Origin of the sequence: Micromonospora saelicesensis, assembly GCF_900091575.1 — a bacterium.
GTDB lineage: Bacteria > Actinomycetota > Actinomycetes > Mycobacteriales > Micromonosporaceae > Micromonospora > Micromonospora saelicesensis.
Genome location: NZ_FMCR01000003.1, coordinates 841544 through 895810 on the forward strand (window position 1 = coordinate 841544; position 54267 = coordinate 895810).

Below are 54267 nucleotides of genomic sequence, written 5' to 3' on the forward strand. Positions count from 1 at the left end.
CTCCAGGTAGATCAGTCGGCGGGCCCGGCGTACCGCCTTGGTGTAACCCCGGGCCACGGTCCGCTCCCCGTCCGGTGCGAACGAGTAGCGCGGGCGGACGGCGGGGTAGGTGCGCAGCACCTGGATCTGGTGCGGACCGCAGGGCGGCGGATCGGGCGACTGTTCGGGCAGCGGGTCGGGGCGCAGGTCCGAGCCGCGCAGCCGGTCCTGCAGGTAGGCCATCGGGTTTTCCGAGTCCAGCGGCATCGGGTCGGTCCAGCGTTCCCGGAACAGGGTGTCCAACGCGCCGACCACCGGACCGCGCACCGCGAGCTGCACGTCGTGCCAGGGCGGATTGGGTCCGTACCGGGGGGACATCTGCACCGGTTGCGGGTCGCCGTGGTGCGCGGCGTCGTCGCGGCGGCTGTGGCACAGGTCGATCCCGCCGGCGAAGGCGACGTCCCGCTCGGGCGCGCCCTGGTGCCGCAGCACCACGAGCTTCTGATGGTGCGAGCCGCCGCGCCGGACCCGCTGGTCCAGCAGCACCTCGCCACCGGCGGCCGAGATCGTCTCGCTGAGGTCGCGGTTCTCAGCCTCGCTGTACGCCAGGACGTCGAGGTGCGAGCGCCAGATCAACCCCTTGACCACCACACCGCGCTGCGCGGCCTGCGCGAAGAGTTGGGCCACTGTCGGACCGTCCGGGCGCAGTCGCTGGTCCGGGTCACCCCGCCAGTCGGTGAAGAACAGGTGGTCGCCGGGGCCCAGGGCCTCGACCTCGTCGACCAGCCGGTCGAAGTACGCGGAACCGTGAATCAACGGCTCGGCGAGGTTTCCCGTGGTCCATACGGGTATGCCAGAGACCGGGTTGGCGCGTTCCTCAGCGGTGAGGAACCAGTCCTGCAACGGCACTGTCCAGCCCCCTGGAGGTCGGCAACGTCCTCACGGTAGGACCCCCGACGCGGGTCCGCACGCCAGGCCCCCAGACCGGTGACCTGGCCAACGCCATCAAGAGCGACGCGACAACAGCCGAGGAGGCCACACCATGCCCCGCGACACGACGAATCCCGTGACCGAGAACCGCGAGCCGGCGGTGGAGAGCGAACGGGGTGCGCTGGTAGCGGTGTTGGTGATGGTGATTCTGGGCGTCGCCGGGATTTTTGCGGTCTCCTGAGGCGGCGCCGACGCCCCCGGGGTGAACCGGAGCCGTCGGCGCCGAACTCAGCGGTCGACAGTGGTCAGGGCCGGGCGCCCTGGCCGCCGGTGTGCGGGAGCCGCTCGGTGGGGATCACGCCGAGGCGGCCGGCCTGGAAGTCCTCGAACGCCTTGAGCAGCTCGTCCCGGGTGTTCATCACGAACGGGCCGTACTGTGCCACCGGCTCCCGGATCGGCTGACCACCCATGATGTAGAGGTCCAGTGCCGGGGTGTTGCTGTCCTGGGAAGTGTCGGCGCTGAACCGCAGCGCGTCACCCGGGCCGTGCACCGCGAGCTGGCCGGTACGCACCGGCCGCCGGTCGGTGCCGACAGTGCCGCGACCGCCCAGCACGTACACCAGGGCGTTGAAGTCGGGCCGCCAGGGCAGGTCGACCTGCGCGCCGGGCTGCACGGTGACGTGCGTGATGGTGATCGGGGTGAAGGTCGAACCCGGGCCGCGGTGCCCGGCGACCTCGCCGGCGATGACCCGGATCAGCGCGCCGCCGTCGGGCGTGGTGAGCAGCGCCGACTCCCGACCCCGGATGTCCTGGTAGCGAGGCGGGTTCATCTTGGCCGAGCGGGGCAGGTTGACCCACAGCTGGGTGCCGTGGAAGAGCCCGCCGCTCATCACCAGGTGCTCCGGCGGCGCCTCGATGTGCAGCAGGCCGCTGCCCGCCGTCATCCACTGGGTGTCGCCGTCGGTGATGGTGCCGCCACCACCGTTGGAGTCCTGGTGGTCGAAGACGCCGTCGATGATGTACGTGACGGTCTCGAAGCCGCGGTGCGGGTGCCACGGGGTGCCCTTGGGCTCGCCCGGCGCGTAGTCGACCTCGCCCATCTGGTCCAGGTGGATGAACGGGTCCAGGTCGGTGGTCGACACCCCGGCGAAGGCGCGACGGACCGGGAAGCCCTCACCCTCGAAGCCGCTGGGCGCCGTGGTCACCGTGCGGACCGGGCGGATCGTGGCGGCCTCGTCGAGGCGGGGCAGGCGGGGCAGGACGAGAACGTTGTCGACGGTGATCGCGGGCATGTCGAGGCTCCTAGCGTGAGGCGGGGGTGGTCGAGCTGACCCGCGATGCCCGCAGGCGCTCGCCGAGCCGGTCGAAGACCCGGGTGAGGCAGGCGACCTCGGCATCGTCGAGGTCGTCCATGAGATGGGTACGCACCGACGCCAGATGGTGGGGTGCGGCTTCCCGCAGGGCGAGCAGCCCGGCGGCGGTGAGCACCGCCTCGCTGCCGCGCCGGTCGTCCGGGCAGGGCTCCTTGCTGACCAGGCCACGACGCTGCATGGAGGAGACCTGGTAGGTGAGGCGGCTGGGCGAGAAGATCAACCGGCTGGCCAGCTCGCCCATCCGTAGCCGCTGCCCGGGTGCCTCGGAGAGCAGGACCAGCACGTGGTAGTCGGGGAAGCTGAGGTCGCTGTCGACCCGCAGATCCTCTTCCAACTGGGTGTAGAGACGCTGGCTGGCCTCGATGTAGGCGCGCCAGGCGGCCTCTCGCGTGCTGTCCAGGCTCTCGGTCATGTCCACGACGATAGCACTCTTTCAAAATTTAAGTAACGCCGTTGAGCGTCGCCTGGGTCACTTCCTCACTCGCTGGCCGCCGCATCGTGCAGCTTTGAAGGAAGTACGCGCTAATCCGGCGGCGCGCAGGCCGCAGGTTGTGCCAGACTCCGGCCTCGTGGAACACGTGGAACTCTCCGCCGCCGACCTGTTGCTGCGCCCCTGGCGGGACGCGGACGCTCCAGCGGTGCGCGACGCCCTCCGGGACCCGGCGATCGCCCAGTGGAACCCGCAGGGCGGCGACCCCATCGACGACGAGGTCGCGCTGCTCTGGGTGCGTCGCCGGGCCGACTGGTCCACCGGCGGTCACGCCTCGATGGCGGTCACCGCGGCGGCCGACGGTGAACTGCTCGGCTCGGTGTCGCTGCACCGCATCCACGACGGCGACGCGTCCATCGGCTACTGGACGGTGCCAGCGGCACGGGGGCGTCACGTGGCGGTCCGCGCCGTCGTCCGGCTCACCGACTGGGCGTTCGCGGATCTCGGGCTGCACCGGGTGGAGTTGTGTCACGCGGTGGCCAACCCGGCGTCCTGCCGGGTCGCCGACCGCGCCGGCTACCCGGCCGAGGGGACCCTGCGGGAGTCGTACCGGTACGGCGACGGCCGCCGCTACGACGAGCACCTGCACGCCCGGCTGGCCACCGACCGCTAGCCGAAGGTCGGCCGGGGCCCGAACACGCTCCGGCCCCGGCCGCGCAGGTCGTCTCGAACCGTCACTCGGTGACCTTGCCGAGGAATGTCGCGAGGGCGGTCCTGACGCGCTCGATCCGCTCCGGCAGGGGCAGCGGCTCGGGCGCGGGAGGCCCAGCGTGCTTCTTTCCGCGCAGGTACAGCGAGCAGGCCAGGTCCGAGCACAGGTACGTGCCCACGGAGTCGCCCTGCCGTCCGCTCGGGCCGGCCTTGGGGGCGGTCATCAACGAGACGCCACCGCCGAGGTGGGTGGTCAGGCAGAACGAGCACATGCTGTGCCGCACGCGCCCCATCTGGTGCGTCGCGGCCCGCAGCACCACGCCGGTCAGCTTGCCGTCGGTCTCGGCGACCAGATAGGCCCGCTGCGGCGCGGAGGGATCCCGCCAGCCGAGAAAGTCGAGGTCGTCCCACTGACGCATTTCAAGATCGTTCGGTACGGCCAGCCGCTTCGCCTCGCCCTTGCTGCAATTGACGAAGGACGCGCGGATGACGGATTCGGTCAGGACTAACATAGGTAGTAGCCTAGCTCTCCTAGGCAAGCGATTATTACGGCTAGTTTGGGAGTGTGCTGCATGGCACGTGCCGGGGTGACCGTCGAGCGCCTGACGCTGGCCGCGGCCGAACTGGCCGACCAGGTGGGGGTCGAGAACGTCACAGTCGCCGCGCTCGCACGCCAGTTCGGGGTCAAGGACGCCAGCCTGTACTTCCACCTCAAGAACGCGCACGAACTGCGGGTCCGGATCGCCCTGCTGGCACTGGCGGAGCTGGCCGACCGGGTCGCCGCCGCGCTCGCCGGCCGGGCCGGCAAGGACGCGCTGGTGGCGTTCGCCAACGCGTACCGCGACTACGCGCGAGAGCACCCCGGCCGTTACGCCGCCATGCAGATCGACCTCGACCCGGAGACCGCCGCCGCGAGCGCGGGCGTCCGGCACGCCGAGATGACCCGGGCGATCCTGCGCGGCTACCGGCTCTCCGAGCCCGACCAGACCGACGCGGTGCGGATGATGCACAGCACGTTCCACGGGTTTGTGAGCCTGGAGAAGACCGGCGGCTTCCGGCACACCCCGCGCCCCACCGACGACTCCTGGTCGCGCACCCTGGACGCCCTCGACGCCGTCCTCACCAACTGGCCGTCGCGCTGACGGCCGAGCAGGCCTGCGTCTGCCCTCCCGGCCGGCGCTCAGGGTGTGCCCGGATCAGGGCGTCCCCGGCGCGGTGAGCGGGCGGCGCTGTGCGGTCCGCTGCCGGAGCAGGACGAATCCGAGGCCCGCCAGGAACCAGACGGCGAGGATCACGAGGGGCGCCACGGTGTGTGCGCCGTCGAAGTAGCCGAAGTTGTTGACCGCCCGTACGGCCGCGCCCGGTGGGAGCTTCCCCGAGACCGCCTGTGCCCATTCCGGCAACAGGTCGACCCCGATCGTCGCCCCGCTCGTCGCGTTGCCGATGGTCGTGAGGGTGAGGACGGCGAGGGCGATGCCCGCCGGGCCGAGCCAGGCCCCCAGAGCCTTGGTCGTGAAGGCGCTGGCGGCGGAGAGCAGGGTGAGCGAGAGTGCGAGCAGCGGGAACGGGGCCGTGAGTGATCCGTAGACCGGACCCGCGACGGTCGCCGCGATCACGCCGATCAGGACGGCGAATCCGCCCATCGCGTAGAGGCGGTGGCGCAGCCGCACCTTCGCGGTGGCCGCGGTGAGCCCCTGCGCGAGGACGAACGACGAGAGGGTGACGCCGAACACCACGTAGAAGGCGGACAGCCCTCGGCTGTCATAGGTCGCCAGCGGCACGATGTCGTTCTCCTGGACGGTTGCCCCAGCCTTCTGGGCGAGACCGGCCGCGAGCTGACGCGCGGCGCCGCTCTCGCTGAACCCGCTCGCGCCGGCGTAGTCGAGTGTCAGCGTGGTGGGAGAGGTCGCGCCGAGCACGGCGACGGCGTCGCCGTGTCGCACCATGGCCTCGCCGTCCGCGACGCTCGCGACCTCGGTGACGGCCACGGCGTTACCGAACCCGGCCTGTGCGGTGTTCGCCAGCTGCGTGCTGGCCACGGCGATGGGCAGCTGGCTCGGCTGGGGGCTGCGTTGCAGTCCGACATAGAGCGCGATGAACGCCGTGCCGATGATCAGCCCGGTGATCACGAGCGTTGTCCAGGCTCGGCGTTGGGTGACCACGGGCGACGCTCCGCCGGTAGGTGGATCGGATGGCGACGTCATGGGTGCCTCCTCGGGTAGTGTGGTTTGAATGTCCAACCAGACGAACCGTAGCACCGACGGTTTGAAAACCAAACCAGAGCGGGACACTCTCGCTGTGGCGCTCGACGCAGTCAACGACAGGTGGTCGCTGCACATCGTGCGAGCGCTCGCATTCGGCGCCTCGCGGTACACCGAGATCCTTCGTGCCGTCGGCGCGCCCAGGGACGTCCTCGCCGCTCGACTGCGCAAACTGGCCGAATCCGGCATCATTCAGGCCCGTACCACCGAGAACAGCAAGGCCGCGGGGTACGAACTCACCCAGAAGGGCAAGGACCTCGGGCAGGTCATCCTCGTGCTCAAGCGCTGGGGTGACACCTACAGTGAGGACGACGTGCCCACTGTCGACTTCATCCACGAGGTCTGCGGCCAGGTCTTCGTCGCCGAGGTGCGCTGCCAGGCGTGTGGCAAGCCCATCCGGTCCGGAGAGCTGTCATTCGATCAGGAGTCCCCGGCATGCTGAGCGAACTGGAGTTGGCCGACTGGCGGGAGCGGGTGGCCCGGCTGTACCTGTCCGACGTCGACCTGGCCGGCTTCCGCGCCGGCCGCGACGAACTCTTCGCCACCCACCCGCAGAGCCCGATCCCCGTGGCGGAGCGGTCCGACTTCGCTGGCGTGCGCTACTTCCCGCCCAACCCCGAGGCCGTGGTGGAGGCACCCCTGCGGTCGGCCAGCGGTGAGCTGCGCATCGACACCGGTGGCCCGGACGGGGTGATCGCGTACCGACGGGTGGCGATTGCCGAGACGTCCTGGGGGCCGCTGACCTTGTGGTGGATCGAGGCGTACGGGGGTGGGCTGTTCGTTCCGCTGCGCGACGGCACCTGCGGGCGGGAGAGCTACGGCGGAGGCCGGTACCTCACCGACACGGTGAAGGGCACCTTCGGCCGGGGCGTCGAGCTACTGCCCGGCGACCGGGTCCGGCTGGACGCCAACTACCTCTACAACCCGAGCTGCGCCTATGACGACCGCTGGGCCTGCCCACTGGCACCCCCCGAGAACCGGGTCGAGGTCGAGATCCGTGCCGGCGAGCTGACGTACCACGACTGAACGACGAAACGGCCGCCCCAGCGTGCTGCCGGGACGGCCGGTCGATCGTCGCTCAGCGGGTGTTCGCCGCCGGGTTGGGCATCTGCATCCGACCGAGCAGCTGTCGCGCCTGGTCGGCGAGCTGCGCGTCGACTGTCACCGCGTACTGGCCGGCGCGCAGTGAGCTGGCCGAGGTGAAGTCGCGCTGGCCGCCCGTCATCGCGTGCGCGACCGCGCCGAACACGGCACCCCAGATCGCACCGATGACCAGCCCGACCAGGATCACCGCCAGCCAGTTGCCGACGGTGAAGATGCCGAACAACAGACCGATGAAGAGCCCGAACCAGGCGCCGGTGCCGGCGCCGAGCAGACCGGCTCGACCGGTCGTCATCCGCCCGAGCACCGTCTCCACCAGGGTGAGGTTGGTGCCGACTATGGCGCTGTGCTCCACCGGGAAGCGGTTGTCGGCCAGGTAGTCGACGACCCGCTGCGCGGTGGGATAGTCCGGGTACGAGCCGATCGTCACGGTCGGCGGGCCGGCCTCCGGCCCGTGGCCGTCGCCGGCCGGTGTCGACAGGCGGCCGGCCGGGCCGGATGGAAGCAGGTCGCCACCCTGTATGCCGGACCGCCAGGCGGCGGTCGGCCCCGAAGCTGACGTCATGAGCATCCTCCCTCGTCAGCTCGCCGCGTTCCCGTCCAGGCCGACCGGTAACGCGGTCTCCACCGTCGGACAGGAGGGGAATGGGCGCTGACTGCCCGGGTAGGCAGTCAGGTGGAGAGCGGACAGATCAGCGACTACGGGTTCCTCGCCGACGGCCGCACCGCGGCGCTGGTGGACGCCTCGGGCTCGGTGAACTGGTGGTGCCCTGGCCGGTTCGACGCCCCGTCGGTGTTCGGGCGGCTGCTCGACGACGGCGCGGGGCACTGGTCGATCCGACCGGAGGTCGATTTCACTGTCGAACGGAGCTACCTGAAGGACACCCTGGTCCTGCGGACCGTCTTCCGCACCGCGCAGGGGGAGGTCGCGCTCACCGACGCGCTCGCCTTCGAGCCCGGCTCGCGAGGTCACGACATCGGGATGCACCCACCGCAGGTGCTGGTCCGTAGCGTGCAGGGACTGTCCGGTGCGGTGCCGATGCGGGTGCACTACCGTCCGCGCTTCGAGTACGGGCGCACGATCGCGTACCTGGTCGAGCGTGAGGACATGCTCGAGGCCATCGCCGGGGCCGCGCGGCTCACCTTCCGCAGCAGCGTGCGGTTGGCATGCGGCGACGATGGCGATGCCGCGGCGACGTTCACCGTCCGCGCCGGCAGGACCCACAACTTCAGTCTCGGGTACGCCCCGACCTACGACGCGCCACTGCCGGAGGTACCGGACGCCGACCAGACGATCGCCGACACCGTCGCCGGCTGGCGGTCCTGGACCGGCGAGCACGAGTACCAGGGCCTCTACGCCGAGGAGGTGCGGCGCAGCGGGCTGGTGGTGCAGGGCATGACGTACCGACCCAGCGGCGCGGTGGTGGCCTCGGTGACCACCTCGCTGCCGGAGAAGCTCGGTGGGGACCGCAACTACGACTACCGCTACGTCTGGGTGCGCGACTTCAGCCACACCCTTCGGGCGCTGTGGCGGTCAGCGTGCTTCGACGAGGTGCGGCGGCAGTTCGCCTGGTTGGGCCGGGCGATGGGCCGAATCGGCAACCAGCCGGTGCCCATCATGTACGGGGTGCTGGGGGAGCGGGACCTCACCGAGCATCGGCTGGACCAGCTCGGCGGTTACCGCGACAGCCCGCCCGTGGTGACCGGCAACGACGCGTGGCGGCAGCGGCAGAACGACATCTACGGCGCGGCCATGGACGCCGCCTGGCTGATGCGCGACCAGCTGGAACCGTTCGACCCGGACGTCTACCACCTGCTCCGGGTGCTCGCCGATCAGGCCGAGCAGGACTGGAAACAGCCGGACGCGGGGATGTGGGAGGAGCGTGGAATCCAACACCACCACGTGTCCTCGAAGGTGGAGTGCTGGGTAGCGCTGGACCGGGCGGTCCGCTTCGGCGACCAGCTCGGCGGGCCGCAGGACCTGGCTCGCTGGACGGCGGCCCGGGACGAGGTGCGCGCGGCGATCCTCGAGCGGGGATGGAGCGACAGGCTCCAGTCGTACACCGGGATCTTTGATTCCGACGAGCTGGACGCGTCGGTGCTGGTGATGCCGCTGGTGGGTTTTCTGCGGGCCGATGACCCGCGGATGCGCTCGACGGTCCGCGCGGTGGAGCGGGGACTGTCGCACGACGGCCTGCTGCGGCGCTGGGACGGCGATCCGGCGGGCTTCGTCATCTGTTCGTTCTGGCTGGTGAGTTGCCTGGCGTTGGGCGGCGAGCGGGACCGGGCGCACGAGTTGTTTCGCGATCTGGCTGGTCGGGTCAACGACCTGGGCCTGTTCGCCGAGCAGATCGACCAGCAGACCGGGGAGCAGTTGGGCAACTTCCCGCAGGCGTTCTCGCACATCGGCCTCATCAATGCCGCCGGTGTGCTCACCGACGTCGAGCAGGACCCGACGTTGCGCAATTGCGGGATGCCCCCGGCGCACTTCACCCCGACGCGTCGCTGAGCCGTACTTTCGTGTAAATCTTGACAACTTTCGATCTGATGACGCGAAGTTCTATCGCCTTCCAGTGAAAGACGTTAATGTCCGGGAAACACCGCGGTGCTCCTCCAGTCGGCGGGAGCGGCACCGAGATCCCGGACAGCTGGAGGTCTCGTGTCCCGCACTCTGCGTCGACGGCTCGTCAGCGCCGCCACCCTGCTCACCGTCCTGGTCGCCCTCTGCCTCGTTCCGCAGGCAAGCGTTCTACCGGCCGCCGCGTCCCCGGCCCAGGCCGCCGCCCTCGCCCCGCCCGCCACCATCGGTTTCGAGAAGGTCGCCCTCGACGGCGGCCTCTCCATGGGCGAACCGATCGAACTGGCCGTCGCCCCCGACGGCAAGGTCTTCTACATCAACCGGGGCACCGGCAGCGCCGGTGGTCAGGTCCGCCTCTACAACCCGGCGACCAGGTCCACCACTGTCGCGCTGACCCTGCCACTGGACGCCCGCTTCGAGGACGGCCTGATCGGCATCACCCTGCACCCGAGCTTCGCGAGCAACCGCTGGGTCTACCTCTTCTACTCGCCGAAGGTCACCCCTCTGGTCAACCGGATCAGTCGGTTCACCTTCAACCCGTCCACCCTGCTGCTCGACCCGGGCAGCGAGGACGTGCTGATCGAGTGGCCCACCGAACGCGATCTCTGCTGCCACTCGGCCGGCTCGATGAGCTGGGACACCGCCGGCAACCTGTACTTCGCCGTCGGCGACAACACCAACTCCGGCGGTGACTCCGCCGGGATGGCCCCGATCGACGAGCGGACGAACCGCAACGCCCAGTACGACGCCCAGCGCACCTCGGGCAACACCAACGACCTGCGCGGCAAGATCAATCGGATCCACCCGGAGAACGACGGCAGCTACACCGTCCCCGCCGGCAACCTCTTCGCCGCCGGCACCGCGCGAACGCGCCCGGAAATCTACGTGATGGGCGTGCGCAACCCGTACCGGATCTGGGTGGACCGCAAGGCCAACAACACCCTCTACTGGGGCGAGGTCGGTCCGGATGCCGGCACCGACCTCGCCAACCGTGGCCCGGCGGCCTACGACGAGTTCAACCGGGCCAACGGGCCCGGCAACTACGGCTGGCCGTACTGTGGCGGCCCCAACGTCGCCTACAACGACTGGGACTTCGCCACCGCCACACCACGTGGCTGGTTCCCCTGTGGCGGCTCGACCGGCCCGGTCAACAACTCACCCCGCAACACGGGCGTCCAGCAGCTTCCGCCGACGAAACCGGCGCTGGTCTGGGAGCAGCACGGCGGCAGTGAGGACTGGCCGGCGCTGGACAACCCGGGAGGGTGCGGGTCGCCCAACCACGTCGAGGTCTACCACTACGACCCGAACCTCGTCTCGGACGTGAAGTGGCCGGCCTACTACGACAACAAGTGGCTGATCTCCGAGTACTGCCGCAACTGGATCAAGGAGGTCCAGTTCGACAACGGCAACCCGTCCACCGGGGCGCCGACCGTCATCGAGCCAGTGCTCGCCGGCATGAAACTCGTCCACCCGATCGACTGGCAGTTCGGCCCGGACGGCTCGCTCTACCTGCTGGAGTACGGCAGCGGCTACTTCTCCGGCGCGGTCGACGCCGGACTCTACAAAATCAACTACGTCCAGGGTGGCCGGTCGCCGGTAGCCAAGGCCACCGTCAACCGGGACAACGGCCTGGCCCCCCTCTCGGTGACCTTCTCCAGCGCCGGCAGCTCGGACCCGGACGGCGACCCGCTGACGTACGCGTGGGACTTCACCAACAACGGCAGCACCGACTCGACCGCCGCGAACCCGTCCTTCACGTACTCCGCCAACGGCAGCTACAGCGCCCGGCTCACCGTCAACGACGGCACCGGCCGCAGCGCCACCACAGTGGTGTCGGTGGTGGTCGGCAACAACCGGCCGACGGTCACGTTGACCGGCCTGCCCGCCGGCGGGCTCTTCGACTGGGGACAGGACCTGGCGGTGGGCGCCACGGCCAGTGATCCGCAGGACGGCACGCCGGCCTGCTCGGCGGTGGTCGTCCGGGCCGCGCTGGGTCATCAGGAGCACGCCCACGAGGAGGGGGAGGGGACCGGCTGCGGCGCGACCTTCAACACCGGCCCGGTGCACGCCGGCCCCGACTCGGTGCTGTTCTTCGTCCTGCGGGGCAGCTACACCGATCGCGGCGCGACCGGCTCGGCCGCACTCACCGGTGAGCAGGAGATCAGCCTCTACCCGAAACAGTGGCAGGCCGAGCACTTCGTCCAGCTCAACGGCCCCAAGGTGATCGACCAGGCGGCGGCCGAGGGTGGCAAGCGGCTGGGTGACGTCCAGAACGGCGAGAGCGTCCGGCACCACGCGGTGAGCCTCAAGGGGATCACCGGCGTCCGGGCCCGGGTCTCCTCCGGCGGCCCCGGCGGCACCATCTCCTTCCGGTACGACTCACCGACCGGCACCGAGGTCGCCCGGATCGCGGTGCCGAACACCGGCGGCTGGGACAACTACACCGAACTGAGCGCCACGGTGACCAAGCCAGACGACGGCACCCACGACCTGTACCTGGTCGTCACCGGCGGCAGCGGGGCGTTGCTGGACGTGGACAGCTACACCTTCACCGGCCCGGGCGTCGGCACCGGCGGCGCGCGCACCGGTGAGGTCAAGGCCCTCGGCAAGTGCGCGGACATCGCCTCCAGCCAGACCGCGAACGGCACCAAGGTGCAGACCTGGACCTGCAACGGCACCGCCGCCCAGCGCTGGACCCTGCCCGGCGACGGTACGGTGCGAGGGCTCGCCAAGTGCCTGGACGTGAAGGCGAGCGGCACCACCGACGGCACCCTCGTGCAGCTCTACGACTGCAACGGCAGCGGGGCCCAGCAGTGGGCCGCCCAGCCGGACGGCAGCCTGCGCAACCCCCAGTCCGGGCGTTGCCTGGACATCCCCAACTCGGACCTCACCGACGGTCGGCAACTGCGGATCTGGACCTGCAACGGCACCGGGGCGCAACGCTGGACCCTGCCGTGACCGCCCCCTGACCGGCTCGGCGCCCGTACCCGAGCGTCGATGACGCACGGGGCCGGGCGGCGGAGGCGGAGCCCGGCCGTCCACCCACGTCCCCCGGGTGGGCGGCCGAAACTCGGGGGACAATGCGGGGTATGCGGCTGGTGCTCACGGCGGACACCCACGTACCCAAACGGGCCCGGGACCTACCCGGGCCCCTCTGGGCGGCCATCGAGGCGGCCGACGTGGTGGTGCACGCCGGCGACTGGGTGGACGAGGCCCTGCTCGACGCCATGACCGCGCGATCGCGCCGACTGATCGGGGTGTACGGCAACAACGACGGCCCGGCGCTGCGCGCCCGGCTGCCGGAGGTCGCCCGGGTCGAGCTCGACGGCCTGCGGGTCGCGGTGGTGCACGAGACCGGGCCCCGGACCGGCCGGGAGAAGCGGTGCGCGGCCCGCTTCCCCGACGTCGACCTGCTGGTGTTCGGGCATTCGCACATCCCCTGGGACACCGAGGCACCTGGTGGGCTGCGCCTGCTCAACCCCGGCTCACCCACCGACCGCCGCTCCCAACCCCACGCGACCTACCTGACTGCCGAGGTGCACGCCGGAGCCCTCACCAAGGTCCACCTGCACCGCCTACCCCGCCCGACCCGCCCCTGACTCACCCCGCCCTTCGCGGGCGAGAGGGGTCGGGGCGGGGTTACTGGCCTCGGCCCGTTTCGGCCTGGAGTTCGTCGATGCGCTTGGACGCCTCGGCCTTGGTCAGGTCGTCCGGGAGGTCGGCGTGGGCTTCCCGGGCCAGCGTGCTCAGGTAGGACTCCTGGGCGGCGGTCGGCGGCTCGTCCCCGGTGACCCACTCGTCCGGGTCCTTGATCGCGGCGTTCTGGTCGGCCTGCTCGGTGCGGCGGTCCGTCATCATCATCACCCTTTCTTTCGAACAGGTGTGCCAGTACCCCGATCATTGGTGGTTCATGCCCGACGCCGCCACCTACGATCATCGGATGACGGAGGACCGGTCGAGTGTGGTGGTGGTCGGGGCGGGCATCGCCGGGGTGGCCTGTGCGGTCGAGCTGACCCGGGCCGGGGTGCCGGTGCAGATCCGGGAGCGGGGGCACGTCTGCGGTGGCCGGATGGCCAGCAAACGCTTCCAGGGCCGGCCCGCGGACACCGGCGCCGCCTACTTCACCGCCACCGACCCGGACTTCGCCGCGCTGGTCGAGCAGTGGCGCGCCGCCGGGCTGGTCCGCGAATGGACCGACACCTTCCAGGCGTACGACCGGAGTGGCAACCACGAGGTGCCCGGGCCGATGCGCTTCGCCGCCCCCCGTGGGCTGCGCTCGTTGGTCGAGCACCTGGCCGGCCCGGTGCCGGTGACCGTCGACCGGCTGGTGCTCACCGTGGAACCCGGCCCGGTCGTCGACGGGCAGTCGTGTGCGGCGGTCGCCCTGGCCATGCCGGGTCCGCAGGCCGCCCTGCTGCTCGACCCGGCGCTGACCGAAGCCACCCGGGTCGTACAGGCGCAACGCTGGTCGCCGTCGCTGGCCGCGGTGCTGCGCTTCCCGACCCGGCGCTGGCCGGACTTCCGGGGCGCGTTCGTCAACGAGCATCCGGTCCTCAACCTCGTCTGCGACGACGGTGACCGGCGCGGTGACGGCGCGCCGGTACTGGTCGCGCACACCGTGCCGGAGTTCGCGGCCGGGCACCTGGCCCAACCCACCGGGGCCGGCCCGGCGATCGAACAGGCCGTCCGGGACCTGCTCGGGCTGCCCGAGCAGGCCGTCGACGTGCACGTGCACCGCTGGACGTACGCGAAGCCGACCAGCGACGCCGGCGGTGCCACCCACCACCTCGACGCCGACGGAATCGGCCTGGCCGGCGACGCGTTCGGCAAGCCCCGGGTGCAGAGCGCCTGGCGCTCCGGCCGGGACCTGGGCAGGGCGCTGGCCGCCCGACTGGCCTGAGCCGGTGGCTCAGGCGTGTCCGCCTGGGCTGAGCCGCCCGCTCAGGCGTGTCCGGCTGCCGCGACGGGGCGAGCGTCGGCGTCCCGCTCGGCCGGGTCGGCGGTCCGCTCTCCCTCCCGGTCCAACAGCTGCATGACCGGGGTCGCCGCGACGCCGTGCACCACGACGGAGACGAGCACCACCAACCCGACGGTCGCCCACAGCAGCTCGGCCTGCGGGAAGTCGGCCTTGGTCGTGGCGTACGCGAGGTAGTAGAACGAGCCGACGCCGCGGATGCCGAACAACGAGATGACCCAGTGCTCGGCCGGGCGTCCGGGAGCGCCGCGCAATGACAACCAGCCGATCAGCGGCCGCACCAGGAACACCAGCGCCAGCCCGACGGCGGCCGCCGGCCAGGTCAGGGGGCCCAGCAGACCACCCACGATCGCGCCGCCGAGCAGCAGCAACAGCACCAGGGTGAGCAGCCGTTCGACCTGCTCGGCGAAGTCGTGCAGCACCGAGTGGAACTCGTGGGTCCGTTCGGCGGCCCGAATGGCCCGGGCGGCCACGAACACCGCCAGGAAGCCGTACCCGCCGACCACCTCCACCAGCCCGTACGCCAGGAACGTGGCGGCCAGCGCCAGGAAGCCCTCTGCGTGCCGGGCCAACCGCAGCTCACTGGGAGCGCGGAAGAACAGCTTGCCGAGTAGCCAGCCGATGAGCAGGCCACCGCCGACGCCGATGCTGATCTTCCAGAGCACGTCCACCGTGAACCACTCGGCCAACCAGTCACTCGGGGCGAGGCTGGTCGAGGCGATGGCGATGGCCGCGTAGACGAATGGGAACGCCAGCCCGTCGTTCAGGCCGGCCTCGGAGGTCAGCGCGAAGCGGACCTCGTCCTCGGAATCCTCCACGTCGGTCGGCTCGCCGACCTGCACGTCGGCGGCGAGCACCGGGTCGGTGGGTGCCAGCGCGGCGCCCAACAACAGCGCGGCGGCCGGCACCAGCCCCGCCCACCACCAGCCGAGCAGGGCCACCGCCGCGATGCACAGGGGCATCGCGATCGCCAGCAGTCGCCAGGTGGACGACCACCGCCGCCAACTCAACGGCCGGTCGATCTTCAGCCCGGCGCCCATCAGCGCGACGATCACCCCGATCTCCGTGAGGTGGGTGGTCAGCTCCGGGTGGGCCAGGGGGTCCGGCGACGGCAGCCCGACCGGCAACAGGAACACCAGCATGCCGAGGGCGAGGAAGGCGATCGGCATGGACAGCGGGCGCCGCTCCAGCACCCGCGGCAGGATGCCCGCGAGCAGGGCGCCCAGGCCCACCAGTGCGAACGCCACATCTACCGGCTCCACGGCACCACCCTTCTGCCCGCACCCGCGAGGCGCGGGCAGGTGGTGACAGTCCTTGCCCCGCAAGGGGTCCGGCTATGCGCGTCCGCGCCGGTGGACCCGAGTGATCCTCACCGGGGCCGGGTGAGCGGCGAGTCCGCCAACTCGTGCAACAGCGCGGCCGGGTCGTCGTACACCGACACGGCACCCGCGCCGGCGAGCTCGCCGCGGCTGGTGCCACCGCAGGTCAGGCCCACACACGGAATGCTCAGCTTCCCGGCTGCGGCGACGTCCCACACCGAGTCGCCGACGAAGACCACCCGCTCGGCGGCCAACCCGGACTGCTCCAACGCGGCGAGGAGGATGTCCGGTGCCGGCTTGCTCTGCTGGGCGTCCGCGGAGGAGGTGATCGTGTCGATCACGTCATCGGCGGCCAGTGCCCGACGAAGCGCGCCCACCTCGGGTTCCGAGGCGGAGGTGGCCAGCACGACCCGCAACCCCCGCTCGGCGCAGGCACGCAACAGGTCGGCGGCCCGGGGTAGTGGCGTGAGCCGTTCCCAGTACTCGGCGTAGAGGGTGTCGTGTGCGTCGCGCAGCTTCGAGTCGGCGTCGCGGTCCCGCTCCGGGCCGAGGAGATGATCCAGGAGTTTGTCCGATCCCATCCCGATCGAACGGTGCACCACCGCCATCGGCACCGGCTGATCGGTCTGGCGCAACGCCTCCCACCAGCTCACGGTGTGCAGGTAGGTGGTGTCGACAAGAGTGCCGTCGACATCGAAGAGGACCCCGGCGGGCCGGTCGGTAGCCATGGGCGTCCTCCTACCCTCGGGCGGCTCAGGGATGCGCAGCCGGTGGCGTGAGGATCTCGAACCAGACCGTGGAGCCCCGGACCGACGGGTCGGTGCCCCAGGCGTCGCTGAGTTCCTCGATCAGGCCGAGGCCACGCCCGCGACTGCTCAACGTGTCGGTACGGGCCCGGGTCACGGTGCCCCGGGTGCCGGAATCCGCGACCGAGACGAGCAGCCGCTCGGCGCTGAGGTCGATCTCCACCCGGGCGGCCGTGCCGGCGTGCAGCAACGCGTTGGTGGTCAGCTCGCTGGTGCAGAGCACCGCCGCCCCGATCACCGACTCGGGCACCTGCCACTCGGTGAGCTGACCGGTCAGCCAGTGCCGGACCCGGCTGGGCGCGGTCGGCTCGGCGGGCACCTCCATGCTCGCCGAACGACTCGGTTTGAGCGCGTGCTCGACCGCCAGCACGGCCACGTCGTCCTCCGTGCCGCCGGGGACCGCCGCGGTGGCCACCGCGCAGAGCGCACGGGGGTCGCCGCTGCCGGCCTTGGCGATGGCGTCGCTCAGGGTGGCCAGCCCGGCGCTCAGGCTCTGCCGGCGACGCTCCACCACCCCGTCGCTGAACAGCAGCAGGGTGTCGCCGGGGCGGAACGGGACAGTCGTGGTGCCCGGCCGGCCGCCCAACCCCAGCGGCGGCCCGGGCGGGACGTCGACGTACTCGGCGTGGAACCGACCATCCGGGTCACCGCGGCGGATCAGCGGCGCCGGGTGACCGGCGCTGGACAGGGTCAGCTCCCGCCGCTCCGCGTCGATCACCCCGAACGCCACGGTGACGAACAGCTCGTGGGTGCCGGCCTCCGCGCCGAGGCTCGTCACCAGCCGGTCCAGGCCACCCAGGACCGCAGCGGGCGTCGGGTCGGCCAGGGCCAGGGCACGCAGCGCGGCCCGGACCTGCCCCATCCGCGCGGCGGCCTGCACGTCGTGCCCGGCGACGTCGCCCAGCACCACGCCGAGCGAGCCGTTGGGCAGCAGGAACGCGTCGTAGAAGTCACCGCCGGCCGCGTTGCCGTCCACGCCCGGGTCGTAGCGGGCCGCGATCCGCAACCGGGGCAGATCCGGCAGGTGCTCCGGCAACATGCTGCGCTGCAACAGTTGGGCCGTGCCGTGCTGGGTCTCGAACCGGCGGGCCCGCTCCGCGGCCTGGCCGATCAGCTCGGCCGAGGCGGCCAGCAGCGCCCGCTCGGCGGGAGACCAGGTGTGCGGGACCTGATAGCCGACCGCCAGCCCGCCGCGGACCACCGAGGTGCCCAGCGGCAGGGCCGCCATCGCCCGGATCTTCTGGTCGTGGCGGTCCACGGCGGTGTCCCGCAGCGGCTGCCCGTCGCGGATGAACGACGGGGCGCCGGAGCGGGCCGCCTGCACCGCCGGGGCCGACCAGTCCGCCGGTGCGCGCCGCCAGAGCGGGGGCAGCCGCTCGTCGGCCTCGTCCAACAACTCGCCACGGACCCGACGCACCATGCGCCAGCCGCCGCCGCCCTCGTCGACAGCGAACGAGGCCTGGTCGGGGTCGAACGTGGTGATCGCGTACCGCAGCGCCACCCGGGCCACGTCGTCGAGGGTGAGGGTGCCGGCGAGTGCCGCGGCCACCTCGCTGAGGCTCTGCAACTGCTCGGTGACGTGGGTGGTCTCGGCCGCGACCGTCAGCACGCCGACGATCTGACCGGCGCTGTCGCGCACCGGTGAGTAGCCCCGGGTGAAGACCGCCTGCTCCACCGTCGCGGAGTGCCCACGGACCAGCGGCAGGGTGGACTCCTTCTCCAGGAAGGCCTCGCCCTGCCGGTAGCAGCGCTCGATCACCGCACCGACGCCGGGCAGCGCCCAGATCTCCGCGAACACCTCGGAGGCCGGACGGCCGAGGGCGCTCGGGTGCTTGGTGCCCAGCAGCTCGGCGTAGCCGGCGTTGTAGAGCAGGACGAGGTCGTCGCCGTACGCCAGGGCCATCGGCATCGGCGAGGCGAGGACCAGCTCCACCACGGCCTGGAGGGCGACGTCCCAGTCGTCGGCCGGTCCCAGCGGCGTGTTGGCCCAGTCGTGGGCGAGCACGCCGACGGCCGGGCCGGACCCGGTGGGTGCGCCCGGGCCCGGAGTTGCTGGCGTGGGGACCCGCCCGACCGTTCCTGGCATGTTCGCAGCCTAGTCGGCCGACCGGAAAAGGCATCCGACCATGGCGGCGGGCCGTGGCCGCGTCCGTCGCGGTGGTCGTTCGGGCAGTTCAGGGCCCTTGTCCGGAGGTCTGTCGGGAAAAACGCCGCACGCTGCGCGGAGTGCCGGACCGGTTGCCGGGTATGCGCCCGGCGCAGTCCATGCGACAGGAGGGACATCATGCTGAAAACCCTCGCGGTCCGGCAGGCCGACATCGGCGATGCCATCGCCGACACCTGGAGGTCGGTGCTGCTCTTCATCCCGAAGGCAGTGGCCTTCATCGTCATCCTCGTGGTCGGCTGGCTCATCGCCAGAGCCGTCCTCAAGATCGTGGATACGGTGCTGGAACGGGTGCGTTTCGACCAGGCGGTCGAACGCGGTGGCATCAAACGGGCCCTGGAGAGAACGAAGTACGACGCCAGCGACATTCTGGCCAGACTGGCGTACTACGCCGTACTGCTGTTCACGCTGCAGTTCGCCTTCGGAGTCTGGGGGCCCAACGCGATCAGTGACCTGATCAGCGGCGTGGTGTCCTGGCTGCCGCGCGCGTTCATCGCGATCGTCATCGTGGTGGTGGCGGCCGCGATCGCCAACGCTGTCCGGGATCTGGTCACCGGGGCGTTGGGAGGGCTCTCGTACGGCAAGGTCCTGGCCGACCTGACGGCGATCTTCATCATCGCGCTCGGTGTGATCGCCGCACTGAACCAGGTGGGTATCGCCACCACGGTGACGACCCCGGTGCTGATCGCGGTGCTCGCCACGGTGGCCGGCATCCTGATCGTCGGCGTCGGCGGTGGTCTCGTGAAGCCGATGCAGAAACGCTGGGACGGCTGGCTGGACCGGGCGGCCCAGGAGGCTCGGGCGGTGCAGCAGCAACGTCAGGCCACGTCGGCCGGGCGTAGCGACGTGGAGCGGCAGATGGCCGACCGCGGGGGTGACCGCACCCAGGCCATGCCTCGGGTGGACGAAGCCCAGCAGTACCGCTCGTAGCGGGGCGGAACGGCACGACGGGTGGGAGGGTGTTCCGCGGACGACGCGGGGTGCCCTCCCTCGCGTGTCAGTGCCGGTCGAGTGCGCGAGCCAGCGCGCAGACCGCGACCAGCCGGGTGAGCAGCCACTCCGGTTGGCTCCAGTCCACCGGCCCGCTGGGCGGCGTCCACCCGTGCTCCAGGGCGGCGGCGCGCACCCCCTCCGCGTAGCCGGCGAGCGCCGCGGAGGTCAGCGGCGTGCGGTCCCCGTCGAGGCTGTCCCGGACGGCCGCCGCATGCTGATCGACGAGGGCCAGCAGCCCCGGTCGCGCGGCGGCGGCGGCGAGCCCGGCAGTGCCCACGGAGACGGTGAGGGCGGCCAGGGTGGACCGCGCCGAGTCGACGGCGGTACGGGAGGCGACCCGGTTGAACGGCACACGCATGGTGACCGAGGCTAACCGACCAGTGACAGTGCCGACCTCGTCCGCTCGGCGGATGTCGGCTGCGCCACTGGGGCGGTCGCCGCTGACCTGGGGGATTGATCCGGCACAGACGGGGCAGCAGGAGAACACCCACGGATGACGGCACCCGGCACGGAGGCACGGATGGGACAGCAGGCGGACGGACCCGACGAGCGGCACCGGCGGCCGGACGGCGTCAGCGACGCTACGGTCGCCGCGCTCGGCAAGCTCAGCGAGGCGCTGGAGTGTGTGGAGCGGGCCCGGGGGCATCTCTACTCGATGCACCAGTTGATCGGCCATGCCGACCTGATGCTCGACGACGCGGTGGAGCAGTTTCGCTCCGCCGGGCATCCGCACCTCGCCGACCGGATCGCCACGGAGCTGCGCGGCCGCAACGTCATCGCCGGACGGTGGACGTTTCAGATCGTCGAGGACTTCGACGACGGTTACTACGCGCTGTTCCGGGAGTTGGACCAGCAGGTCCGCGACGAGTTGGTGGGTGGGCGGCGCCACCTCTACGAGGCGGAGATGAAGGAACGCCGCCGTAGCCGGGGCCGGCCGGGCCACGAGGCCCGGCCGGGCGGCGGAGGCTAGTCGCTTGTCGCGTTGGCCGGGCGACGCCGTGCCGCGTCGTCAGCGATGATCACGGTGGCCACCATCAGCGCGACGCAGAGGCTGAACAGCCACGACTCGTCGGCGACGAGCCAGGCCGACACGGGCGCTTGGAGCGCGGCGAGCAGGAAGCCGAGCCAGGCGAGCCGGCGCTGACGCGTGGAGAGGATTCCGGAGCCTTGATGCATCCCGAAATTCTTACGCGAACCGGCCGCCTTGCCGTCCTCCGATCGGCCGATTCTGGATGAGCTGTCCGTTTTCTCGACCGTACGGACACGACTTCTTTGCGCCGAGGGCGATCGGGTGCCGACGGCGCTAGGGTGCGCCTGCGGCAGGATGGTGTCTCGTGTCCACCCCGCCCGCGCGTCCTCGCGCCGCACTGCTCCTGCTGTCCTACCTCGCGTTCGTCAGTCTCGGCCTGCCCGACGGCCTGCTCGGCGTCAGCTGGCCCTCGATCCGGGGCGACTTCGACGTGCCGACCGAGGCGGTCGGGTGGGTGCTCACCGCCGGCACCGTCGGCTATCTCACCTCCAGTGTGCTGGCCGGCTTCACGCTGGCCCGGATCGGCGTGGGCGCCCTGCTCGCCGGCAGCACCCTGCTGGCCAGCCTGGCGCTGACCGGCTACTCGGTGAGCCCCGTGCTGGCGGTGCTGGTGGGCTGTGCGCTGCTGCTCGGGCTCGGCTCCGGCGCGGTTGACTCCGGGCTCAACGCGTACGCCGCCGGGGCCTTCGGGCCCCGCCACATGAACTGGTTGCACGCCTTCTTCGGCCTCGGCGTGGCCATCGGTCCGCTGATCATGACCGGGGTGCTGAGCGCCGGGCTCGCCTGGCGGTGGGGGTACGGCATCGTGGCCGCCGCCCAGCTCGTCCTCGCCGCCGCGTTCGCGCTCACCGTGCGGGCCTGGCAGCGTGGCGTTCCAGCCGGCACCGAGGCGGGTGACGCCCTCCAGGCCGGGTCCGCCGTCACGGATGCCGGGCCGGCGTCGACCCTCCGGGTCCCGGTTCGGGACACGCTGCGGCTGCCGGCGGTCTGGTCGGGGACGCTCGCCTTCGTGCTGTACGTGGCGATCGAGGTGTCCGCTGGGCTGTGGGCGTTCCTGCTGCTGACCGAGGGGCGGGGGCTCAGCGCGGCGTTGGCCGGCGGCTGCGTCTCCGCGTACTGGGGCAGCCTCTTCGTCGGCCGGGTCGTGCAGGGTCTGGTGGCCGAGCGCCTGGGGGCGGGGCTGGTACTGCGCGTCAGCCTGGCCGGAATGGCCGTCGGCGCGGCGCTCATCGCCGTTCCCGGGCCGGCCCTGCTGGCGGTGCTCGGCCTGGTCGTTGTCGGTTTCGCCGCCGCGCCGGTGTTTCCGCTGCTCACCCTCACCACCGCCGAACGGGTCGGCGCGGCGCATGCGGACCGGGCCATCGGGCTGCAGATCGGCGCCGCGGGCGTCGGTGCGGCGCTCGTCCCGGCCGGGCTGGGCGTGTTGATCGGCAACACCACGGTGCAGGTGCTGGGCTCGGCCCTGCTGGTGCTCGCGCTGGCGCTGATCGCGCTCTACGAGTGGGGCGCCCGTCGCCCGACCGGCCGGCCCACCGGGCAGCCGGCGCCCACTCAGCCCGGCGGGGAGGGTCAGCCCGCGTCCGGGCCGGTCCGCCCGGTGGTGGAGGGGCGGTAGCGGCGCTCCGGATCGGTGTCCTCCCGGCTGTTTCCCTGGGCCTGCCCCTTCCGGTCGTCAGCTGCCAGCCCGTGGCCGAACGTCGCCTCTTCCCCCGCGTCGTTGCCGGTCACGTCGTCGGCCTGGCCGTCGAGGCTGGAGCCGGCCACGGCCTGCTCCAGCTCTTCCAACGGAAGCCGCTTCTCGTCCCGCCACACCCTGATGTTGTCGTCGGTCATGTCTTGAGCGGTACCCGGGCGCGATGATCGCAAACGGTGGCGTGCGACAAGGCTCGGACACGGCGATGGCCGCCAGGATGCTGGCGGCCATCGGTGTCACTGCTCAGGGTCACGGCTGCGGACGGTCCACCTGTCCGCGCCAGGCGCCCGTCTCCTGGCCACGCCGCTCGATGTAGGTCTTGAACCGTTCCAGGTCGCCCTTGGCCCGTCGGTCGACGATGCCGAGCTTGTCGCCGGCCTGCTCGACCACGCCGTGCGGCTCGAACTCGAGCTGCAGGGTGACCCGGGTCTTGTCCTGGTCCAACCGGTGGAAGGTCACCACGCCGGCCTGCTGGGTGCCGTCGGTCGAGCGCCAGGCGACCCGCTCGTCGGGGAGCTGCTCGGTGATCTCGGCGTCGAACTCGCGCTTCACCCCGGCGATGTCCACAGTCCAGTGGGTCATCGTGTCGGAGAGCTGCCGGACCTCCTGCACACCCTCCATGAACTGGGGGAACTCCTCGAACTGCGTCCACTGGTCGTATGCGGTGCGTACGGGTACGGAAACGTCCACATGTTCGGTAACGCCACTCATCGGGGAACCTCCTTCAGTCGCCGGTGGATTGCCGGATCGGGGGCGATCCTGGTCACCAGCGAGTTGTCTCGTTCTTGTTGCCCAGCGCGGCCCACACCTCGGAGACCGTCTGGTAGACGGTGCCCTCGGGCAGCCGTTCCAGCGCCGCCACGATGTCGTCCGGCGCCTCGTTCTCACGGGCGCTGGCAATGAGCACCAGACGGTCGCCCGGCAGCGCGCTCATCGAGATGAACCGGCCGAGCCGGCTGCGCTGCTCGACGTCCGTGGAGCTCATGCCCTTCGGGGCGCCGGTACGCGTCTCACCCGCCGGGACGGTGCTCACCTCCGGCTGGTCCTCACCGGCCGGTTCGGGCACCCGGAACTCGTCGACCCGAGAGCCACCGGTCCCCGGCCCCTGTACGAGGCCGCTGACCTCCTGGCTCATCTGTTCGTCGATCCTCGGTCCGTGCTTGCTGTTGCCACGCTCCATGCCTTCTGCGCTACCCGGCACCCCGCTCGGTAAACCGGCACCGGGCCACGAACCGGCCCCCGGCCCGGGGTTGAACCGGACACCACGGCCGAACGGGAGCTCAGTCGTCGGCGGGCCTGCGGGGCGGCAGCACCGGCTCGTCCGGGTCCGGGTCGCCGGCCTGCAACTGCCGCCCGCGCTGCACCTCGGAGTTGATCTGCACACCCAGCATCAGCGCCGAGTTGGACAGGTAGAGCCAGACCAGGAACGCGATGGCCGCTCCGAGGCTGCCGTAGGTGGTGTTGTACGAGCCGAAGTTGGCCACGTAGAGGCCGAAGCCGAAGGAGGCCGCCGCCCAGGAGATCAGGGCCACCGCGCCGCCCGGGGTGAGCCAGCGGAACCGGGGTTGACGCACGTTCGGCGCGATCCAGAACAGCAGGGACAGCAGCACCATCATGATCATGGCGAGGACCGGCCACTTCGCCACGCTCCACGTCGTGCGGGCCAGGCCGCCGGCGTTGATCAGGTCGCCGACCGCATCGGTGACCGGCCCACTGACGATCAGGCCGAGGGCGACCACCGCGAGCAGCACCAGCGTGATCGCCGCCAGGCCGATCTGTAGCGGCCGGAGCTTCCACACCGGGCGGCCTTCGGTCACCCCGTAGACCGCGTTCGAGGCCCGGGTGAACGCGCCGATGAAGCCCGACGCGGACCAGAGCGCGCCGAGCAGGCCGAAGCTCAACAGCAGCTTGGGGTTGCTCTGGTCGAGCACCACGGTCCGGATCACCCCGACCACGCCGCCCTCGTCGTTGGTCAGCACCGACCCGGCGCCCACCTGGTTGGCCAGGTCGACCACCGTGTCCAGGGTCCGCTCCCCGTCGGAGACCAGACCGACCAGCGCCACCACCACGATGGCGGACGGAAAGAGCGCCAGCACCCCGTAGTAGGTCAGCGCGGCGGCCCAGTCGGAGCAGTTGTCGTTGACGAAGTTCTGCACACTGCGGACCAGCACCCCGCGCCAGGTCCGCCAGCTCAACTGCCGCATCCGTCGGGGCACCCTGGTGCCCGGTGTGCCGTCGAGCGTCGTACCGGGCTCCGTGGTCGTCATGCCCGCTCCCTGCGCCCCGGCCGCCGGATGACCGGTCGTCCGGTCTGGCCTGGCCCGGTGGTACCCGGATGCTGAAATCGACAAACCCACCCGGTACCCGGGCGGCGTCGCTATGGTTTGCCGCCCGGTCACCGGGGAACGGTCACGGTGACCCTGTCGACACGGAGGAGGACGAGATGCCCGGGCGCGAAGACCTGCCCAGCACGCTGCGACGCTCCCCGGAGAAGGCGCAGCGCACGTGGGAGAAGACGCACGATTCGGCGGTCGAGACCTACGGCGAGGGGGAGCGGTCGCACCGCACCGCCTTCGCCGCCGTGAAGCATGAGTTCGAGAAGGTGGGCGACCACTGGGAGCCGAAGGGCCGCAAGGGCCCCAGCGACCAGCAGGCCGCCGGTGGCGGGCCGGAACGACGGGCTCCCACAGCCGGTGGCGTGGACGCCAACGCCACCAAGGACCACCTGATGTCGGTGGCCCGCAAACTCGACGTGCCCGGGCGGTCCAGCATGACCAAACCGGAGCTGGTCAAGGCCATCGAGAAGGCCAACGACCGCGCCACCCGCAAGGCCCGCGGCGACTGACCGGGCCGCACCGGAGCACAACCGACGCGGTACGGGCGGACGCGCCACCCCTGCGTCCGCCCGCACCGTTCACCAGTGCCCGCCGCCCGGCGCCTCGATGTGCACCGCCTTCGTGGCGGTGAACTCGTCCAGCAGCTCCGGGCCGTACCCGAAGCCCTGCCCGCTGGCGCGGCGCGGATGCGCGGCACCTCCCGGCGCACCCCCGAACACCGCGTTGACCTTGACCGTGCCCACGGGCAGCTCCCGCCACGCCCGCTGCGCGTGACTCATCGACGGGGTCAACACCGTGGCGGCCAGCCCGTACGGTGAGTCCGCCGCGCAGCGCAGCGCCTCGTCGAACGAGTCGACGACCACCACCGGGGCGACCGGCCCGAAGGTCTCCTCCCGAACCAGCGGCATGTCGTGGCGGCAGTCGGTGACGACGGTGGCCGGGTAGAACGCCCCCGGCCCGTCCGGCACCTCGCCGCCCACCTGCACCCGTGCGCCGTCCGCCACCGCGGCCGCCACCTGCCCGTGCACGTGGTCCCGGTGCCGCCGGTCGACCAGCGGGCCCAGCTCGGTGCCCGGATCCCGGCCCGGCCCGACCCGCAGCGCTGCGGCGCGTCGTACCAGCGCGGCCACGAAGTCGTCGGCCACCTCCCGGTGCACGTAGAGCCGCTCGACCGCCACGCAGATCTGCCCGGCGTTGGCGAACGCGCCGAGTGCGGCCTGCTCCGCTGCCCACTCCGGGTCGACGCCCGCGTCCACGATCAACGGGTCACTGCCGCCGTTCTCCAGGAGCACCTTGGCGCCGGTGCGGGCCGCGGCGGCGGCGATCGCCCGACCGGTCGCGGTGGAACCCACGTGGGCCACCACGTCGACGTCCTGCGCCGCCAGTGCCGCACCCACCTCCGGGCCGCCGGTGAGCAGTGACAACACCCCTGCCGGCAAGGCCTGGTCCAGTGCTCGGGCCAGCAGCCAACCCGTCGCCGGTGTCCGTTCGCTCGGCTTGTAGAGCACCACGTTCCCGGTCACCAGGGCCGCGCCGAGCAGTCCACAGGAGACCGCCACCGGGTCGTTCCAGGGGGTGATCGCCGCGACCACCCCGCGCGGCTGCGGGGTCAGGAAGTCCAGCGCCTCGGTTTCGCCGTTCAGCGTGCGCCCGCCGCGCAGCGGTGCCAGTTCCGCATACTGTCGCAGGGTGCCGATCCCCGCCTCGACGCCGCCGCGGGCGTCCGCCAACGGCTTGCCCATCTCCGCGGTGACCGCCGCCGCCAACTCCTCGATGACCGCCTCCACCGCGTCCGCGGCCCGGTGCAGCGCGGCCGCCCGTTCCGCCGGGGCGGTCGCCGCCCACTGGGACGCCGCGTTGCGGGCCGCCTGGGTCGCCTTGCCCACCTCGTCGGCCGTGGCCACCGGCACCGTGCTCACCGGCGCGTCGTCCGCCGGATCACGCACGACCAGTTCGCCGCCGTCGCCGCCCGCACCCCACACCCCGCCCACCAGCTGCGCAACCGTGTACATGTGGCGTTGGATGCCCCGGCCCCGACGAGGCAAACGCGTTTCGCCCGGTTGCGCGCCGGGTAGGCGGATCCGATGACAACCACCACCGCGCAGAGCGCGGACGCCGTCATCGTCGGCGCCGGGCACAACGGCCTGGTGGCGGCCAACCTGCTGGCCGACGCCGGCTGGGACGTGGTGGTGCTGGAGGCGACCGCGGTGCCCGGCGGCGCGGTCCGCTCCGCCGAGGTCACCGCGCCCGGCTACCTCAGCGACCTCTACAGCTCGTTCTACCCCCTCGGGTACGCCTCACCGGTGCTGGGCGGCCTGGACCTGGGTCGACACGGGCTGTCCTGGCGGCACTCGCCGGACGTGCTGGCGCACCTGCTGCCGGACGGTCGAGCCGCGGTGATCAACCGGGACCCGGACGTCACGGCGGCGTCGCTGGAGCAGTTCGCGCCCGGGGACGGTAAGCGCTGGCTCAACGCGTACACCGACTGGCTCGACGTGGCCGAGCCGATGCTGGAGGCGATCACCTCGCCGTTCCCGCCGGTACGCGGCGGGCTGGGCCTCCTGCGTCGGTTGCGCGTCGCCGGCGCGCTGCGACTCGCGCGCCGGCTCGTCGTACCGGTCCGCAAACTTGGCGACGAACTCTTCGACGGTCCCGGCGGGCCGGCCCTGCTGGCCGGCTGTGCCCTGCACACCGACCTCTCCCCGGAGGAGGCCGGCTCCGGGGTGTACGGCTGGCTGCTGGCCATGCTCGGCCAGCAGGTCGGTTGGCCGGTGCCCGACGGCGGCGCGCAGCAGATCACCAACGCGCTGGTGGATCGGCTACAGGGGCTCGGCGGGACGATCATCTACGGTGCCCGGGCCGATCGGGTGCTCACCGCCCGGGGTCGGGCGATGGGGGTCCGGACCGTCGGTGGCGCGCTGTGGCGGGCCCGGCGGGCCGTGCTCGCCGACGTGCCGGCGCCGGCGCTCTACCTCGACCTGGTCGGCGCGGCGGCACTGCCGTCCCGGCTGGTGGAGGACCTGGCGCACTTCCGGTGGGACGGCTCCACGCTGAAGGTGGACTGGGCGCTCTCCGCGCCGGTGCCCTGGACGAACCGGCAGCTGGCCGGCGCCGGCACCGTGCACCTCGGCGCGGACCTGAACGGGCTCACCCACTACGCCAGCGAGTTGGCCCGTGGCGAGCTGCCCCGCGACCCGTTCCTGCTGGCCGGGCAGATGTCGGTGGCGGACCCGAGCCACTCCCCGCCCGGCACCGAGTCGCTCTGGTCGTACACCCATCTGCCGTTCCGGCGGAACTGGCGGGCCGAGGAGGTCGCCGGGCACGTGCAGCGGATGGAGGACGTGCTGGAGGCGGCGGCCCCGGGTTTCCGGCGCCTGATCGTGGGCCGCCACGTGGCCGGGCCGGCCGACCTGGAGAAGGGCAATCCGAGCCTGGTCGGTGGCGCGCTCGGCGGCGGAACCGCCGCCGCGTACCAGCAGCTGTTCCTGCGACCGATCCCCGGCCTGGGCCGCGCGGACACCCCGGTGGACCGGCTCTTCCTGGCCAGCGCGTCGGCGCACCCCGGCGGCGGTGTGCACGGCGCACCGGGCGCGAACGCGGCCCGCGCCGCGCTGGCCCGCGACCGCGCGCTGACGGGCCGCGCCTACGCCGCAGCCATCTCCACCGCCCACCGCGCCATCTACCCCGACTAACCCCCGCCCCACCCCACCCCACCCACCCTCCACCCCACCTCGGCTTCCGGTGATCAAGAGGTTTGCGTCGCCAGCGTCGGCGGATCTGACGCAAACCTCTTGATCACCCAGGCGAGGCCGGGGGAGGGGGAGGGCGTTGTCAGCGGGTGATGTTGCGGTGTTTGCTGCGGAGGCGGAAGGGCATGAGCGCGCTTTCCACCTTGGTCGCGGTGGTCATCTTGGAGACGCCGTCGCGCCGCTCCTCGAAGCGGATCGGCACCTCCAGGATGGTGTGCCCCAGCTTGGTGGCGAGGTAGTGCATCTCCACCTGGAAGCTGTAGCCGTTGGACTGCACCCGCTCCAGGTCGATGTCGCGCAGGGCTTCGGCCTGCCAGATCTTGAAGCCGGCGGTGAGGTCCCGGATGCGTACCCGCAGCAGGGTGTGCACGTAGAGGTTGGCCCAGCCACTGAGCGCCCGGCGGTAGAGCGGCCAGTTCTCGTCCAGCTCGCCGCCGGGCACGTACCGGGAACCGATCACCACGCTGGCCTGGGTGGAGAGCAGCGCGCCGAGCATCCCCGGCAGCGCCTCGGGCGGGTGCGAGAGGTCGGCGTCCATCTGCGCCACGTACTCGGCGCCGCCCTCGATCGCCCGGGTCATCCCGTCCACGTACGCCCGACCGAGGCCCTCCTTGCCGGCGCGGTGCACGACCTCGATCCGGTCGGGGTGCTCGATGGCCAGCTTATCGGCCACCTCGCCGGTGCCGTCGGGGGAGTTGTCGTCGGCGACGAGGATGCGCAGCCCCGGCAGCGGCAGCGCGAGCAGCCGCTCGACCAGCGCCGGGAGGTTGCCCGCCTCGTTGTACGTGGGCACCACGACGGTCAGGCGTGCGTCCCGCCACGGCGTCGGCAACTGCACCGGCTTGATCATGTCGGTCATCCTCGGTTTGCGGACAAGGGTCATGGAAAGGGTATCTAGTTCCCGCATTCGGTCCGAGGGAGGCACCCCTTCCGGGCGTTGCGGACCCTCGCCACCCACCGCGCGCGGGCGTGGAAGCCCTGGTCAGAGGCTTGCGCCTGGTCAGCGACGACGGCGAGCGACAGCGCTGAGGGCGAGCGCCGCGACGGCGAGCGCGACACCGGAGAGCGCCGGTTTGTGCGTGCCGACCCAGAGCGCCGCCGAACGGTCACGCGCCTGTTCGCGGAACACACCCGCCGTGCCCCGGTCCGTGTCCGCATCGCCGGGGTGATCCAGATTGTCCCGCCAGGTCGCCGGATCGATCTTCTCACCGGTCTGCTGGCTGTCGTAGCCGTCGCGGGCGAGCTTGCGGTCCAGCAGGCCGGGGAACAGTGCGTCGCCCACCCGTGCCTGCCAGGTCGGGCCACCCACGTTCAGCTCCCTGGTGCCGCGGTCGGCGGCCCAGACGATGGCCCGGGCGGCCAGCTCCGGAGTGAAGATCGGCGGCACCGGCTGCGGATGCCGGGGCAGCCGGGTGCGGACCCAGGAGAACTGCGGCGTGTTGACCGCGGGCAGCTGCACCATTGACAACTTCACCCCCGGGCAGTCGTGCAGCAGTTCGGCGCGCAGCGAGTCGTTGAACCCCTGGACGGCGTGCTTGCTCGCGCAGTACGCCGACTGCAGCGGGATCCCCCGGTAGGCCAAGGCCGAGCCCACCTGCACGATCGTGCCCTGCCCGTGCGCCCGCATGTGCCGCAGCGCGGCGAGGGTGCCGTGCACAGTGCCCAGGTAGGTGACCTCGGTGACCCGACGGAACTCGCGCGCCGGAATCTCCCAGGCCGGCGCGAACACCGACGCCATCGCGTTGTTGACCCACACGTCGATGCCGCCCCAGCGGTGCACCACGTCGTCGGCGGCCTGCTGCACCGCGCCCGCGTCGGCCACGTCGACCCGGTACACCCGCACGTCGGTCGCGCCGCGCAGTCGGCACTCCCGCTCGGCGGCGACCAGACCCGCCTCGCCCCGAGCCAGCAGCGCCAGCCGGGCGCCGCGCGCCGCGTACGCGTGGGCCACGGCCCGGCCCACGCCGGCACTCGCGCCGGTCACCACCACGGTCCGGGTCACGAGGGCCCCTTCTGTCGGGTGGCGATGTCGGAGAGGCGGGCCAGCGTCTCCCGGTTACGCCGGTGCAGCACCAGATCGTTGACCTTGTTGTGGACCCAGCGCAGCGGGCCGGCGGCGAAGTCCTCCCCGATACGCACCCGGGTGGCGCCGTCGCCCACCGGTTGCAGGGTGAAGGCCACGATCGCCTCGCCCGCCGGCCAGAGCCCGGCCTTGAGCACGAGCCGGTGCGGCGGTTCGCAGACCAGCACCGTCGACGCGTCCTGCAACGAGAACGGCCACGGACCGGCCCGGTGGTGCAGTTGGCTGCCCACCCGGGGCCAGGCGTCGTCCACGTCCCGCACGTGTGCGGTGCCCACCACCCAGTCGCTGTACGTCCATCCGTCCGCGAGCACGTCGAACACCTGCTGCGGGGAAGCGTCGATTACTTTCTCCACAATCGCCACCGGGATCCCATACCCGGAGCACGGCACGGGCTAACAGCTGACCGGGTTAGCTTCTCTCCGACGGCGGGTAAGGCCGACCCGGGGCATCGCTGGCGGCGCCGGCCCACCCCCTCGACGACGACGTTTACTCCTCGGGGCGCAGGGAACCCGCCGGCTGTGCGACAGGACCAGGAGGATCCGTATCAGCGCAGGTCAGCCCAGGTGTACGCCGCTGCTGACCGCGCCGCCGGGTCTGTCGCAAGCCCCCGAGCGGTGCTCTACGACGCGGTGCTGCTGGACCGCGACGGCACCCTGATCGAGGACGTGCCGTACAACGGCGACCCGGAGAAGGTGCGGCCGGTGCCGGGCGCGCGGGCGGCGCTGGACCGGCTGCGCGCGGCCGGGCTGCGGCTGGCGGTCGTCACGAACCAGTCGGGCCTGGCCCGGGGTTACTTCACCGGTGAGCAGATGTGGGCCGTGCACGCCCGCGTCGAGGAGCTGCTGGGCCGGTTCGACGCGTGGCTGGTCTGCCCGCACGACGACGCCGACGGCTGTGACTGCCGCAAACCGGCGCCGGGCCTGGTGTACGCCGCCGCCCGAGAGCTGGGCACGACACCGTCCCGCTGCGTACTCGTCGGCGACATCGGCCGGGACGTCGGCGCCGCCATGGCCGCCGGGGCCGCGGGGGTGCTGGTGCCCACCCCGGTGACCCGGCCGGAGGAGGTCGCCGCCGCCGGGTGGGTGGCCACCGATCTGCCGGCGGCGGTGGCGGAGATCCTGCGCCGCCAACAGGCCGTGCAGCCCTCGACCCCGCCCACCGAACCGGTACGGACGGCGCTCGTGGTCCGCTCGGATTCGGCCGGTGACGTGCTGGTCACCGGCCCGGCGATCCGCGCCGTCGCGGCCGGAGCGGAGCGGGTGGTGCTGCTGTGCGGGCCGCGCGGTCGGGCCGCCGCCAACCTGTTGCCCGGCGTCGACGAGATCATCGAGCATCCGCTGCCATGGATCGACCCCGCGCCGGGGCCGGTCGACCCGGAGGCCATGCGGAGCCTGTCCACGCGGCTGGGCGCGGTCGGCGCGGACCAGGCGGTGGTGTTCACCTCGTTCCACCAGTCCGCCCTGCCGCTGGCACTGCTGTTGCGGATGGCGGGAATCAACCGGATCGCGGCGATCAGCGACGACTATCCGGGCTCCCTGCTGGACATCCGGCACCGGGTGCCGGTGGGCGTCCCCGAACCCGAACGTGCCCTCTCCCTGGCCGCCGCGGCCGGCCACCGGCTGCCCGACGGCGACGAACCGGTCCTGCGGCTGCGCCGGGACGCCGTGCCGCCGCGCCCGGCCGACGTCGGCGATCCGGGGTACGTGGTGCTGCACCCCGGGTCGGCCGCGTCGAGCCGGGCCTGCCCGCCCGAGGTGGCCACCCGGATCGTCGGGGCGCTGGCCGACGCCGGGCACCGGGTGCTGGTCACCGGCGGCCCGGACGAGCGCGCGGTCACCGCCCGGGTCGCCGCGGCCGGCGGCACCGACCTGGGCGGTCGCACCGACCTGGCCGGGCTGGCTGCGATCGTCGCGGACGCCAGCGCGGTAGTGGTCGGCAACACCGGGCCCGCGCACCTGGCGGCCGCCGCCGGTGTGCCGGTGGTGAGTCTCTTCGCGCCGACCGTTCCGTTCGGCCAGTGGGGGCCCTACCGGGTGCCGACCGTCCGGCTCGGCGACGCCGCCGCTCCCTGCCGGGACACCCGGGCGGCCAGGTGCCCGGTCCCCGGGCACCCCTGCCTCAGCGGAGTCGACCCGGGAGACGTGGTCAACGCGCTCCGGACCCTCGCCGTCAGCGGTGGTGGCGGCCGATGAACATCCTGCTCTGGCACGTGCACGGCTCCTGGACCACGTCGTTCGTGCACGGCAGCCATCGCTACCTGATTCCCACCACACCCGACCGCGGCCCGTACGGCCTCGGCCGGGCCCGCACCTACCCGTGGCCGGACAGCGCGGTCGAGGTCAGCCCGGAGGAGCTGCCGAGCGCGGACGTCGACCTGGTCATCCTGCAACGCCCCGAGGAGATCGACCGGGCCGAGCAGTGGCTTCGTCGCCGCCCCGGCCGCGACCTTCCCGCGATCTACGTCGAGCACAACACCCCCAAGGGCGACGTGCCGAACACCCGCCACCCGATGGCCGACCGCGACGACCTGCTCATCGCCCACGTCACCGGGTTCAACCAGATCTTCTGGGACACCGGCGCCACCCGCACCACAGTGGTCGACCACGGCATCGTCGCCCCCTCCGCGTCCTACACCGGCGAGCTGGACCGGCTCGCCGTGGTGATCAACGAGCCGGTACGGCGAGGTCGGGTCACCGGCACCGACCTGCTACCCCAGTTCGCCGAGATCGCGCCGCTGGACGTGTTCGGCATGGGCGTCGCCGGCCTGGCCGACCACCTCGGGCTGCCCGCCGACCGGCTGACCAGCCACGACGACGTGCCCCAGGAGCGGATGCACACCGAACTGGCCCGGCGGCGGGCGTACCTGCATCTGTGCCGGTGGACCTCCCTCGGGCTCAGCCTCATCGAGGCGATGGCGATCGGCATGCCGGTCGTCGCGCTCGCCACCACCGAGGCGGTGATGGCGGTGCCCCCGGAGGCGGGGGCGCTCGCCACCCGGACCGACACCCTGCTCGACGCCGCCCGCCGGTTCATCGCCGAACCGGCTACCGCGCGGCAGGCCGGAGCGGCGGCGCGAACCGCCGCGCGCGACAGGTACGGCCTCGACCGTTTCCTCGCTGACTGGGACCGGCTGCTGGAGGAGGAAGTATGCGGATCGCGATGATCTCGGAGCACGCCAGCCCGCTCGCCGTCCTCGGAGGGGAGGATGCCGGCGGCCAGAACACGCACGTCGCGGAGCTGTCCGCCGCGCTCGCCGCCGCAGGGCACGAGGTGCGGGTCTACACCCGCCGCGACGCGCCCGACCTGCCGGTGACCGTCCGCAGCCCGGACGGGTACGACGTGGTGCACGTGCCGGCCGGCCCGGCCGAGCCGGTGGCCAAGGACGCGCTGCTGCCGCACATGCGGGACTTCAGCAACTGGCTGATCGAGCGGTGGCGCGGCGGCGACTGGGTGCCCGAGGTGATCCACGCGCACTTCTGGATGAGCGGCCTGGCCGGGCTGACCGCCGGCCGGCAGACCGGGGTGCCGGTGGTGCAGACGTACCACGCGCTGGGCACTGTGAAGCGCCGCTACCAGGGTGTGCAGGACACCAGCCCGGCCCGTCGGGTCTCCTACGAGCGGGAGCTGGGTCGCTCGGTGGACCGGATCGTCGCGCAGTGCCGCGACGAGGTGGGCGAACTGGTCCGGATGGGTGTGCCCCGGTCCCGGATGACAGTGGTGCCCTCCGGGGTCAACCTCGCCACCTTCGCCCCGCTCGGACCGGCCGCCGACCGGGAACCGGGACGGGCCCGCATCCTCACCGTGGGTCGGCTGGTCGAGCGCAAGGGCTTCCAGACCGTGATCCGCGCGATGGCGCTGGTCCCGGACGCCGAGTGCGTGGTCGTCGGCGGTCCGCCCGAGGGGCTGTTGGAGACCGACCCGTACGCCCGCCGGCTGCGGGCCCTCGCGGAGTCGTGCGGGGTGGCCGATCGGGTGCACCTGGTCGGCGCGGTGCCCCGGGAGGAGATGGGCCGTTGGTACCGCTCGGCGGACCTGCTGGTCGCGGCGCCCTGGTACGAGCCGTTCGGGTTGACCCCGCTGGAGGCGATGGCCTGCGGGGTGCCGGTCGTCGGCACGGCCGTCGGCGGCATCCGGGACACCGTGGTCGACGGGACGACCGGTGACCTCGTGCCGGCCCGGGACCCGCACGCGCTGGCCGCCGCGATCCAGGGGTTGCTCGACGACCGGATCAGGCGTTTCGCGTACGCGACGGCGGCGCGTGAGCGGGCCCGGGAGCGGTACTCGTGGGCGGCCACCGCCGAGCGGCTGGTCGAGGTCTACAGCGAGGTGGCCGCCGTGCGCCGGCCGACCCGGGTGGTGGCCTGATGCCGACGGGTAGCCTGCTCGACACCCACCTGACGAATCTCGCGGCGGCGCTGGTGCCGTACCGACGGTGTGAGCGACAGCTGGCGCGCTGGGGCGCGGACCTGGCCCACCGGCTAGCCGCCGGGGGTCGGCTGCTGGTGGCCGGCAACGGCGGCAGCGCCGCCGAAGCCCAGCACCTCACCGCCGAGCTGGTCGGCAAGCTGCACGACGACCGGCAGCCGCTGTCCGCGATCGCGCTGCACGCGGAGACGAGCGCGCTCACCGCCATCGCCAACGACTACGGCTACACCGACGTGTACGCCCGCCAGGTGCGCGCCCACGGCCGCCCGGGCGACGTCCTGCTGTTGCTGAGCACCAGCGGAACCAGCCCCAACCTGGTCGCCGCCGCGCAGGCGGCCCGCGACGTCGGGGTGACCACCTGGGCGCTCACCGGCGCCGCGCCCAATCCGCTCGCCGACGCCTGCGACGACGTGCTGGCCGTCGCGTCCCCGGACACCCAGGTCGTCCAGGAGCTGCACCTGGTGACCAGTCATCTGCTCTGCGAGTACCTCGAACAGGAGTTGCCCGCCGCGCTGGCGGCAGCCGCCGATCCGGCGGTCGTCCACCCGGTGCCCGGGGAGCCCGCCCCGGCCGGTCGGCTGCCTGCCGCGCCGGTACGCACCGGGGTCGAGGTGGTGCTCGACGGCGGGCCCGGACAGCAGGTCGACGCGTGAGCCGGACAGCAGGTCGACGCGTGAGGATGAGGAGGCAAGCGTGAGGGGACCGGTGGTGGTGCTCGGGGACACCCTGCTCGACCGGGATGTGGAAGGTGTGGTGAACCGGCTCTGCCCGGATTCCCCGGTGCCGGTGCTCGACGAGACCGCGGCCACCGACCGACCGGGGGGCGCCGGTCTGGCGGCGGTGTTCGCCGCCGCGCAGGGCGCCGAGGTGGTGCTGGTGACCGCGCTCGCCGACGACGCCGGCGGGGCCCGGCTGAGCGCTCTGCTGGCCGCCGCCGGCGTGCAGGTGTACCCACTGGCCCTCTCCGGCGCGACGCCCGAGAAGATCCGGCTGCGGGCCCGGGGGCGGGTGCTGCTGCGCCACGACCGGGGCGGCGCGTCCGGGGAGCCGGGTCAACCCTCCGACGAGGTGCTCCGGGTGATCGCCGCGGCGTCGGCGGTGCTGGTCAGCGACTACGGCCGGGGGGTGGCCCGGCAGCCCGCGCTGCGCGAGGCGTTGGCCGCCACCCGCGCGCCGGTGGTGTGGGACCCGCATCCGCGCGGACCGGCGGCCGTGCCCGGCGTGCACCTGGCCACCCCGAACGAGTCCGAGGTGCGCGAGCTGGTCCCCGCGCTGCCCGGTGCCTCCCGACTGGCCACCGCGTCCCGCGGCGCCCAGGGGCTACGGCGACGCTGGCGGGCCGGCGCGGTCGCGGTGACGCTGGGCGGTGACGGCGCACTGCTCTGCCACGCCGGGTCGACGCCGCTGGTGGTGCCGACGCCAGGTAGCGCCGAGGGGGACACCTGCGGTGCCGGCGACCGGTTCGCGGCGGCGGCCAGCCTCGCACTGGCGCAGGGCGCGCTGGTCTCCGAGGCGGTGCAGGTGGCGGTCGCCGAGGCGTCCGCGTACGTGGCCGGTGGGGGAGTGGCCACGGTGCTGCCTCCGTCGGCGCCTACGGTGCGGGCCAGGAGTGCGCCGGGGCCGCGAGCCCTCCAGCCGGCACCACGAGGTGGTGCGGTGGCCGACCGGGTGGGAGTCGCCGCTGTCGCCACGCTCCTGGGTGAGGTACGCGCCGCGGGTGGCACGGTGGTGGCGACCGGCGGTTGCTTCGACCTGCTGCACGCCGGGCACGTGGCCACCCTGGAGGCGGCCCGGCAACTCGGCGACTGCCTGATCGTCTGCCTGAACTCCGACGCCAGCGTGGCCGGGTTGAAGGGGCCGGATCGACCGGTGCAGTCCGAGGCTGACCGCAGCCGACTGCTGGCCGCCCTGAGCTGCGTCGACGCGGTCCTCATCTTCGACGAGCCGACCCCGGAGACGGCGCTGTCCTGGGTACGCCCCGACGTGTGGGTCAAGGGCGGCGACTACGCCACCGGCGGTGGGGACGCGAGCGTCACCCTGCCGGAGGCGGAGGTCCTGCGCCGCTGGGGTGGGAACACCGTGGTGGTGCCCTATCTGGACGGTCGTTCCACCACCGACCTGATCGTCCGCACGCTCGCGGAGCGGACCCGATGACCGCCACGCGACCCGGTGCCGGGCCCACCGTCCTGGTAACCGGCGGCGCCAGTGGCCTCGGCGCCGCGGTGGTCGCCGCGGTGACCGCCTCCGGTGGCCGACCGCTCGTGCTGGACCGGCAACCGCCGGTCGACGGGGTGTCCTGGACCGAATGCGACCTGGCCGACACGCGAGCCGCCGAGGTGGCCACCCAGCACCTCGCCGAGCAGGCCGGTGGCCTGGACGCGGTGGTGACCGCCGCCGGCACGGACGTGCCGGGCCGACTCGCCGACCTGCCGGGGGAGACCTGGGACCGGATCATCGCCGTCGACCTGCTGGCCACCGCGGCGGTGATCCGGGCCGCGCTGCCGTTCCTGCTGACCTCCCGGGGCCGCATCGTCACCGTCGCCTCCACCCTGGGCGTCAAGGCGGTCAGCGACGCCACCGCGTACTGCGCGGCGAAGTTCGGCGTGGTGGGGTTCACCCGAGCCCTCGCCGCCGAGCTGGCCGGTCAGGTCGGCGTCACCCTGCTCATTCCGGGTGGGATGCGCACCGCGTTCTTCGACGAACGTGACCCGCAGTACAAGCCGGGGCCGGACGCGAACCTCAACGAGCCCGCCGACACCGCCGCCGCGATCATGTTCGCGCTCAACCAGCCGCCCGGTTGCGCGGTGCGCGAGATGGTGGTCTGCGCCGAGCAGGAGAGCTCGTACCCGTGATCCTCGTGCTGCGCGCCCTCGGCGTCGGCGATCTGGTGACCGCGGTGCCCGCGCTGCGGGCGCTGCGGGCCGCGTACCCGTCGCGGGAGCTGGCGCTCGCCGCGCCCGGCTGGCTGGCCCCGCTGGTCGACCTGGTCGGTGGCGTCGACCGGCTGGTGGACACTGCCGGGCTGGACCGCCCTCTCCGGGTGGGGTCGGCCCCGCGGGTCGCGGTCAACCTGCACGGGCGCGGCCCGCAGTCGCACCGGCTGCTCGCGGCCACCCGGCCCGGTCGGCTGCTCGCCTTCGCCAGCCCGGACGCCGGCTGCACCGACGGCCCGCGCTGGGCCGTCGACGAGCACGAGGTGGACCGGTGGTGCCGGCTGCTGTCCTGGTACGACATCCCGGCCGACCGCGCCGACCTCAGCCTGCGTCGGCCCGGGGCGGCGGGGCTGCCCAGCGGTGTCACAGTGCTGCATCCGGGTAGCAAGATCCCGGCCAAGCGGTGGCCAGCCGAGCGGTTCGCCGCGCTGGCCCGGGCACTGACCGACCAGGGGCACCGGGTGCTGCTCACCGGCTCGGCCGACGAACGGGCGTTGGTGGCCCGGGTGGCCGAGGCTGCGGGCCTGGGCTCGGACGCCGTGCTGGCCGGCCGGACCGACCTCGGCGCGCTCGCCGCGCTGGTGGCCGACGCCCGGCTGGTGGTCAGCGGGGACACCGGGGTCGCCCACCTGGCCACCGGGTACGGCACCCCGTCGGTCGTCCTCTTCGGGCCGGTGCCACCGGCGCACTGGGGGCCTCCACCGGACCGGCCACGGCACCGGGTGCTCTGGGCCGGCGAGGCGGATTGGCCCAGGTGGGATGGGGTAGGAAGCCACCCGACGATGGCGGCTCTGCGCCTTGACGAGGTGCTGGCCGCCGTGGCCGAGGTGGAGAGGGTGGTGCGGGTCTCCGGTGCGGTTGCGGCGTAGCGACCCGGGTCGACCGGGGTACGGACGGCGTCGGCGCGGACGGGGTTGGCTCTTCGTCGACCCGTCCGGGGCTCCGGTGCGGGATCCGGATGTCCTGGCGCGACTGCGGGAGTTGGTCATCCCGCCGGCCTGGCAGGACGTGTGGATCGCTCCGCACCCGAACGGGCACATCCAGGCGATCGGGATCGACGCGGCCGGACGCAAGCAGTACATCTACCACCAGCAGTGGCGGGAGAAGCAGGACGAGGCGAAGTTCGACCACATGCTGGAGGTGGCCCGGCGGCTGCCGGCGCTGCGCGAGCGGGTGGGGCGCGACCTGGACGGCCGTGGACTCGGCCGGGACCGGGTGCTGGCGACTGTGACCCGGCTGCTGGACATGGGGATGTTCCGGGTCGGCAGCGACCAGTACGCGAACGGCGACGACCCGACGTACGGGGTGGCCACCCTGCGCCCCGAGCATGCCCGGTCCCGGCGCGGCTGCGTGGTGTTCGTGTTTCCCGCGAAGGGAGGCATCGAGCAGGTACGCCGGATCGAGGACCCGGAGCTGTGCCAGGTGCTGGTGAATCTGCGCCGTCGTCGGCGACGGGCGGAGCGGCTGTTCGGCTACTGGGACGGCCGGGAGTGGCGCGACGTGCGCAGCGACGAGGTCAACGGCTACCTGCGCGACGCCAGCGGTGGCGAGATGACAGCGAAGGACTTCCGCACCTGGCACGCCACGGTGCTCGCGGCCACCGAGTTGGCCACCGTCGGCCCGGCCCGCTCGGTGACCGCCCGGCGGAAGGCGGTGGTCGCCGTGATGCGTGAGGTGGCGGAGCTGCTGGGCAACACGCCGACGGTGGCTCGCGCGTCCTACGTGGACCCTCGGGTGGTCGACCTCTACCACGACGGGGTGGTGGCGTCGGTGGATCCGCAGGCGCCTCGCGAGGAGGCGGAGCAGGTCGTCCTGAAGCTGCTGGAGGGGGCCTGACCGGCCCCGTCGGCGGTTCTGGGGGGAAGCGCGACGGAGCCGGAGCCTCGGGCGTCAGCGGGATACCACCGGGCGGCCGCCCGCCGCTCGCGCGGCGGGCGCCTCGCCACGGCCCCCGTTGGCGGCCCACCAGGTGATGGCCGGCCGCGTTGGTGTCAGTCTGCCGGCAGCGAGTTGACCGTGGACGCCTGGCGGTTGACGATCCGCGCCAGATCCGAACCACTGTCGCGGTGTTCCTGCGGTGTGGTGCCGTACGCGGCCCGGAACGCTCGGCTGAAGTGGGCCTTGTCGGAGAAACCCCACCGCGCCGCCACGGTCTGCACGGGCTGCTTGCGCAGCGCCGGGTCGGTCAGGTCGCGCCGGCACCGGGCCAGTCGCAGATCCCGGATGTACGACGCCACAGTGGCGTCCTCGGCCTCGAACAACCGGTGCAGGGACCGCACCGAGATGTGGTGGGCGTCGGCGACGACCTGCGGGCCGAGTGTCGCCTCGCCGAGGTGACGGTGGATGTACGACTGCACCTGGGTGAGCAGCGCCCGGCGGCGGATCTCGGTGGGCACGGCGTCCTCGGCGACGAGGTGCCGGCCGAGCATGGTGGTGGCCAGGTCGAGCCCCACCGCGCCGAGCCGGCTGGCATCGGCGGCATGGTACTGCTCGGGGTGCCCGGTCACCTGGAGCAGGAACTGCGCCAGCAGCGCCCCGATCCCCTCGCTGCCGGACATCCGGCCGCCGTAGAGCGTGGCCATCCGCTGCGGCGGTAGGGGCAGGGCGGCGTGCGGGATCATCGTGACGATCGAGGTGGCCTGGTCCCGGTCCGGCTCGGTGGCGTGGTGGCAGACGTCGTGCGGCCGGGACCCGTCGTAGAAGGTGAACTCGCCGGCCAGGATCTCGCTGCGGCGACCGTCCTGGCTGGACGTGCCGATGCCGCCGGTGGTGAGGGCGAGGATGTACAGCTCCGGGTCGGACTGACGGACCAGCTTCGGGGTCCGGGTGGCGTCCAGGGACGGGTATTCGTACTGCACCAGCTGGATCGGGCCGAGCGCGATGAAATTGGCGCGGGCGGCGAAGTCGTCGGTGTGCGCGGACTGGATGCGCAGCGGCACCGAGGTGCGTGCGACCAGGTCCAGCCACATGCCGAACCGTTCGCCCGGTGGCAGGACGGTGGTGTCGATGATGTCTCTCGGCAGCATGGGGCTCCCTCAGCCCGCCCGGCGTTGGATCAGCGCCTCGACGCCGTCGAGGATCCGGTCCAGGCCGAAGACGAACTCGTCGTCGGGGTCGTCGTCCTGGTAGAGCACACCGGCGCTCAGCACCCGGTGCAGCGCGGGGAAGCGGGCCGGGTCGATGAGCCGGGCCACCAGCCGACCGTACGCCGGCATCATCTCGCTGGGGTCGACGCCGGCGGCCCGGCTGCCCTCGGCGATCTGCGAGGTGAGGGTGGCCTCGTTGCGGACGTACCCCGTGATCAGCAGGAGCACCGACATCTTCTCGCCCTCGCCGAGCGTGGTGCCGTCGAGGCAGCGCAGCCCGTCCTCCATCCAGCCGAGCTGCTGAGGGGTGATCGGTGGGCCGCTGATCGGCACGTGCAGCAGCCAGGACCGCTGCCGCAGCACCTCGTGCTCGGCCCAGGCCCACCGGGTGAGGCCGGCGCGCCAGTCGTCCTCCGGGGCGGGTGGGCCGGGGGATGGGCCGTACCCGGTGTCCACCATGAGCATCAGCAGCTCGTCCTTCGAGCCGACGTACCGGTAGAGGGCCATGGTCGCGGCGCCCAACTCCTTGGCCACCCGGCTCATCGAGACGGCCGCGAGGCCGTCGGCGTCGGCCACGCGTACGGCGGCGTCCACGATGGCGGGCACGCTCATTCCCGGCCGGGGGCCCTTGGGTGGCCGCTCCCGCAGCCCCCACGCGCTCTCGATGGACGCCGGGAGCACGGGCCCGCTGTCGTCTGTCTTCGCCGCCACATTTCCTCCTTGCCCCGTCATCCTAGTTCTGCGTATGGTCTACGCATAACAGCGTACGCCCTACGCAGAAGGGGAACTGATCATGACGATCACCACCACACCGGCACCGCGAGCGGGCCGGCGGGAGTGGATCGGGCTCACGGTGCTGATGCTGCCGCTGCTCCTGGTCTCGATGGACGTGTCGGTGCTCTACTTCGCCGTCCCGTTCATCAGCGCGGAGTTGCGTCCCACCGCCACTGAACAGCTCTGGATCTTCGACATCTACGGCTTCGTGCTGGCCGGGCTGCTCATCACCATGGGCGCTCTGGGTGACCGGATCGGCCGACGCCGACTCCTGTTGATCGGCGCCACCGCGTTCGGTGCGGCGTCGCTGCTGGCCGCGTACGCCGACAGCACCGCGACGCTGATCGCCGCGCGTGCCGTGCTCGGCGTCGGTGGGGCCACCCTGATGCCCTCGACGCTCGCCCTGGTGCGCAACATGTTCCACGACGCCAAGCAGCGCGGGACCGCCATCGGCATCTGGACCGCCACCCTCACCGGTGGCATCGCGATTGGCCCGGTGCTCAGTGGCATCCTGCTGGAGCACTTCTGGTGGGGCTCGATCTTCCTGATCAACATCCCGGCGATGCTGATGCTGCTCCTGCTCGTGCCGCTCCTGGTGCCCGAGTTCCGCAACCCGGCGACCGGGCGGTTCGACCTGATCAGCGCGGCACTGTCGCTCGGCGCGCTGCTGCCGGTGATCTACGGCATCAAGGAGATGGCCCGCGACGGCCTCAGCCCGGTGCGGGTCCTCGCCATCGTCGGCGGTCTGCTGGTGGGGGCGCTCTTCCTGCACCGGCAGCGGACCCGGGCGTACCCGATGGTCGACCTCGCGCTGTTCCGCCGTCGCGGCTTCGCCGGGTCGCTCGCTGTCAACCTGCTGGCGATGTTCGCCATCGTCGGCTTCGCCATCTTCACCACCCAGCACCTTCAACTGGTGCTCGGCCTGAGCCCGCTGCGGGCGGCGCTGTGGAGCCTCGTGCCGTCCCTCGCCGTGGGCGGAGTCGCGCCGGCCGCCGCCGCCCTGGCCCAGCGCGTCGAACGGGCGTACCTGATCGGTGCGGGGTTCGGCATCGCCGTGGTCGGCTTCGTGGTGTTGACCCGGGTCACCCCGGAGACGCCGCTGTGGCTGCTGCTCGTCGGCGCCAGTGTCTACGCGGGCGGCCTGGTGATGGTGATGTCCCTCGTCACTGAGCTGGTCCTCGGCGCGGCGCCGCCCGAGCAGGCCGGTGTCGCGTCGGCGCTGACCGAGTCCAGCAGCGAGCTGGGCGGCGCGCTGGGAATGGCGATCCTGGGCAGCGTGGGCGCGGCGGTCTACCGCCGCGAGATCGTCGACGGCCTGCCGGCCGGGCTGCCCGACGACACCACCGCCGCGGCCCAGGAGACCCTTGGCGGTGCGCTCGCGGTCGCCGAGGGGCTGCCGGCGGAGCTGGCCGACGTGGTGCGGCACGCCGCCGGGGTCGCGTTCACCGACGGACTGCACCTGGCCGCGTACGCCGCCATGGCGGTGATGCTGCTGGGCGCGGTCACCGCGCTGGTCGCGCTGCGCGGCGTCCGACCGGCCGACTCCACGGCGCTGGCCGTCGAGCCGACCGGTCCGGCCGACACGTCGCTGTCGTCGGTCAGTCGATGAGCACGTGCGCGAGCCGGTCGCGGAAACGCCGCTCGGAGTCGCTGACCGACTCGCCGCCGATGCCCAGCAGCCCACCGCTGGACGCGGCACCCACCACCTGCTCGGCGATCTTCACGAGCCAGTGCTTGTACGCGCCGGCCTCACCCTCGTCGACCCGCGCCGCCAGCAACGCGCCGGCCTCGCCGGCCCGCAGCAGCACGTCGTCGATGTACGCCCCGGGGTCGGAGGGCGCGATGACCGGCAACTCCTCGCCGGTGTCCGGGTCACCGACCCGGGTGACGATCTCGCCGGCCACGGCGGCGACCAGCGGGCTGGCCGACTCCCGGCCGGCGGCGATGGTCTCCAGCCCGGCCGCGTTCTCCGCCATGGTCCGGCGGGTGCCGTCGGACTCGGCGGCGCTCGCCGCGGTCAGCACCGACTGCGGCAGGCCGACCAGCAACCCCCACTCCCCGTCGGAGAAACCGAAACCGGTGTACGCCGGCTGCTCGATCACGGCAATGCCCCTTCCGCCCTGCTCTGCTTGGTCAATCGGTGCTCTGCTTGTTCGATCCACCGGGCCCGAAAGCGGCACCCGGGTCAGGCTAGTCCAGGGTCAGCAGGCCCTGTTCGGACACCACGCGCACCGACAACGTCTTGTACCCGACCTCCTCGAAGAGGACCGTCATCTTGTCCTCCTCGTAGGAGAGCACCATGCCGGAGCCCCACTCCGGGTGCCGCACCTGGCTGTGCACCGGGAACGGCCCGACCGCACCCTGGTCGGCCACGCTGGTGCCGTTGTGGCAGTTGTCGCAGTGGCCGCAGACCTGCGTCATCTGCTCGCCGAAGTAGGCCAGCAGGGTCTGCCCCCGGCAGGCGGTGGTCTCGGCGAAGGCCCGCATCATGTCGGTGCGGGACCGGGTCACGGTCTGCTGGCGCTCCGCCTCGGCCAGCGCCGCCGCGGCGGCGTCGGTCGGGGTGGGCGAGTAACGGGGTGCGCCGATGCGCTGCCGGGCGCGTGGCTCGGCCGCCCCCACCTGCTCCAACAGGGAGATGTACTGGCCCAGCTTGCGCGGCCCGAGGCCGGTGGTCTCGCGCAGTTCGGTCTTGGTGGCCGGCTTCTTGCGCAGCAGCGCGGCCAGGTCGCGCAGCTCGTCGACGTCGGGCAGGCCACCGCTGAAGAACCGTTGCAGGCCCACGTCCTCGGCCTGCCAGAGCAGCAGCACCCGGGCCGGTTGCCCGTCGCGGCCGGCCCGACCGATCTCCTGGAAGTAGCTGTCCGGCGAGTCGGGCAGCGCCATGTGCACCACCCAGGCGATGTTGGGCTTGTCGATGCCCATGCCGAACGCCGAGGTCGCCACCATGATCGGCACCTGGTCGGCGAGGAACGCCTCGTGCAGTTCGTGGCGTGCGCCGGCCGCCATCCCACCGTGGTAGAACTGCGCCGGGTAGCCGGCGTCGGTCAACCGGGTGGCCAGCTCCTCGGCGGCACGGCGGGTGGGCACGTAGATGATCCCGGGCCGCTCGTCGTCGCTCAGCAGCGCGATGAGTCGCCGCCACCGGTAGTCCTCGGTGGGGCAGTGCGCCACCTCGACGAACAGGTTCGGCCGGTCCAGCCCGGAGACCACCACCTCCGGGTCGCGCAGCCGCAGCCGGGCGATGATGTCGTCGCGTACCGGAGGGGAGGCGGTGGCGGTCAGCGCGACCACCGGCGGCCGGCCGATGCCGTCGATGAGGTGCCCGAGCGCCAGGTAGTCGGGGCGGAAGTCGTGCCCCCACGCCGAGATGCAGTGCGCCTCGTCGATCGCCACCAGGGCCGGCTTCAGCGCGGCGACCTCGGCCATCCGGTCCGGGTTGCTGAGCTGTTCCGGTGTGATGAAGAGGAACTCCGCCCGGCCCTCGCGGATCTCGGCGATCGCCTCGGCCTGCTGGGTGGGCGACTCGTTCGAGCTGATCCGCACCGCCCGCAGCTCCGGGCGTTGCCGCTCGTTGAGGGAGGCGATCTGGTCCTGCTGGAGGGCCAGCAGTGGCGAGATCACCACGGTGGGGCCGGGGATCAGGCTGGCCGGGATCTGGTAGATCGCCGACTTGCCGGCTCCGGTGGGCAACACCACCAGGGCGTCTCGCCGCTTCATCACGGCGCGCATGGCGGCCAGTTGGTTGGGCCGTAGCGCCTTCCAGCCGAAAAGGCTGCGGGCCGCGCGGCGCAACGTCATCGAGTGCGTGGACAGTTTCATCGAGGGCCGGAGGTACCCGAGCCCATGACCGCCGAAACGCGTTCGGACGATCACAGGCAGGGCACCTGCCATGCCCTCGACGGCCGGCTCGCCGATCCGCGACTCAGCGCAGCCGGGGCAGGACCTCGCGCTGGTAGAGGTCGAACAGACCCTGGTAGTGCGGGCCGGTGTTGGCCACGTACACCTCGTCGAAGCCGGCCTTGGCGTACTTGTCGATCATCTCCAGGTGCGCGTCGGCGCTGTTGCCGCAGACGAACGCCTCCTTCAGCATCTCCGGCTTGACCAACTCGGCGGCCTGCTCGAAGTGCCGCGGCGAGGGCAGCACCTGGGACAGCTCACCGGGCACCCCCGCGTTCGGCCAGCGCTCGTACGCGATGCGCATACCCTCGTCCTCGCTGTCCGCGTACGCCGCCTTGAAGCCGGCCTGGCACGGCTTGTCGCCGCCGCCGTTCTCGCGGAAGCGCCGGACCATCTCGCCGTCGGGCATGGTGCTCACGTAGCCGTCACCGATCCGCGCGGCCAGGTCGATGGACTTCGGCCCGAAGCCGGAGACGTAGATCGGCGGGGGCGTGTCGGGCAGCGTGTAGATCCGGGCCTGCTCCACTGTGTAGTGCTTGCCGTGGTGGTTGACGAAGCCGCCGGCCCACAGCGCGCGCAGCACCTCGACGGCCTCCTCCAGCATCTCCAGCCGGACGTCGGCCTGCGGCCAGGCGTCGCCGAAGATGTGTTCGTTGAGCGCCTCGCCGGTGCCGACGCCGAGCACGAACCGCCCGCCGTGCAGCACGGCGCTGGTCGCCGCCGCCTGCGCGATCACGGCCGGGTGGATCCGCACTGTCGGGCAGGTCACCGCCGTGGTCACCGGCAGCGAACAGACCTGGCTGAGCGCGCCGATCATCGACCAGACGAACGGGCTCTGGCCCTGTGCGTCCACCCACGGGTGGTAGTGGTCGGAGATCCACAGCGCCTCGAAGCCGGCCCGTTCGGCACCGCGCGCCTGCTCCAGCAACTCGGCTGGCGTGAACTCCTCACTGGACAGGAAATATCCGATCTTCATGGCTTACCCCTTCGGCACGCGGACCTGCTGATGGGGAGAGCCGTACCCCGGTCGCGGTCGACCACACCCGGTCCGTCGGGCCCGGATCGGTACGGGTCGCTCAGCGCCGACCGAACATCGCCCGGATCGCGGCGAGGAGCAGCAGGGCGCCGACCACCAGGCCGAGCAGGCGTACGCCGGGGATGTCGGCCGGGCTCGTGGCGTCGGCCAGCAGGACGGGATCCATCCCCGCACTCTCCCCGGGGAGCGGGCCGCCAGGCAACTGTAAGGTTTATTGACTATTGAATCGCTCAGTGTGACCATGGCAGGACCGCCTGCCGGTGGCGGTGCGCCGAGGGCGCGCGAGAGATGGGGTACGGGGGCCGCATGAGCGAGCGCAACCAGCGGGTCGACGGGGGCGCACCGTCGCCGGTGATCGACATCGATCACTGTGAGGGGGCGGAGTGACCACTTCCCACGGGCACCTCCCGGCGCTCGCCGCCGCCGTTCTGCAACCCGGCTTCGTCGGCACCACCCCACCACCATGGGTGTGCCGCTGGCTCGGCGAGGGTCTCGGCTCGGTGGTGCTCTTCGCCCGCAACGTCGTCGACACCGAGCAGGTGGCCGCGCTGACCGCGACGCTGCGCGCGGAACGGCCGGACGTCATCGTGGCGATCGACGAGGAGGCCGGCGACGTCACCCGGCTGGAGTCGGTGCACGGCAGCTCCCGGCCCGGCAACTTCGCCCTCGGCGCGGTCGACGACCCGGAGCTGACCGAGGCCGTCGCCCGGGACCTCGGCGCCGAGCTGGCCGCGGCGGGAATCACCCTGAACTACGCCCCGGACGCCGACGTCAACTCCAATCCGGCGAACCCGGTGATCGGCGTCCGCTCCTTCGGTGCCGACCCGGTGCTGGTCGCGCGGCACACCGCCGCCTGGGTTCGCGGGCTGCAGGCCGGCGGCGTCGCGGCCTGCGCCAAACACTTCCCCGGGCACGGCGACACCCGGGTCGACTCACACCACGACCTGCCCCGGATCACCGCCGACCGGGACCGGCTGGACGCCTGCGAACTGGCGCCGTTCCGCGCCGCCGTGGCCGCCGGGGTGCAGGCGGTGATGACCGGTCACCTGCTGGTGCCCGCGCTCGACCCGCACCTGCCGGCGACGCTGAGTCAGCGCATCCTGGGCGGGTTGCTCCGCGACGAACTGGGCTTCTCCGGCGTGGTGGTCACCGACGCGGTGGAGATGCGCGCGGTCGCCGACCGGTACGGCTTCGCCGGGGCGACGGTCCGCGCCCTCGCCGCCGGGGCCGACGCCATCTGCATCGGCGGCGAACGGGCCGACGAGCAGGCCGCCCGCGAGCTGCGCGACGCCATCGTGGCCGCCGTCGTCTCCGGTGAGCTGCCCGAGGAACGTCTCGCCGAGGCCGCCAAGCGTGTCGGTCAACTCGCCGCCTGGACGGTGGCCGCCCGCAGCGCCGGCTCGGCCGGAGCGCGCGCCGCCACCGACGTCGGGCTGGTCGCCGCCCGTCGGGCCGTCCGGGTCACCGCCGCCCCGGGTACGACGGTCGCGCTGCCCCTGACCCGCGCGGCGCACGTCGTCGAGTTCGAGCCGCTGCGCAACATCGCCATCGGCGCCGAGACCCCGTGGGGCATCGGCGGACCGCTGACCGAGCTGCTGCCCGGCACCAGCACGGTCCGCTACGCCGAACCCGACGTGCCGGCCGACCCGGGCGCCGGTGCGGGCAGCCGCCCCCTGGTCCTGGTCGTCCGCGACCAGCACCGGCACGACTGGATGCGCGCCGCCGTGCACCGCGCGTTGGCCGCCCGGCCGGACGCCGTCGTGGTCGAGTTGGGCGTGCCCGAGCTGGTCACCGGGGCGGTGCACCTGGCCACCCACGGCGCCACCCGGGCCAGTGGACAGGCCGCCGCCGAGGTGCTCACCGGGGCCCGCTGACGACCCCCGCTACGGGAGGTCGGCGACCAGGTCGGCGTACTCGGGGTGCTTGTCGATGAACGCGGACATGAAGGGGCACTGCGGCACCACTGTCGTGCCGCGGGCCCGGAGCTGGTCCAGGGTGCCGCGGACCAGCGTGCCGCCCACCCCCTTGCCCTGAAAACCCCGGTCCACCTCGGTGTGGGTGAAGACCAGGACCTCCCCGCGCGGCAGGTACGCGGTGAAACCGGCCAGCGCGTCGTCGACCAGGATCTCGAAGCGGTGCTTCGCCGGGTTGTCCTCGACCAGGGTGCTCATCCGGCCATTCTCCCCGCCCGCTCGGCCAGCGCGTCGAGTTCGCCGAGCAACCGGTCCACCTCGTCGGCCGTGTTGTAGTGGTAGATGCTGGCCCGCACCGCGCCGCCGCTGTCGCGCAGGCCCATGAGCTGGAAGTACTCGTAGGCGTAGTAGTCGCCGACGGAGAGGCAGAACCCGGCGGCGCCCAACGCCTCCTGGGTGGCCGCCGGGGACATCCCGGCGACCCGGAACGACACCGTCGGGCAGCGCCGCGCCGGCGAGCCGTAGACGGTGATCGCCGGCCGCTGCGCCAGCCCGGCGAGCAGCCGCTCCAGCAGTGCCTCCTCGTGCGCCTGGGCGGCCGCCAGCCCGGCCCGCAGCCGGGCCCGCCGGTCCCCGACCGCGTCCGGGTCCAGCCCCGCCAGGTGATCCACCGCGGCGGCCACGCCGGCCAGCAGCGGGAAGCTCGGCGTGCCGTACTCGAACCGGTCCGGCACCGCGTCGGAGGACGGCACCAGCTTCGCCGGGCGCAGCGCGGCCCACCGGGCCGGGTCCGCCACCATCGCCGCCAGGTGCGGGCCGGACCACTTGTACGCGCTGGTGACCAGCACGTCGGCACCGAGCGAGGCCAGGTCGGTCGGCCCGTGCGGAACCGAGTGCACCCCGTCGACGTAGACCAACGCGCCGACCGCGTGCGCGATCTTGGCGATCGCCGACACGTCCGGCATGGTGCCGATGGCGTTGCTGCCGGCGGTCACCGCGACCAACCGGGTCCGCTCACCCACCAGGTCCGCGTACTGGGCCGCGGGCAGCTCACCGGTGTGCCGGTCGACCTCGGCCCAGCGCACCGTCGCGCCGGCCGCCTCGGCGGCCTGCACCCACGGCCGCACGTTCGCGTCGTGGTCGAGCCGGGAGACCACCACCTCGTCACCCGGGCGCCAGGCCGCGCCGAGCGTGCGGGCCAGGGTGTACGTCAGCGCTGTCGCACTCGGGCCGAGCACCACCCCGGCCGGGTCGGCGCCGAGCAGGTCGGCCACCGCCGAGCGGGCCTCGGCCACCAGCTCCAACGACCGGCGGCCCGGAATGAAGGCGGCGCTGCGGTTGCCGACCGCCGACCGCATGGCATCGGTGACCGCGTCGATCACACCGGCCGCGGTCTGGGTGCCGCCGGCACCGTCGAAGTGGACGAAGCCCTCGGTCAGGGCGGGGTACGCGGCCCGGGTGCGGGAGATGTCGAACGGCATGTCCCGGACCCTAGCCGGTGCTCCTCGTACCCTTCCCGGCCGCCAGGTGATCACCGTTCGGCGGCGACCTCGCGGATGTCTCGTACTCTTGGCGAGGTGACGAACCGACCCGCCACCATGCCCATTCCCCCCGTCCGCCGCGCCGCCGGCCTCTTCGCCGGTCTGGCGCTCGGCCTCGCCGTGCTCGCCGGGTGCAGCTCCCAGGGCGCCTCCACCGACTGCGGGCTGGACGCCTGCACTGTCACCTTCGAGCGGGGTGTCGACGCCAGCGCCACCATCCTGGGCGTCGAGGCCAAACTGGTCGGCGCCGAAGGCGACCAGGTGACCGTCGAGGTCGCCGGTGAGCAGCTCACCCTCACCACCGGCCAGCAGGCCGCCGAGGCCGGGGGCTTCGCGGTCACCCTGGACAGCGTGACCGACCAGCAGGTCAAGATCCGCGTATCGCGCAACCCGGGCAGCTGAGCTGGGCGGGCGGCGGTGGCCGACGTTTGGGAATCTTCAGATTCGGAGATTGTGACGCCATGTCACTCACCCGTAGCGCCGAAGCCACCGCCTCCCGTACGGCGGACAGCCGGTGGCTGGAACTCCTCGCCCGGGCCGGCTTCATCGGCTACGGCATCGTCCACCTCCTCTTCGCCTGGTTGGCGTTGCAGATCGCGTTCGGCACGTCGTCCGACGACGGCGACCAGTCCGGCGCGCTGCGTACCCTCTCCGCACAGCCCCTCGGCAAGTTCCTGGTCATCGCCGTCGCGGTCGGCCTGCTCGCGATGGCGATCTGGCAGGCGCTGGAGGCGGCGGTCGGGCACCGCGCCGAGCGCGGCAAGGAGCGGGTCATGGAACGGCTCGCCTCGGCCGGCCGGACCATCGTCTACCTCTACTTCGCCTGGACCGCCTTCAAGGTCTTCAAGGACGCCGGGTCGAACAGCGCCGACCAGCAGGAGGCGTTGACCGGCAAGCTGATGACCTCCAGCGGTGGCCGCTGGCTGGTCGGCCTGGCCGGGCTGGTCGTCGCCGCGATCGGCATCGGCCTGATCATCTACGGAGCCCGGAAGAAGTTCGAGAAGCACCTCAAGACCGGCGAGATGAGCCCGAAGACCCGCCAGCTCGCCCGCCGGCTGGGCATGGCCGGATACATCGCCAAGGGCGTCGCGTACGGCATCGCCGGTCTGCTGGTCATCGTGGCGGCGGTGAACTACGACCCGGAGAAGGCCCGTGGTCTGGACGCCGCGCTGCACACCCTGCAGGAGCAGTCGTACGGCACGTTCCTGCTGGCCCTGGTCGCCCTCGGCATCGCCGCCTTCGGCGTCTACTGCTTCCTCCAGTCCCGGTACCGCAAGGTCTGAACTGGTCGATTCCCGGGCTGTCGGGCACTCTTGGGCTTTTGCCCGAAGTGCCCGACGCCTGGTCGAAGGGGAGCACCGAAGCCGTGCAGAACTATCTCGAAACGGCCGTCGCCGCGCTCGTCGCGGCGGCGGTCGCCCTGTTCCTGGTCGAGGTCGTCCACCGGTTGACCCGGCGGTTCGGCCGCCGGTCACTGCTGTTGACCGAGTTGACCGACCACGCGCACCGCCCGTTCCAGGTCGCCGGAACGGTCCTGGCCGTGCAGTTCGCCGTCCGCTTCACCACCGGGTACGCGGTCGGCGAGAGCTGGCGCCGACTGCTGCTGCACCTGCTCATCCTCGGCGTCATCGCCACACTGGCCTGGCTGGTCGCCTGCCTGCTGGTCGTCGTCGAGGACACCGCGCTGGCCCGGTTCCGGGTCGACGTCCCGGACAACCGGCACGCCCGGCGGGTCCGGACCCAGGTGGTGATGCTGCGCCGACTGACCATCGCGGTGATCGTCATCCTGACCGTCGGCGTGATGCTGATGACGTTCCCCAGCGTGCGGGGCATCGGCGCCGGTGTGCTGACCTCGGCCGGTGTGGTCGGTGTGGTGGCCGCGCTCGCCGCGCAGAGCCTGCTCGGCAACGTCTTCGCCGGCCTCCAACTCGCCTTCAGCGACGCCGTCCGGCTCGACGACGTCGTCGTCGTCGAGGGGGAGTGGGGTCGCATCGAGGAGCTGACCCTCAGCTACGTCGTGGTGCAGATCTGGGACGACCGCCGGTTGATCCTGCCCACCTCGTACTTCACCAGCAAGCCGTTCCAGAACTGGACCCGGACGGAGGCGGCGGTGCTCGGCACCGCCGAATTCGACGTCGACTGGGCGGTGCCCGTGCAGACCATGCGCGAGGAGCTGCGCCGCCTCGTCGAGGGCACCGAGCTGTGGGACGGGCGGGTCTGCGTCCTCCAGGTCACCGACGCCACCGGCGGGACGGTGCGGTTGCGCGCGTTGGTCAGCGCCGCCGACGCGGGCAGCCTGTGGGACCTGCGCTGCCTCGTCCGGGAGCACCTGGTCGCCTGGATCCGGGACAACCGCCCGACCGCGATGCCCCGGCTACGCACCGAGCTGGGCGACTCCACCAGCAACCTGTCCTGGCAGTGGGTGCAGCCGAGGCGACCGGCCCGCCGCCTGTCCGACACTGAGGCGCCCGACGACGCCCGTGTCTTCGGCGGCAGCGACGACGGCGACGCCCGCAGCGAAGCCTTCGTAGGCCCCGAAGAAACCCGCCCCCAGTAGCCCGCCCCCGTCCCGCCCGCGCCCGCGTCGCCCCACCCCCGCCCGCGCCCGCGCCCGCGTCGCCTCGCCCGCCCCGGGTCGCCTCGCCCACCCGGCGCCGCCCCGCAAGATCGTGCAACTTCCTGGTTGTAGTGGCCTCCACCCCCGTCGAGGCCACTACAACCAGGATCGAGCGCGATCTTGCGCGGCAGACCCCGGCGATCATGGACTTGACGGGTGGGTGCGCGCAGGTTTGTCCCCGCCAAACTCATGATCACCGCTGCGGGCGGCGGGGGCGGGGAGACCGGGGGCGGGGCGGAGCGGGAGGAGCGGGGGCGGGGGAGCGGGTCGGTTGCGGAGGTTTGGTCGGGCTTGGGTGGGGGATGTGCTGCCGGACGTCTCTGGCGTGATCGCGGCGGCTGGTCGCGTATTGGCGGCGCGGCGTCCGGACAACGGGGACGGTGAGCTGCTTGGTGCGCTTTAGGATTGACGAGCGGCGACTTCGGGCATACAGCGCGGTGATGAGGAAAGGAGGACAGCATGGCTGACGTGGCGAAAGCCCGCACATCCCAGAATGGGAGCGAGCCCTCCACCGCCGAGTTGGTGCAGCGGGCCACTGAGCAGATCTCCCGCCTCGTGCGGGACGAACTGACGCTGGCCCGAGCGGAGTTGACCCAGAAGGGTAAGCACGCGGGCATCGGGATCGGCCTGTTCGGCGGCGGCGGCGCGCTCGCGTTCTTCGGTCTGGGTGCGCTGGTCGCCACGGCGATCCTGCTGCTCGACCTGGTGTTGCCCGCCTGGGCCGCGGCGCTGATCGTGGCGGTGGCCTGCTTCCTGGTGGCCGGCATCCTCGCCCTGGTGGGCAAGAAGCAGGTCAGCCGTGCCGTCCCGCCGGTGCCGGCGGCCACGGTCCGTAGCCTCCGGGCAGACATGGACACCGTCACCGCCGCGGTGAAGGACAGGGGGCGGCAATGACCGGTAACGGGACCGGCGACACGGAGGCCCTCCGCGAGGAGATCCGTCGCACCCGGGTCGAGTTGGGCGAGACGATGGAGGCGTTGGCCGCCAAGGCCGACGTCAAGGCGCGTCTGAAGGAGTCCGCCGAGCAGGCCAAGGAGCGGATGCGGGAGCAGGCGGCGCAGACCGTTGCCCGGGTCCGCGGTCAGGCCGCGCGTGGCGCCGGGATGGCGCGGGCGCAGGCGTACGAAAAGGGTGAGTTGGTACGCGCACAGGCGTATGAAAAGGGCGAGTTGGTGCGCCGCAACCCGGTGCCGTGGGCGGCCATCGCGGCCGGCGCGGTGGCCACCGTGGTGGTGCTGATGATCGTGCGGGGGAGGCGTAGGTGAGTAAGAGCATCGGCAGGGTCGCGTACCGGCCGGTCGGCGTGTTGTTGGGTATCGCCGCAGGCACGGTGGCCGGGGCGATCTTCCGGCAGGTCTGGAAGGTCACCGCGGGCGACGGTGAGGCGCCCAACGCGACCGACGAGGATCGCGGCTGGGGCGAGGTCCTGGCCGCCGCGGCGTTGCAGGGCGCCATCTTCGCGGTCGTCCGTGCCGCCGTGGACCGGGGTGGCGCGGTCGGCGTACGCCGGATGACCGGCAGCTGGCCGGAC

The 54267-nt window shown here is 72.4% G+C and carries 58 protein-coding genes (2 of these 58 only partly in view); 30 read left to right on the forward strand and 28 right to left on the reverse strand.

The genetic code is table 11. The features are described from left to right. Positions 1–888, reverse strand: the 5' portion of a protein-coding gene (locus tag GA0070561_RS16825) for a phospholipase D family protein (RefSeq protein WP_091401619.1). The gene continues 702 nt to the left of window position 1, outside the view; only the first 888 of its 1590 coding nucleotides appear in the window; it begins with the start codon at positions 886–888; its stop codon lies beyond the left edge, outside the window. A 133-nt stretch (positions 889–1021) separates the two neighbouring features. Between GA0070561_RS16825 and GA0070561_RS34540 the strand changes: the two genes are divergently transcribed. After that, complete coding sequence (locus tag GA0070561_RS34540) at positions 1022–1150, forward strand: hypothetical protein (protein ID WP_256441970.1); 129 nt, start codon at positions 1022–1024, stop codon at positions 1148–1150. A 64-nt stretch (positions 1151–1214) separates the two neighbouring features. Here the strand turns inward: GA0070561_RS34540 and GA0070561_RS16830 are convergent, their stop codons facing one another. Together GA0070561_RS16830 and GA0070561_RS16835 are read right to left on the reverse strand one after the other, a co-directional pair. After that, complete coding sequence (locus GA0070561_RS16830) at positions 1215–2201, reverse strand: pirin family protein (RefSeq protein WP_091401621.1); 987 nt, start codon at positions 2199–2201, stop codon at positions 1215–1217. Positions 2202–2211: 10 nt separating this feature from the next. Beyond that, positions 2212–2694, reverse strand: coding sequence for a MarR family winged helix-turn-helix transcriptional regulator (locus GA0070561_RS16835; protein WP_091401623.1), 483 nt, complete (start codon positions 2692–2694; stop codon positions 2212–2214). 157 nt (positions 2695–2851) lie between these two features. Here GA0070561_RS16835 and GA0070561_RS16840 point away from each other — a divergent pair, with 157 nt between their 5' ends. Beyond that, complete coding sequence (locus GA0070561_RS16840; protein ID WP_091401624.1) at positions 2852–3385, forward strand: GNAT family N-acetyltransferase; 534 nt, start codon at positions 2852–2854, stop codon at positions 3383–3385. Positions 3386–3446: 61 nt separating this feature from the next. Here the strand turns inward: GA0070561_RS16840 and GA0070561_RS16845 are convergent, their stop codons facing one another. Further along, on the reverse strand, positions 3447–3935 hold the full coding sequence (locus tag GA0070561_RS16845; RefSeq protein WP_091401626.1) for an FBP domain-containing protein: 489 nt from the start codon (positions 3933–3935) through the stop codon (positions 3447–3449). 60 nt (positions 3936–3995) lie between these two features. Between GA0070561_RS16845 and GA0070561_RS16850 the strand changes: the two genes are divergently transcribed. Then, a complete protein-coding gene (locus GA0070561_RS16850; protein WP_091401628.1) occupies positions 3996–4565 on the forward strand; it encodes a TetR/AcrR family transcriptional regulator in 570 nt (189 codons plus the stop codon). Positions 4566–4619: 54 nt separating this feature from the next. Here GA0070561_RS16850 and GA0070561_RS16855 read toward each other — a convergent pair whose 3' ends face one another. Beyond that, a complete protein-coding gene (locus GA0070561_RS16855) occupies positions 4620–5627 on the reverse strand; it encodes a hypothetical protein (RefSeq protein WP_141710394.1) in 1008 nt (335 codons plus the stop codon). A 94-nt stretch (positions 5628–5721) separates the two neighbouring features. Between GA0070561_RS16855 and GA0070561_RS16860 the strand changes: the two genes are divergently transcribed. Together GA0070561_RS16860 and GA0070561_RS16865 are read left to right on the forward strand one after the other, a co-directional pair. Then, positions 5722–6126 carry a winged helix-turn-helix transcriptional regulator gene (locus tag GA0070561_RS16860; RefSeq protein ID WP_208603783.1) on the forward strand — a complete coding sequence of 135 codons (405 nt, stop codon included), beginning with the start codon at positions 5722–5724 and terminating at the stop codon, positions 6124–6126. Beyond that, positions 6120–6710 (forward strand): DUF1684 domain-containing protein, encoded by a 591-nt coding sequence (locus tag GA0070561_RS16865; RefSeq protein WP_425255898.1) that lies wholly within the window; start codon positions 6120–6122, stop codon positions 6708–6710. The genes GA0070561_RS16860 and GA0070561_RS16865 overlap by 7 nt, the downstream gene beginning before the upstream one ends. Positions 6711–6762: 52 nt before the next feature. Here the strand turns inward: GA0070561_RS16865 and GA0070561_RS16870 are convergent, their stop codons facing one another. Next, entirely contained in the window at positions 6763–7350 is a 588-nt protein-coding gene (locus tag GA0070561_RS16870; RefSeq protein WP_091402203.1) for a YflT domain-containing protein, read from the reverse strand. 111 nt (positions 7351–7461) lie between these two features. Here GA0070561_RS16870 and GA0070561_RS16875 point away from each other — a divergent pair, with 111 nt between their 5' ends. The 3 genes from GA0070561_RS16875 to GA0070561_RS16885 all read left to right on the forward strand — a co-directional run bounded on the left by GA0070561_RS16875 (position 7462) and on the right by GA0070561_RS16885 (position 12962). Continuing rightward, positions 7462–9294, forward strand: a complete 1833-nt coding sequence (locus GA0070561_RS16875; RefSeq protein WP_091401635.1) for a glycoside hydrolase family 15 protein — start codon at positions 7462–7464, stop codon at positions 9292–9294. Between the two features lie 150 nt (positions 9295–9444). Next, the gene (locus GA0070561_RS16880) at positions 9445–12321 is read left to right on the forward strand and encodes a ricin-type beta-trefoil lectin domain protein (protein WP_091401637.1); all 2877 of its coding nucleotides are present in this window, start codon (positions 9445–9447) and stop codon (positions 12319–12321) included. Positions 12322–12452: 131 nt separating this feature from the next. Continuing rightward, positions 12453–12962, forward strand: coding sequence for a metallophosphoesterase family protein (locus tag GA0070561_RS16885; protein ID WP_091401639.1), 510 nt, complete (start codon positions 12453–12455; stop codon positions 12960–12962). Positions 12963–13002: 40 nt separating this feature from the next. Here the strand turns inward: GA0070561_RS16885 and GA0070561_RS16890 are convergent, their stop codons facing one another. Then, positions 13003–13221, reverse strand: a complete 219-nt coding sequence (locus GA0070561_RS16890) for a DUF3072 domain-containing protein (protein ID WP_091402204.1) — start codon at positions 13219–13221, stop codon at positions 13003–13005. A 103-nt stretch (positions 13222–13324) separates the two neighbouring features. On the opposite strand from GA0070561_RS16890, the gene GA0070561_RS16895 reads away from it, so the two are divergent. Further along, positions 13325–14263: an NAD(P)/FAD-dependent oxidoreductase gene (locus GA0070561_RS16895; RefSeq protein ID WP_167362437.1), complete on the forward strand. Its 939-nt coding sequence runs from the start codon at positions 13325–13327 to the stop codon at positions 14261–14263. 41 nt (positions 14264–14304) lie between these two features. Here the strand turns inward: GA0070561_RS16895 and GA0070561_RS16900 are convergent, their stop codons facing one another. The 3 genes from GA0070561_RS16900 to GA0070561_RS16910 form a co-directional block, all read right to left on the reverse strand. Beyond that, positions 14305–15600, reverse strand: coding sequence for a cation:proton antiporter domain-containing protein (locus GA0070561_RS16900; RefSeq protein WP_091401641.1), 1296 nt, complete (start codon positions 15598–15600; stop codon positions 14305–14307). Between the two features lie 107 nt (positions 15601–15707). Continuing rightward, complete coding sequence (locus GA0070561_RS16905; protein ID WP_091401642.1) at positions 15708–16385, reverse strand: HAD family hydrolase; 678 nt, start codon at positions 16383–16385, stop codon at positions 15708–15710. 25 nt (positions 16386–16410) lie between these two features. Next, positions 16411–18549 carry an ATP-binding SpoIIE family protein phosphatase gene (locus GA0070561_RS16910; RefSeq protein ID WP_091401644.1) on the reverse strand — a complete coding sequence of 713 codons (2139 nt, stop codon included), beginning with the start codon at positions 18547–18549 and terminating at the stop codon, positions 16411–16413. Between the two features lie 198 nt (positions 18550–18747). On the opposite strand from GA0070561_RS16910, the gene GA0070561_RS16915 reads away from it, so the two are divergent. Next, the gene (locus tag GA0070561_RS16915; RefSeq protein WP_091401646.1) at positions 18748–19557 is read left to right on the forward strand and encodes a mechanosensitive ion channel family protein; all 810 of its coding nucleotides are present in this window, start codon (positions 18748–18750) and stop codon (positions 19555–19557) included. A 67-nt stretch (positions 19558–19624) separates the two neighbouring features. On the opposite strand, the gene GA0070561_RS16920 is transcribed toward GA0070561_RS16915, so the two are convergent. Continuing rightward, positions 19625–19978 carry a DUF6401 family natural product biosynthesis protein gene (locus GA0070561_RS16920; protein ID WP_091401649.1) on the reverse strand — a complete coding sequence of 118 codons (354 nt, stop codon included), beginning with the start codon at positions 19976–19978 and terminating at the stop codon, positions 19625–19627. A 162-nt stretch (positions 19979–20140) separates the two neighbouring features. Between GA0070561_RS16920 and GA0070561_RS16925 the strand changes: the two genes are divergently transcribed. Continuing rightward, positions 20141–20590: a hypothetical protein gene (locus GA0070561_RS16925; protein WP_091401650.1), complete on the forward strand. Its 450-nt coding sequence runs from the start codon at positions 20141–20143 to the stop codon at positions 20588–20590. On the opposite strand, the gene GA0070561_RS16930 is transcribed toward GA0070561_RS16925, so the two are convergent. Then, entirely contained in the window at positions 20587–20796 is a 210-nt protein-coding gene (locus GA0070561_RS16930) for a hypothetical protein (RefSeq protein WP_091401653.1), read from the reverse strand. The two genes, GA0070561_RS16925 and GA0070561_RS16930, sit on opposite strands and share 4 nt — an antisense overlap. A gap of 158 nt (positions 20797–20954) precedes the next feature. On the opposite strand from GA0070561_RS16930, the gene GA0070561_RS16935 reads away from it, so the two are divergent. Then, on the forward strand, positions 20955–22265 hold the full coding sequence (locus tag GA0070561_RS16935) for an MFS transporter (protein WP_091401655.1): 1311 nt from the start codon (positions 20955–20957) through the stop codon (positions 22263–22265). Here GA0070561_RS16935 and GA0070561_RS16940 read toward each other — a convergent pair. The 4 genes from GA0070561_RS16940 to GA0070561_RS16955 all read right to left on the reverse strand — a co-directional run bounded on the left by GA0070561_RS16940 (position 22220) and on the right by GA0070561_RS16955 (position 24610). Beyond that, positions 22220–22483 carry a hypothetical protein gene (locus tag GA0070561_RS16940; RefSeq protein ID WP_091401656.1) on the reverse strand — a complete coding sequence of 88 codons (264 nt, stop codon included), beginning with the start codon at positions 22481–22483 and terminating at the stop codon, positions 22220–22222. The two genes, GA0070561_RS16935 and GA0070561_RS16940, sit on opposite strands and share 46 nt — an antisense overlap. A gap of 109 nt (positions 22484–22592) precedes the next feature. Beyond that, positions 22593–23054: an SRPBCC family protein gene (locus GA0070561_RS16945; protein WP_091401658.1), complete on the reverse strand. Its 462-nt coding sequence runs from the start codon at positions 23052–23054 to the stop codon at positions 22593–22595. Between the two features lie 52 nt (positions 23055–23106). Beyond that, on the reverse strand, positions 23107–23523 hold the full coding sequence (locus GA0070561_RS16950) for a DUF2795 domain-containing protein (protein WP_091401660.1): 417 nt from the start codon (positions 23521–23523) through the stop codon (positions 23107–23109). A 100-nt stretch (positions 23524–23623) separates the two neighbouring features. Next, the gene (locus GA0070561_RS16955; protein ID WP_091401662.1) at positions 23624–24610 is read right to left on the reverse strand and encodes a YihY/virulence factor BrkB family protein; all 987 of its coding nucleotides are present in this window, start codon (positions 24608–24610) and stop codon (positions 23624–23626) included. Positions 24611–24786: 176 nt separating this feature from the next. Here GA0070561_RS16955 and GA0070561_RS16960 point away from each other — a divergent pair, with 176 nt between their 5' ends. Beyond that, positions 24787–25188 (forward strand): ChaB family protein, encoded by a 402-nt coding sequence (locus GA0070561_RS16960; RefSeq protein ID WP_091401664.1) that lies wholly within the window; start codon positions 24787–24789, stop codon positions 25186–25188. 69 nt (positions 25189–25257) lie between these two features. On the opposite strand, the gene GA0070561_RS16965 is transcribed toward GA0070561_RS16960, so the two are convergent. After that, the gene (locus tag GA0070561_RS16965) at positions 25258–26691 is read right to left on the reverse strand and encodes an aldehyde dehydrogenase family protein (protein WP_091401666.1); all 1434 of its coding nucleotides are present in this window, start codon (positions 26689–26691) and stop codon (positions 25258–25260) included. Positions 26692–26763: 72 nt separating this feature from the next. Between GA0070561_RS16965 and GA0070561_RS16970 the strand changes: the two genes are divergently transcribed. Then, positions 26764–28371 carry a phytoene desaturase family protein gene (locus tag GA0070561_RS16970; protein WP_091401668.1) on the forward strand — a complete coding sequence of 536 codons (1608 nt, stop codon included), beginning with the start codon at positions 26764–26766 and terminating at the stop codon, positions 28369–28371. Between the two features lie 139 nt (positions 28372–28510). Here the strand turns inward: GA0070561_RS16970 and GA0070561_RS16975 are convergent, their stop codons facing one another. The 3 genes from GA0070561_RS16975 to GA0070561_RS16985 form a co-directional block, all read right to left on the reverse strand. Then, positions 28511–29278 (reverse strand): polyprenol monophosphomannose synthase, encoded by a 768-nt coding sequence (locus GA0070561_RS16975; RefSeq protein ID WP_091402208.1) that lies wholly within the window; start codon positions 29276–29278, stop codon positions 28511–28513. Between the two features lie 150 nt (positions 29279–29428). After that, positions 29429–30430: an SDR family oxidoreductase gene (locus GA0070561_RS16980; protein ID WP_091401669.1), complete on the reverse strand. Its 1002-nt coding sequence runs from the start codon at positions 30428–30430 to the stop codon at positions 29429–29431. Next, complete coding sequence (locus tag GA0070561_RS16985) at positions 30427–30873, reverse strand: SRPBCC family protein (protein ID WP_091401671.1); 447 nt, start codon at positions 30871–30873, stop codon at positions 30427–30429. Before GA0070561_RS16985 ends, GA0070561_RS16980 begins: the two co-directional genes overlap by 4 nt. 156 nt (positions 30874–31029) lie before the next feature. Between GA0070561_RS16985 and GA0070561_RS16990 the strand changes: the two genes are divergently transcribed. From GA0070561_RS16990 to GA0070561_RS17025, 8 genes are read left to right on the forward strand one after another with little or no spacing between them, the layout of a single operon-like run. After that, the gene (locus GA0070561_RS16990) at positions 31030–32703 is read left to right on the forward strand and encodes an HAD-IIIA family hydrolase (protein WP_091401673.1); all 1674 of its coding nucleotides are present in this window, start codon (positions 31030–31032) and stop codon (positions 32701–32703) included. Then, complete coding sequence (locus GA0070561_RS16995) at positions 32700–33674, forward strand: glycosyltransferase (RefSeq protein WP_091401675.1); 975 nt, start codon at positions 32700–32702, stop codon at positions 33672–33674. Before GA0070561_RS16990 ends, GA0070561_RS16995 begins: the two co-directional genes overlap by 4 nt. Continuing rightward, positions 33659–34876, forward strand: coding sequence for a glycosyltransferase (locus GA0070561_RS17000; RefSeq protein ID WP_091401677.1), 1218 nt, complete (start codon positions 33659–33661; stop codon positions 34874–34876). The genes GA0070561_RS16995 and GA0070561_RS17000 overlap by 16 nt, the downstream gene beginning before the upstream one ends. Then, positions 34876–35589, forward strand: coding sequence for a D-sedoheptulose-7-phosphate isomerase (locus GA0070561_RS17005; protein ID WP_373861546.1), 714 nt, complete (start codon positions 34876–34878; stop codon positions 35587–35589). The genes GA0070561_RS17000 and GA0070561_RS17005 overlap by 1 nt, the downstream gene beginning before the upstream one ends. 40 nt (positions 35590–35629) lie before the next feature. Next, positions 35630–37090, forward strand: a complete 1461-nt coding sequence (locus GA0070561_RS17010) for a PfkB family carbohydrate kinase (RefSeq protein ID WP_091401678.1) — start codon at positions 35630–35632, stop codon at positions 37088–37090. Then, positions 37087–37788, forward strand: coding sequence for an SDR family oxidoreductase (locus GA0070561_RS17015; protein WP_091401680.1), 702 nt, complete (start codon positions 37087–37089; stop codon positions 37786–37788). The genes GA0070561_RS17010 and GA0070561_RS17015 overlap by 4 nt, the downstream gene beginning before the upstream one ends. Then, positions 37785–38738 carry a glycosyltransferase family 9 protein gene (locus GA0070561_RS17020; RefSeq protein ID WP_091401682.1) on the forward strand — a complete coding sequence of 318 codons (954 nt, stop codon included), beginning with the start codon at positions 37785–37787 and terminating at the stop codon, positions 38736–38738. Before GA0070561_RS17015 ends, GA0070561_RS17020 begins: the two co-directional genes overlap by 4 nt. Further along, positions 38722–39705: a DNA topoisomerase IB gene (locus GA0070561_RS17025; protein WP_091401683.1), complete on the forward strand. Its 984-nt coding sequence runs from the start codon at positions 38722–38724 to the stop codon at positions 39703–39705. Before GA0070561_RS17020 ends, GA0070561_RS17025 begins: the two co-directional genes overlap by 17 nt. Positions 39706–39860: 155 nt before the next feature. Here the strand turns inward: GA0070561_RS17025 and GA0070561_RS17030 are convergent, their stop codons facing one another. Together GA0070561_RS17030 and GA0070561_RS17035 are read right to left on the reverse strand one after the other, a co-directional pair. Continuing rightward, a complete protein-coding gene (locus tag GA0070561_RS17030) occupies positions 39861–40895 on the reverse strand; it encodes a helix-turn-helix domain-containing protein (protein WP_091401685.1) in 1035 nt (344 codons plus the stop codon). A gap of 9 nt (positions 40896–40904) precedes the next feature. Further along, complete coding sequence (locus tag GA0070561_RS17035) at positions 40905–41666, reverse strand: TetR/AcrR family transcriptional regulator (RefSeq protein WP_091401687.1); 762 nt, start codon at positions 41664–41666, stop codon at positions 40905–40907. Between the two features lie 82 nt (positions 41667–41748). On the opposite strand from GA0070561_RS17035, the gene GA0070561_RS17040 reads away from it, so the two are divergent. After that, a complete protein-coding gene (locus tag GA0070561_RS17040) occupies positions 41749–43338 on the forward strand; it encodes an MFS transporter (protein WP_091401688.1) in 1590 nt (529 codons plus the stop codon). Here GA0070561_RS17040 and GA0070561_RS17045 read toward each other — a convergent pair. The 4 genes from GA0070561_RS17045 to GA0070561_RS34545 form a co-directional block, all read right to left on the reverse strand. Beyond that, a complete protein-coding gene (locus GA0070561_RS17045; protein WP_091401689.1) occupies positions 43328–43831 on the reverse strand; it encodes a hypothetical protein in 504 nt (167 codons plus the stop codon). The two genes, GA0070561_RS17040 and GA0070561_RS17045, sit on opposite strands and share 11 nt — an antisense overlap. An 88-nt stretch (positions 43832–43919) precedes the next feature. Beyond that, the gene (locus GA0070561_RS17050; protein ID WP_091401691.1) at positions 43920–45551 is read right to left on the reverse strand and encodes a RecQ family ATP-dependent DNA helicase; all 1632 of its coding nucleotides are present in this window, start codon (positions 45549–45551) and stop codon (positions 43920–43922) included. 103 nt (positions 45552–45654) lie between these two features. Next, positions 45655–46605 carry a TIGR03557 family F420-dependent LLM class oxidoreductase gene (locus GA0070561_RS17055; protein ID WP_091401693.1) on the reverse strand — a complete coding sequence of 317 codons (951 nt, stop codon included), beginning with the start codon at positions 46603–46605 and terminating at the stop codon, positions 45655–45657. Positions 46606–46705: 100 nt separating this feature from the next. Continuing rightward, positions 46706–46831, reverse strand: coding sequence for a hypothetical protein (locus tag GA0070561_RS34545; RefSeq protein WP_255750123.1), 126 nt, complete (start codon positions 46829–46831; stop codon positions 46706–46708). 217 nt (positions 46832–47048) lie between these two features. Between GA0070561_RS34545 and GA0070561_RS17060 the strand changes: the two genes are divergently transcribed. Beyond that, a complete protein-coding gene (locus GA0070561_RS17060) occupies positions 47049–48539 on the forward strand; it encodes a glycoside hydrolase family 3 protein (protein WP_091401694.1) in 1491 nt (496 codons plus the stop codon). Positions 48540–48548: 9 nt separating this feature from the next. Here GA0070561_RS17060 and GA0070561_RS17065 read toward each other — a convergent pair whose 3' ends face one another. Next, a complete protein-coding gene (locus GA0070561_RS17065; protein ID WP_091401696.1) occupies positions 48549–48836 on the reverse strand; it encodes a GNAT family N-acetyltransferase in 288 nt (95 codons plus the stop codon). Beyond that, on the reverse strand, positions 48833–50059 hold the full coding sequence (locus GA0070561_RS17070; protein ID WP_091401698.1) for a cysteine desulfurase-like protein: 1227 nt from the start codon (positions 50057–50059) through the stop codon (positions 48833–48835). The genes GA0070561_RS17065 and GA0070561_RS17070 overlap by 4 nt, the downstream gene beginning before the upstream one ends. Before the next feature lie 96 nt (positions 50060–50155). Here GA0070561_RS17070 and GA0070561_RS17075 point away from each other — a divergent pair, with 96 nt between their 5' ends. The 6 genes from GA0070561_RS17075 to GA0070561_RS17100 all read left to right on the forward strand — a co-directional run. Beyond that, positions 50156–50521: a hypothetical protein gene (locus GA0070561_RS17075; RefSeq protein WP_372432984.1), complete on the forward strand. Its 366-nt coding sequence runs from the start codon at positions 50156–50158 to the stop codon at positions 50519–50521. A gap of 59 nt (positions 50522–50580) precedes the next feature. Continuing rightward, positions 50581–51402 carry a DUF1206 domain-containing protein gene (locus GA0070561_RS17080; protein WP_091401700.1) on the forward strand — a complete coding sequence of 274 codons (822 nt, stop codon included), beginning with the start codon at positions 50581–50583 and terminating at the stop codon, positions 51400–51402. Positions 51403–51485: 83 nt separating this feature from the next. After that, positions 51486–52676, forward strand: coding sequence for a mechanosensitive ion channel family protein (locus GA0070561_RS17085; RefSeq protein ID WP_091402214.1), 1191 nt, complete (start codon positions 51486–51488; stop codon positions 52674–52676). Positions 52677–53195: 519 nt separating this feature from the next. After that, the gene (locus GA0070561_RS17090; RefSeq protein WP_030338239.1) at positions 53196–53630 is read left to right on the forward strand and encodes a phage holin family protein; all 435 of its coding nucleotides are present in this window, start codon (positions 53196–53198) and stop codon (positions 53628–53630) included. Continuing rightward, positions 53627–54001, forward strand: a complete 375-nt coding sequence (locus GA0070561_RS17095; RefSeq protein ID WP_091401702.1) for a DUF3618 domain-containing protein — start codon at positions 53627–53629, stop codon at positions 53999–54001. Before GA0070561_RS17090 ends, GA0070561_RS17095 begins: the two co-directional genes overlap by 4 nt. Next, positions 53998–54267: the 5' portion of a DUF4235 domain-containing protein gene (locus tag GA0070561_RS17100; RefSeq protein WP_091401703.1), read on the forward strand. The gene runs 3 nt beyond the window's last position; 270 of the gene's 273 nt are visible here — the first part of the coding sequence; the start codon lies at positions 53998–54000; its stop codon lies off the right edge, out of view. Before GA0070561_RS17095 ends, GA0070561_RS17100 begins: the two co-directional genes overlap by 4 nt.

Excerpts from the sequence above, each read along its gene's own strand:
- GA0070561_RS34540 (WP_256441970.1), top strand. The coding sequence starts at position 1,022 with ATGCCCCGCGACACGACGAATCCCGTGACCGAGAACCGCGAGCCGGCG.
- GA0070561_RS16830 (WP_091401621.1), bottom strand. The coding sequence starts at position 2,201 with ATGCCCGCGATCACCGTCGACAACGTTCTCGTCCTGCCCCGCCTGCCC.
- GA0070561_RS16835 (WP_091401623.1), bottom strand. The coding sequence starts at position 2,694 with ATGACCGAGAGCCTGGACAGCACGCGAGAGGCCGCCTGGCGCGCCTAC.
- GA0070561_RS16845 (WP_091401626.1), bottom strand. The coding sequence starts at position 3,935 with ATGTTAGTCCTGACCGAATCCGTCATCCGCGCGTCCTTCGTCAATTGC.
- GA0070561_RS16850 (WP_091401628.1), top strand. The coding sequence starts at position 3,996 with ATGGCACGTGCCGGGGTGACCGTCGAGCGCCTGACGCTGGCCGCGGCC.
- GA0070561_RS16855 (WP_141710394.1), bottom strand. The coding sequence starts at position 5,627 with ATGACGTCGCCATCCGATCCACCTACCGGCGGAGCGTCGCCCGTGGTC.
- GA0070561_RS16865 (WP_425255898.1), top strand. The coding sequence starts at position 6,120 with ATGCTGAGCGAACTGGAGTTGGCCGACTGGCGGGAGCGGGTGGCCCGG.
- GA0070561_RS16870 (WP_091402203.1), bottom strand. The coding sequence starts at position 7,350 with ATGACGTCAGCTTCGGGGCCGACCGCCGCCTGGCGGTCCGGCATACAG.
- GA0070561_RS16885 (WP_091401639.1), top strand. The coding sequence starts at position 12,453 with ATGCGGCTGGTGCTCACGGCGGACACCCACGTACCCAAACGGGCCCGG.
- GA0070561_RS16890 (WP_091402204.1), bottom strand. The coding sequence starts at position 13,221 with ATGATGACGGACCGCCGCACCGAGCAGGCCGACCAGAACGCCGCGATC.
- GA0070561_RS16905 (WP_091401642.1), bottom strand. The coding sequence starts at position 16,385 with ATGGCTACCGACCGGCCCGCCGGGGTCCTCTTCGATGTCGACGGCACT.
- GA0070561_RS16910 (WP_091401644.1), bottom strand. The coding sequence starts at position 18,549 with ATGCCAGGAACGGTCGGGCGGGTCCCCACGCCAGCAACTCCGGGCCCG.
- GA0070561_RS16915 (WP_091401646.1), top strand. The coding sequence starts at position 18,748 with ATGCTGAAAACCCTCGCGGTCCGGCAGGCCGACATCGGCGATGCCATC.
- GA0070561_RS16920 (WP_091401649.1), bottom strand. The coding sequence starts at position 19,978 with ATGCGTGTGCCGTTCAACCGGGTCGCCTCCCGTACCGCCGTCGACTCG.
- GA0070561_RS16925 (WP_091401650.1), top strand. The coding sequence starts at position 20,141 with ATGGGACAGCAGGCGGACGGACCCGACGAGCGGCACCGGCGGCCGGAC.
- GA0070561_RS16930 (WP_091401653.1), bottom strand. The coding sequence starts at position 20,796 with ATGCATCAAGGCTCCGGAATCCTCTCCACGCGTCAGCGCCGGCTCGCC.
- GA0070561_RS16940 (WP_091401656.1), bottom strand. The coding sequence starts at position 22,483 with ATGACCGACGACAACATCAGGGTGTGGCGGGACGAGAAGCGGCTTCCG.
- GA0070561_RS16945 (WP_091401658.1), bottom strand. The coding sequence starts at position 23,054 with ATGAGTGGCGTTACCGAACATGTGGACGTTTCCGTACCCGTACGCACC.
- GA0070561_RS16950 (WP_091401660.1), bottom strand. The coding sequence starts at position 23,523 with ATGGAGCGTGGCAACAGCAAGCACGGACCGAGGATCGACGAACAGATG.
- GA0070561_RS16955 (WP_091401662.1), bottom strand. The coding sequence starts at position 24,610 with ATGACGACCACGGAGCCCGGTACGACGCTCGACGGCACACCGGGCACC.
- GA0070561_RS16960 (WP_091401664.1), top strand. The coding sequence starts at position 24,787 with ATGCCCGGGCGCGAAGACCTGCCCAGCACGCTGCGACGCTCCCCGGAG.
- GA0070561_RS16965 (WP_091401666.1), bottom strand. The coding sequence starts at position 26,691 with ATGTACACGGTTGCGCAGCTGGTGGGCGGGGTGTGGGGTGCGGGCGGC.
- GA0070561_RS16970 (WP_091401668.1), top strand. The coding sequence starts at position 26,764 with ATGACAACCACCACCGCGCAGAGCGCGGACGCCGTCATCGTCGGCGCC.
- GA0070561_RS16975 (WP_091402208.1), bottom strand. The coding sequence starts at position 29,278 with ATGATCAAGCCGGTGCAGTTGCCGACGCCGTGGCGGGACGCACGCCTG.
- GA0070561_RS16995 (WP_091401675.1), top strand. The coding sequence starts at position 32,700 with ATGAACATCCTGCTCTGGCACGTGCACGGCTCCTGGACCACGTCGTTC.
- GA0070561_RS17000 (WP_091401677.1), top strand. The coding sequence starts at position 33,659 with ATGCGGATCGCGATGATCTCGGAGCACGCCAGCCCGCTCGCCGTCCTC.
- GA0070561_RS17005 (WP_373861546.1), top strand. The coding sequence starts at position 34,876 with ATGCCGACGGGTAGCCTGCTCGACACCCACCTGACGAATCTCGCGGCG.
- GA0070561_RS17015 (WP_091401680.1), top strand. The coding sequence starts at position 37,087 with ATGACCGCCACGCGACCCGGTGCCGGGCCCACCGTCCTGGTAACCGGC.
- GA0070561_RS17030 (WP_091401685.1), bottom strand. The coding sequence starts at position 40,895 with ATGCTGCCGAGAGACATCATCGACACCACCGTCCTGCCACCGGGCGAA.
- GA0070561_RS17040 (WP_091401688.1), top strand. The coding sequence starts at position 41,749 with ATGACGATCACCACCACACCGGCACCGCGAGCGGGCCGGCGGGAGTGG.
- GA0070561_RS17050 (WP_091401691.1), bottom strand. The coding sequence starts at position 45,551 with ATGAAACTGTCCACGCACTCGATGACGTTGCGCCGCGCGGCCCGCAGC.
- GA0070561_RS17055 (WP_091401693.1), bottom strand. The coding sequence starts at position 46,605 with ATGAAGATCGGATATTTCCTGTCCAGTGAGGAGTTCACGCCAGCCGAG.
- GA0070561_RS34545 (WP_255750123.1), bottom strand. The coding sequence starts at position 46,831 with ATGGATCCCGTCCTGCTGGCCGACGCCACGAGCCCGGCCGACATCCCC.
- GA0070561_RS17065 (WP_091401696.1), bottom strand. The coding sequence starts at position 48,836 with ATGAGCACCCTGGTCGAGGACAACCCGGCGAAGCACCGCTTCGAGATC.
- GA0070561_RS17070 (WP_091401698.1), bottom strand. The coding sequence starts at position 50,059 with ATGCCGTTCGACATCTCCCGCACCCGGGCCGCGTACCCCGCCCTGACC.
- GA0070561_RS17080 (WP_091401700.1), top strand. The coding sequence starts at position 50,581 with ATGTCACTCACCCGTAGCGCCGAAGCCACCGCCTCCCGTACGGCGGAC.
- GA0070561_RS17090 (WP_030338239.1), top strand. The coding sequence starts at position 53,196 with ATGGCTGACGTGGCGAAAGCCCGCACATCCCAGAATGGGAGCGAGCCC.
- GA0070561_RS17095 (WP_091401702.1), top strand. The coding sequence starts at position 53,627 with ATGACCGGTAACGGGACCGGCGACACGGAGGCCCTCCGCGAGGAGATC.